This window comes from Novosphingobium aquae, assembly GCF_037572715.1.
Taxonomy (GTDB): domain Bacteria; phylum Pseudomonadota; class Alphaproteobacteria; order Sphingomonadales; family Sphingomonadaceae; genus Novosphingobium; species Novosphingobium aquae.
In genome coordinates this window covers 218870-273599 of record NZ_JBBHJY010000001.1, presented here as the reverse complement: position 1 = coordinate 273599, position 54730 = coordinate 218870, and the positions used below count along the sequence as shown (strand labels likewise).

Annotated in this window: 62 protein-coding genes and 2 riboswitches (2 of these 64 cut by a window edge); of the genes, 20 read left to right on the top strand and 42 right to left on the bottom strand. The window is 64.5% G+C overall.

What is annotated here, in order from left to right:
* The 4 genes from WG900_RS01505 to rpmF all read right to left on the bottom strand — a co-directional run.
* A protein-coding gene (locus WG900_RS01505) for an integration host factor subunit alpha (protein WP_310534706.1) crosses the window boundary here: on the bottom strand, positions 1–64 show its beginning. The gene continues 230 nt to the left of window position 1, outside the view; only the first 64 of its 294 coding nucleotides appear in the window; it begins with the start codon at positions 62–64; the stop codon falls past the left edge of the window.
* A gap of 126 nt (positions 65–190) precedes the next feature.
* Complete coding sequence (locus tag WG900_RS01500) at positions 191–1162, bottom strand: beta-ketoacyl-ACP synthase III (protein ID WP_339964176.1); 972 nt, start codon at positions 1160–1162, stop codon at positions 191–193.
* Complete coding sequence (plsX, locus tag WG900_RS01495; RefSeq protein WP_339964175.1) at positions 1159–2238, bottom strand: phosphate acyltransferase PlsX; 1080 nt, start codon at positions 2236–2238, stop codon at positions 1159–1161. The genes WG900_RS01500 and plsX overlap by 4 nt, the downstream gene beginning before the upstream one ends.
* A gap of 24 nt (positions 2239–2262) precedes the next feature.
* Positions 2263–2442 carry a 50S ribosomal protein L32 gene (rpmF, locus tag WG900_RS01490; protein ID WP_339964173.1) on the bottom strand — a complete coding sequence of 60 codons (180 nt, stop codon included), beginning with the start codon at positions 2440–2442 and terminating at the stop codon, positions 2263–2265.
* A 172-nt stretch (positions 2443–2614) separates the two neighbouring features.
* Here rpmF and WG900_RS01485 point away from each other — a divergent pair, with 172 nt between their 5' ends.
* Positions 2615–3010 carry an MAPEG family protein gene (locus tag WG900_RS01485; protein ID WP_339964171.1) on the top strand — a complete coding sequence of 132 codons (396 nt, stop codon included), beginning with the start codon at positions 2615–2617 and terminating at the stop codon, positions 3008–3010.
* 16 nt (positions 3011–3026) lie between these two features.
* Here the strand turns inward: WG900_RS01485 and WG900_RS01480 are convergent, their stop codons facing one another.
* Positions 3027–3689: an MBL fold metallo-hydrolase gene (locus WG900_RS01480; RefSeq protein WP_339964169.1), complete on the bottom strand. Its 663-nt coding sequence runs from the start codon at positions 3687–3689 to the stop codon at positions 3027–3029.
* A gap of 86 nt (positions 3690–3775) precedes the next feature.
* The gene (locus WG900_RS01475; RefSeq protein ID WP_339964167.1) at positions 3776–4426 is read right to left on the bottom strand and encodes a S24 family peptidase; all 651 of its coding nucleotides are present in this window, start codon (positions 4424–4426) and stop codon (positions 3776–3778) included.
* Positions 4427–4524: 98 nt separating this feature from the next.
* Here WG900_RS01475 and WG900_RS01470 point away from each other — a divergent pair, with 98 nt between their 5' ends.
* The gene (locus tag WG900_RS01470; RefSeq protein ID WP_339964165.1) at positions 4525–4713 is read left to right on the top strand and encodes a hypothetical protein; all 189 of its coding nucleotides are present in this window, start codon (positions 4525–4527) and stop codon (positions 4711–4713) included.
* Positions 4703–5074, top strand: coding sequence for a hypothetical protein (locus tag WG900_RS01465; RefSeq protein ID WP_339964163.1), 372 nt, complete (start codon positions 4703–4705; stop codon positions 5072–5074). Before WG900_RS01470 ends, WG900_RS01465 begins: the two co-directional genes overlap by 11 nt.
* On the opposite strand, the gene WG900_RS01460 is transcribed toward WG900_RS01465, so the two are convergent.
* Genes WG900_RS01460 through WG900_RS01430 form a run of 7 tightly spaced genes read right to left on the bottom strand, consistent with a single transcriptional unit; the run spans position 5075 to position 11972 of the window.
* Positions 5075–6013 carry an NAD(P)-dependent oxidoreductase gene (locus tag WG900_RS01460; RefSeq protein ID WP_339964161.1) on the bottom strand — a complete coding sequence of 313 codons (939 nt, stop codon included), beginning with the start codon at positions 6011–6013 and terminating at the stop codon, positions 5075–5077.
* Positions 6010–6471, bottom strand: coding sequence for an RES family NAD+ phosphorylase (locus WG900_RS01455; protein WP_339964159.1), 462 nt, complete (start codon positions 6469–6471; stop codon positions 6010–6012). The genes WG900_RS01460 and WG900_RS01455 overlap by 4 nt, the downstream gene beginning before the upstream one ends.
* A complete protein-coding gene (gene cysS / locus WG900_RS01450) occupies positions 6468–7940 on the bottom strand; it encodes a cysteine--tRNA ligase (protein ID WP_339964157.1) in 1473 nt (490 codons plus the stop codon). The genes WG900_RS01455 and cysS overlap by 4 nt, the downstream gene beginning before the upstream one ends.
* 49 nt (positions 7941–7989) lie before the next feature.
* Entirely contained in the window at positions 7990–8724 is a 735-nt protein-coding gene (locus WG900_RS01445) for a hypothetical protein (protein WP_339964155.1), read from the bottom strand.
* 13 nt (positions 8725–8737) lie between these two features.
* Positions 8738–10552, bottom strand: coding sequence for a cobaltochelatase subunit CobT (cobT, locus tag WG900_RS01440; RefSeq protein WP_339964153.1), 1815 nt, complete (start codon positions 10550–10552; stop codon positions 8738–8740).
* Positions 10553–10561: 9 nt separating this feature from the next.
* Complete coding sequence (fsa, locus tag WG900_RS01435) at positions 10562–11212, bottom strand: fructose-6-phosphate aldolase (RefSeq protein WP_339964151.1); 651 nt, start codon at positions 11210–11212, stop codon at positions 10562–10564.
* 58 nt (positions 11213–11270) lie between these two features.
* A complete protein-coding gene (locus WG900_RS01430) occupies positions 11271–11972 on the bottom strand; it encodes a DUF4197 domain-containing protein (RefSeq protein ID WP_339964150.1) in 702 nt (233 codons plus the stop codon).
* Between the two features lie 46 nt (positions 11973–12018).
* Here WG900_RS01430 and WG900_RS01425 point away from each other — a divergent pair, with 46 nt between their 5' ends.
* From WG900_RS01425 to WG900_RS01415, 3 genes are all read left to right on the top strand, one after another.
* Entirely contained in the window at positions 12019–14184 is a 2166-nt protein-coding gene (locus WG900_RS01425) for a primosomal protein N' (protein ID WP_339964149.1), read from the top strand.
* Between the two features lie 228 nt (positions 14185–14412).
* The gene (locus tag WG900_RS01420) at positions 14413–14868 is read left to right on the top strand and encodes a hypothetical protein (RefSeq protein WP_339964147.1); all 456 of its coding nucleotides are present in this window, start codon (positions 14413–14415) and stop codon (positions 14866–14868) included.
* Positions 14869–14874: 6 nt separating this feature from the next.
* Positions 14875–15747, top strand: a complete 873-nt coding sequence (locus WG900_RS01415; protein WP_339964146.1) for a tetratricopeptide repeat protein — start codon at positions 14875–14877, stop codon at positions 15745–15747.
* Positions 15748–15765: 18 nt separating this feature from the next.
* Here WG900_RS01415 and WG900_RS01410 read toward each other — a convergent pair whose 3' ends face one another.
* The 3 genes from WG900_RS01410 to WG900_RS01400 form a co-directional block, all read right to left on the bottom strand.
* Positions 15766–16662, bottom strand: a complete 897-nt coding sequence (locus WG900_RS01410; RefSeq protein ID WP_339964145.1) for a CPBP family intramembrane glutamic endopeptidase — start codon at positions 16660–16662, stop codon at positions 15766–15768.
* 64 nt (positions 16663–16726) lie between these two features.
* Positions 16727–17752 (bottom strand): bifunctional DNA-binding transcriptional regulator/O6-methylguanine-DNA methyltransferase Ada, encoded by a 1026-nt coding sequence (ada, locus tag WG900_RS01405; protein ID WP_339964144.1) that lies wholly within the window; start codon positions 17750–17752, stop codon positions 16727–16729.
* On the bottom strand, positions 17749–18228 hold the full coding sequence (locus tag WG900_RS01400; RefSeq protein ID WP_339964142.1) for a DUF1203 domain-containing protein: 480 nt from the start codon (positions 18226–18228) through the stop codon (positions 17749–17751). The genes ada and WG900_RS01400 overlap by 4 nt, the downstream gene beginning before the upstream one ends.
* Positions 18229–18519: 291 nt before the next feature.
* Here WG900_RS01400 and WG900_RS01395 point away from each other — a divergent pair, with 291 nt between their 5' ends.
* From WG900_RS01395 to WG900_RS01370, 6 genes are all read left to right on the top strand, one after another.
* Positions 18520–19074 (top strand): F0F1 ATP synthase subunit delta, encoded by a 555-nt coding sequence (locus WG900_RS01395; protein ID WP_339964141.1) that lies wholly within the window; start codon positions 18520–18522, stop codon positions 19072–19074.
* A gap of 3 nt (positions 19075–19077) precedes the next feature.
* Positions 19078–20607 carry a F0F1 ATP synthase subunit alpha gene (atpA, locus tag WG900_RS01390; RefSeq protein ID WP_339965298.1) on the top strand — a complete coding sequence of 510 codons (1530 nt, stop codon included), beginning with the start codon at positions 19078–19080 and terminating at the stop codon, positions 20605–20607.
* 27 nt (positions 20608–20634) lie between these two features.
* On the top strand, positions 20635–21510 hold the full coding sequence (locus WG900_RS01385; RefSeq protein ID WP_339964140.1) for a F0F1 ATP synthase subunit gamma: 876 nt from the start codon (positions 20635–20637) through the stop codon (positions 21508–21510).
* 24 nt (positions 21511–21534) lie between these two features.
* The gene (gene atpD, locus WG900_RS01380) at positions 21535–23055 is read left to right on the top strand and encodes a F0F1 ATP synthase subunit beta (protein WP_339964139.1); all 1521 of its coding nucleotides are present in this window, start codon (positions 21535–21537) and stop codon (positions 23053–23055) included.
* Positions 23056–23058: 3 nt separating this feature from the next.
* Positions 23059–23316, top strand: coding sequence for an ATP synthase F1 subunit epsilon (locus WG900_RS01375; RefSeq protein ID WP_310535326.1), 258 nt, complete (start codon positions 23059–23061; stop codon positions 23314–23316).
* Positions 23317–23576: 260 nt separating this feature from the next.
* Positions 23577–25085, top strand: coding sequence for a hypothetical protein (locus WG900_RS01370; RefSeq protein WP_339964137.1), 1509 nt, complete (start codon positions 23577–23579; stop codon positions 25083–25085).
* Here the strand turns inward: WG900_RS01370 and WG900_RS01365 are convergent.
* Both WG900_RS01365 and WG900_RS01360 read right to left on the bottom strand, forming a co-directional pair.
* Positions 25033–25524 (bottom strand): DUF6265 family protein, encoded by a 492-nt coding sequence (locus WG900_RS01365; protein ID WP_339964135.1) that lies wholly within the window; start codon positions 25522–25524, stop codon positions 25033–25035. The two genes, WG900_RS01370 and WG900_RS01365, sit on opposite strands and share 53 nt — an antisense overlap.
* 75 nt (positions 25525–25599) lie before the next feature.
* Positions 25600–26511, bottom strand: a complete 912-nt coding sequence (locus WG900_RS01360; RefSeq protein WP_339964133.1) for a DMT family transporter — start codon at positions 26509–26511, stop codon at positions 25600–25602.
* A 220-nt stretch (positions 26512–26731) separates the two neighbouring features.
* Between WG900_RS01360 and WG900_RS01355 the strand changes: the two genes are divergently transcribed.
* A complete protein-coding gene (locus WG900_RS01355; protein WP_417596666.1) occupies positions 26732–28255 on the top strand; it encodes a CpaF family protein in 1524 nt (507 codons plus the stop codon).
* Between the two features lie 9 nt (positions 28256–28264).
* Here the strand turns inward: WG900_RS01355 and WG900_RS01350 are convergent, their stop codons facing one another.
* Complete coding sequence (locus tag WG900_RS01350) at positions 28265–28489, bottom strand: hypothetical protein (RefSeq protein ID WP_339964130.1); 225 nt, start codon at positions 28487–28489, stop codon at positions 28265–28267.
* 80 nt (positions 28490–28569) lie between these two features.
* Here WG900_RS01350 and WG900_RS01345 point away from each other — a divergent pair, with 80 nt between their 5' ends.
* Both WG900_RS01345 and WG900_RS01340 read left to right on the top strand, forming a co-directional pair.
* Positions 28570–29493 carry a DMT family transporter gene (locus tag WG900_RS01345; RefSeq protein WP_339964129.1) on the top strand — a complete coding sequence of 308 codons (924 nt, stop codon included), beginning with the start codon at positions 28570–28572 and terminating at the stop codon, positions 29491–29493.
* A 94-nt stretch (positions 29494–29587) separates the two neighbouring features.
* Positions 29588–29725, top strand: a complete 138-nt coding sequence (locus WG900_RS01340; protein WP_339964127.1) for an entericidin A/B family lipoprotein — start codon at positions 29588–29590, stop codon at positions 29723–29725.
* A gap of 5 nt (positions 29726–29730) precedes the next feature.
* Here WG900_RS01340 and WG900_RS01335 read toward each other — a convergent pair whose 3' ends face one another.
* The 8 genes from WG900_RS01335 to WG900_RS01300 form a co-directional block, all read right to left on the bottom strand.
* Positions 29731–30231, bottom strand: a complete 501-nt coding sequence (locus WG900_RS01335) for a CcdC protein domain-containing protein (protein ID WP_339964125.1) — start codon at positions 30229–30231, stop codon at positions 29731–29733.
* Between the two features lie 7 nt (positions 30232–30238).
* A complete protein-coding gene (gene gcvPB / locus WG900_RS01330) occupies positions 30239–31810 on the bottom strand; it encodes an aminomethyl-transferring glycine dehydrogenase subunit GcvPB (RefSeq protein ID WP_339964123.1) in 1572 nt (523 codons plus the stop codon).
* On the bottom strand, positions 31807–33177 hold the full coding sequence (gene gcvPA, locus WG900_RS01325; RefSeq protein ID WP_339964121.1) for an aminomethyl-transferring glycine dehydrogenase subunit GcvPA: 1371 nt from the start codon (positions 33175–33177) through the stop codon (positions 31807–31809). The genes gcvPB and gcvPA overlap by 4 nt, the downstream gene beginning before the upstream one ends.
* A 103-nt stretch (positions 33178–33280) precedes the next feature.
* Positions 33281–33652, bottom strand: a complete 372-nt coding sequence (gcvH, locus tag WG900_RS01320; protein WP_339964119.1) for a glycine cleavage system protein GcvH — start codon at positions 33650–33652, stop codon at positions 33281–33283.
* Between the two features lie 11 nt (positions 33653–33663).
* Positions 33664–34791, bottom strand: coding sequence for a glycine cleavage system aminomethyltransferase GcvT (gcvT, locus tag WG900_RS01315; RefSeq protein WP_339964118.1), 1128 nt, complete (start codon positions 34789–34791; stop codon positions 33664–33666).
* 34 nt (positions 34792–34825) lie between these two features.
* Positions 34826–34909, bottom strand: a riboswitch (glycine riboswitch).
* Positions 34910–35016, bottom strand: a riboswitch (glycine riboswitch). It abuts the riboswitch before it with no gap.
* Between the two features lie 51 nt (positions 35017–35067).
* Positions 35068–35805, bottom strand: coding sequence for an NAD(P)H-binding protein (locus tag WG900_RS01310; RefSeq protein ID WP_339964117.1), 738 nt, complete (start codon positions 35803–35805; stop codon positions 35068–35070).
* Complete coding sequence (locus tag WG900_RS01305) at positions 35798–36997, bottom strand: deoxyguanosinetriphosphate triphosphohydrolase (RefSeq protein ID WP_339964116.1); 1200 nt, start codon at positions 36995–36997, stop codon at positions 35798–35800. Before WG900_RS01305 ends, WG900_RS01310 begins: the two co-directional genes overlap by 8 nt.
* Positions 36972–37679 carry an aspartate/glutamate racemase family protein gene (locus tag WG900_RS01300; RefSeq protein WP_339964114.1) on the bottom strand — a complete coding sequence of 236 codons (708 nt, stop codon included), beginning with the start codon at positions 37677–37679 and terminating at the stop codon, positions 36972–36974. Before WG900_RS01300 ends, WG900_RS01305 begins: the two co-directional genes overlap by 26 nt.
* Positions 37680–37851: 172 nt before the next feature.
* On the opposite strand from WG900_RS01300, the gene WG900_RS01295 reads away from it, so the two are divergent.
* Positions 37852–38727, top strand: a complete 876-nt coding sequence (locus WG900_RS01295; RefSeq protein WP_339964113.1) for a hypothetical protein — start codon at positions 37852–37854, stop codon at positions 38725–38727.
* A gap of 23 nt (positions 38728–38750) precedes the next feature.
* Here the strand turns inward: WG900_RS01295 and WG900_RS01290 are convergent, their stop codons facing one another.
* The 9 genes from WG900_RS01290 to WG900_RS01250 all read right to left on the bottom strand — a co-directional run bounded on the left by WG900_RS01290 (position 38751) and on the right by WG900_RS01250 (position 43959).
* A complete protein-coding gene (locus tag WG900_RS01290) occupies positions 38751–39191 on the bottom strand; it encodes a hypothetical protein (RefSeq protein WP_339964112.1) in 441 nt (146 codons plus the stop codon).
* A gap of 30 nt (positions 39192–39221) precedes the next feature.
* Positions 39222–39677 carry a hypothetical protein gene (locus tag WG900_RS01285; protein WP_339964111.1) on the bottom strand — a complete coding sequence of 152 codons (456 nt, stop codon included), beginning with the start codon at positions 39675–39677 and terminating at the stop codon, positions 39222–39224.
* Positions 39604–40002, bottom strand: coding sequence for a hypothetical protein (locus WG900_RS01280; RefSeq protein ID WP_339964110.1), 399 nt, complete (start codon positions 40000–40002; stop codon positions 39604–39606). Before WG900_RS01280 ends, WG900_RS01285 begins: the two co-directional genes overlap by 74 nt.
* Positions 40003–40029: 27 nt before the next feature.
* Positions 40030–40476, bottom strand: coding sequence for a hypothetical protein (locus WG900_RS01275; RefSeq protein WP_339964109.1), 447 nt, complete (start codon positions 40474–40476; stop codon positions 40030–40032).
* Positions 40477–40606: 130 nt separating this feature from the next.
* Positions 40607–40933 (bottom strand): hypothetical protein, encoded by a 327-nt coding sequence (locus tag WG900_RS01270; RefSeq protein ID WP_339964108.1) that lies wholly within the window; start codon positions 40931–40933, stop codon positions 40607–40609.
* Positions 40933–42414: an NAD(P)(+) transhydrogenase (Re/Si-specific) subunit beta gene (locus WG900_RS01265; RefSeq protein WP_339964107.1), complete on the bottom strand. Its 1482-nt coding sequence runs from the start codon at positions 42412–42414 to the stop codon at positions 40933–40935. Before WG900_RS01265 ends, WG900_RS01270 begins: the two co-directional genes overlap by 1 nt.
* Positions 42414–42698 (bottom strand): NAD(P) transhydrogenase subunit alpha part 2, encoded by a 285-nt coding sequence (locus WG900_RS01260; RefSeq protein WP_264416444.1) that lies wholly within the window; start codon positions 42696–42698, stop codon positions 42414–42416. Before WG900_RS01260 ends, WG900_RS01265 begins: the two co-directional genes overlap by 1 nt.
* Positions 42699–43829: a Re/Si-specific NAD(P)(+) transhydrogenase subunit alpha gene (locus WG900_RS01255; protein WP_339964105.1), complete on the bottom strand. Its 1131-nt coding sequence runs from the start codon at positions 43827–43829 to the stop codon at positions 42699–42701. It abuts the gene before it with no gap.
* Between the two features lie 7 nt (positions 43830–43836).
* Positions 43837–43959, bottom strand: coding sequence for an aa3-type cytochrome c oxidase subunit IV (locus WG900_RS01250; protein WP_339964104.1), 123 nt, complete (start codon positions 43957–43959; stop codon positions 43837–43839).
* A 194-nt stretch (positions 43960–44153) separates the two neighbouring features.
* Here WG900_RS01250 and WG900_RS01245 point away from each other — a divergent pair, with 194 nt between their 5' ends.
* Entirely contained in the window at positions 44154–45575 is a 1422-nt protein-coding gene (locus WG900_RS01245; RefSeq protein WP_339964103.1) for a sigma-54-dependent transcriptional regulator, read from the top strand.
* Here the strand turns inward: WG900_RS01245 and WG900_RS01240 are convergent.
* Entirely contained in the window at positions 45572–45973 is a 402-nt protein-coding gene (locus tag WG900_RS01240) for a hypothetical protein (protein ID WP_339964102.1), read from the bottom strand. The genes WG900_RS01245 and WG900_RS01240 overlap by 4 nt on opposite strands.
* A 70-nt stretch (positions 45974–46043) precedes the next feature.
* Between WG900_RS01240 and WG900_RS01235 the strand changes: the two genes are divergently transcribed.
* Entirely contained in the window at positions 46044–46808 is a 765-nt protein-coding gene (locus WG900_RS01235) for an SDR family NAD(P)-dependent oxidoreductase (RefSeq protein ID WP_339964101.1), read from the top strand.
* Here the strand turns inward: WG900_RS01235 and WG900_RS01230 are convergent.
* Together WG900_RS01230 and folP are read right to left on the bottom strand one after the other, a co-directional pair.
* The gene (locus WG900_RS01230) at positions 46805–48568 is read right to left on the bottom strand and encodes a cation:proton antiporter domain-containing protein (RefSeq protein WP_339964100.1); all 1764 of its coding nucleotides are present in this window, start codon (positions 48566–48568) and stop codon (positions 46805–46807) included. The genes WG900_RS01235 and WG900_RS01230 overlap by 4 nt on opposite strands.
* Positions 48569–48580: 12 nt before the next feature.
* Complete coding sequence (folP, locus tag WG900_RS01225) at positions 48581–49678, bottom strand: dihydropteroate synthase (RefSeq protein ID WP_339964099.1); 1098 nt, start codon at positions 49676–49678, stop codon at positions 48581–48583.
* Positions 49679–49855: 177 nt separating this feature from the next.
* On the opposite strand from folP, the gene WG900_RS01220 reads away from it, so the two are divergent.
* Positions 49856–50686 carry an MlaA family lipoprotein gene (locus WG900_RS01220; RefSeq protein WP_339964098.1) on the top strand — a complete coding sequence of 277 codons (831 nt, stop codon included), beginning with the start codon at positions 49856–49858 and terminating at the stop codon, positions 50684–50686.
* Between the two features lie 7 nt (positions 50687–50693).
* Here the strand turns inward: WG900_RS01220 and WG900_RS01215 are convergent, their stop codons facing one another.
* The 3 genes from WG900_RS01215 to WG900_RS01205 all read right to left on the bottom strand — a co-directional run bounded on the left by WG900_RS01215 (position 50694) and on the right by WG900_RS01205 (position 53705).
* Positions 50694–51821: a site-specific DNA-methyltransferase gene (locus WG900_RS01215; RefSeq protein ID WP_339964097.1), complete on the bottom strand. Its 1128-nt coding sequence runs from the start codon at positions 51819–51821 to the stop codon at positions 50694–50696.
* A gap of 334 nt (positions 51822–52155) precedes the next feature.
* Positions 52156–53070, bottom strand: coding sequence for an oxidoreductase (locus WG900_RS01210; protein ID WP_339964096.1), 915 nt, complete (start codon positions 53068–53070; stop codon positions 52156–52158).
* Positions 53067–53705: a ribonuclease HII gene (locus tag WG900_RS01205; protein ID WP_339964095.1), complete on the bottom strand. Its 639-nt coding sequence runs from the start codon at positions 53703–53705 to the stop codon at positions 53067–53069. Before WG900_RS01205 ends, WG900_RS01210 begins: the two co-directional genes overlap by 4 nt.
* 10 nt (positions 53706–53715) lie before the next feature.
* Between WG900_RS01205 and WG900_RS01200 the strand changes: the two genes are divergently transcribed.
* Positions 53716–54730 carry the 5' portion of a PQQ-dependent sugar dehydrogenase gene (locus tag WG900_RS01200; RefSeq protein ID WP_339964094.1) on the top strand. Its footprint extends 137 nt past the window's final position, so only the first 1015 of its 1152 coding nucleotides appear in the window; its start codon is at positions 53716–53718; the stop codon falls past the right edge of the window.

The following is a 54730-nucleotide window of genomic DNA, read 5'->3' as shown; positions in this document are numbered from 1 at the left end:
GTCCCATCTTCCGGTTGATCGCGTCAGCCAGGTCTGCTCGAGTTAACGTGCTCATGGAGCGCATCTGCTCCTTTCCCCCTCAATAGCGACCCCCGTGAGTCGGGAAGATAATCAACCGTAGGAAAATTGCAACGCAATCGCTTGGCTCTACGCAAGAAAATGCGCCCTGACGCGTTTCCTATCCGCCGAATCACATGCGGACCAGGCTGGCACCCCAGGTAAAGCCGCCGCCCATCGCTTCCAGAACAATCAGCTGGCCCGGCACGATCCGCCCGTCACGCACCGCGGCATCCAGCGCCAGCGGCACCGAAGCAGCCGAGGTGTTGGCGTGCTGATCGACGGTCATGATCACGCGGTCCATCGGCAGGCCGAGCTTTTTTGCTGTGCCCTCGATAATCCGGGAATTGGCCTGATGCGGTACGACCCAGTCGATATCGGAGGCCTGTCTGCCTGATATTTCAAGTACTTCGCGCAGTACGTCGGCCAGATTGTTGACCGCGTGCTTGAACACCTGATTGCCGGTCATCCGAAGCTTACCGACCGTTCCGGTGGTCGAAGCGCCGCCATCGACGAACAGCAATTCGTTGTGCGCGCCATCCGCGTGGAGCTTCGTGGCAAGGATACCGGGAGCATCAGGATCGTCGCTTTCGCGCCCTTCGAGGACAACTGCGCCAGCACCGTCACCAAACAGCACGCAGGTGCCGCGATCATCGAAATCGAGCAGGCGGCTCATCGTTTCGGCGCCGATTACCAGTGCCTTGCTGGCCATGCCCGAACGGATCATCGAATCGGCCACACCGAGCGCGTAAAGGAAGCCCGAGCAGACCGCCTGAACGTCAAAAGCCATGCCGCCATTGCAGCCGAGCGCGGCCTGAACTGTGGTCGCGGTGGCGGGAAAGGTCTGGTCCGGCGTGGTCGTGCCCAGCACGATCAGGTCGATCGAACTGGCGTCGATGCCGGCAGCCTCAATCGCCTTGCGCGCCGCCGCCGTGGCGAGGGTCGAGGTGGTTTCGCCTTCTCCGGCGAAATAGCGGCTGCGGATGCCGGTGCGTTCGCGAATCCAATCATCGCTGGTATCGACCAGCCGCGCCATCTCTTCATTGTCGACGCGGCGCACCGGCAGGGCCGATCCGGTGCCGGTAATGACAGCGCGCAGGGTCATTCTGCAGCATCCTTGGCCGCAGCCCCCTTGGCCGCGCGGCCATTGCCCAGCCCGTGGCCGCCCAGCTTGGCGAGATCGCCGGAAATACGTTCGATGAGGTTTTCCTCAAGCAGGCGGGCGGTAACATGCACCGCATTGGCCACGCCCAGCGCCGAGGCCGAGCCGTGGCTCTTCACGACGATGCCGTTCAGACCAAGGAACACCGCGCCGTTGTGGTTGTTGGGATCAAGGTGACCGCGCAGCAGTTCGGTCGCCGGGCGCGAGACGAGGAAGCCGAGCTTCGAACGCAGCGACGAGGTGAAGGCACGCTTGAGCAGGTCACCGACGAAACGAGCCGTGCCTTCGACCGCTTTCAGCGCGATGTTGCCGGAAAAGCCGTCGCTCACCACCACGTCAACATCGCCGCGGCAGATCTTGTCCGCTTCGGTAAACCCGTCAAAGGTCAGTTCCAGACCCTGTGCTGCCAATTTGAGCTGATTGGCGGCATCGCGCAGCGATTCGGTGCCCTTGTTTTCTTCGGTGCCGATGTTGAGCAGGCGCACGCGGGGCGAATCGAGATCGGTGACGATCCGCGAATAGGCCGCGCCCATGATGGCAAACTGGACGAGATTGCGCGCATCGCATTCGGTGTTGGCGCCAAGGTCGAGCATGATGACGTCGTTGTCGCCCAGCGTCGGCAGCAGCGCGGCGAGCGCGGGCCGGTCGATCCCCGGCATGGTGCGCAGCGCGAGCTTGGAAATCGCCATCAGCGCGCCGGTATTGCCGCCGCTGACTGCGGCACCGGCATGTCCGGCCTTCACGGCGTTCACCGCCATGCCCATCGATGTGTGCTTGGCCCGGCGCAGCGCCTGGCTGGGCTTTTCCTCACCCGAAATGGTTTCGGGCGCGTGGAGGATTTCGGATGCAGCCCGCAGATTCGGGTGGTTTTCAAGCGCTGCCTTGATGAGCATTTCATCGCCCACCAGCAGAAACTTGAAACGATCGTGGCGACGGCGAGCAAGCGCCGCGCCCTCAACCATGACGCGCACGCCTTCATCGCCGCCCATCGCATCAACGGCGATACGCGGCAGGCTCATGCGTTCGATCCCCCTCGTCCGGCCTTAGAGGCCGACGGCGAGGATCTCGCGACCGTTATAATGGCCGCAGGAGGTGCACAGGTGATGCGGGCGCTTCAGTTCGCCGCAATTGCCGCATTCGTGGAAGGCATCGACCTTCAGCGCATCATGGCTGCGGCGCATGCCCCGGCGGGAGGGCGAAGTTTTTCTTTTGGGGACAGCCATTGCGGCACCTGTTCCTGAATCTGCGAAAGAATGGGTCGTATTGCCACTGCGAGTCCGTGGGACCCGAGGACAGCGAAGGCGGGCCTATAGACTATTTCGTCGCCGTTGCAAGCCGCTAGGAATGGGCTACCGTGACCTGACCTTTCGGATAACGAAAACGGGGGAGAATTTCATGATTGTACTGCTTCCAACCACCTTGTGCCTCACGGCCGCGGCGCTGGTTGTCAATTTCTGGCTGAGCATGCGCATCGGCAAGCTGCGCCATGCGCACGGCGTTTCGGTGGGCGACGGCGGCAACGAAGCCATCCTGCGCCGCATGCGCGCCCAGCTCAACTTCATCGAGCAGGTGCCGCTGACCCTGCTGGCCATCGCCTTGGTCGAGGCTGCCGGCAAGGGCGGCGCGTGGCTGGCCCCGGTCGGCGCGGTGTTCATCCTTGGCCGCGTGGCCCACGCGATCGGCATGGACGGCGGTTTCAAGGCCGGACGCGGCATCGGCATGCTCACCGGCATGGTGATCCAGCTTGGTCTGGTGGTCGTCAGCGTGCTGATCGCGCTGAACAAGTTCTGACCGAATTCCGCCGCGATCAGCGGTATTTGGCGTCGGCCACGAACGGGTTTGTCAGCCGTTCGTGGCCGAACGTGCTTGTGGGGCCGTGGCCGGGGATGAAAGTGACATCATTGCCCAGCGGCCACAGCCGTTCGGTAATCGAGGCGATCAGATCGGCATGGTTGCCCTTGGGAAAGTCGGTCCGCCCGATTGAGCCCTGGAAAATAACGTCACCCACCACGGCCAGCCGCGTGGGCTCGTGGAAAAACACGACATGGCCCGGCGTATGTCCAGGGCAGTGAATCACCTGCATTTCGACCTCGCCAAAGGTCACGGTATCGCCGTCATGCAGCCAGCGATCGGGGGTGAAGCTCTCGCCCTCCAGCCCGTACCGTTTCGACGGATCGTCAAGGCTTTCGATCCAGAACAGGTCATCCTGATGCGGCCCTTCGATCGGCACGCCCAGATCGCGCGCCAAGACCCCGGCCATGCCGCAGTGATCCATGTGGCCGTGGGTGATCAGCAGCTTTTCCACAGTGATTCCCGCGCGCGAAATCGCCAGTTTCAGCCGATCAAGATCGCCTCCGGGATCAACCAGCACGCCGCGCATGGTCTTGGTGCACCACAGCAGCGAGCAGTTCTGCTCGAACGGCGTCACGGGCACGATGGCGGCGCGGAGAGGAGGAAGTGTGTCAGTCATGCCGCCGTCCTTGCCGTCCATTTAACGGGCTGACAACCGGGAATGCGCCGGCATACAGTACGCCTGCGGGATGACGACAGTTTCCCTTACAAACGCCCGCTTTTCCACACCACGCGCCCCACCACCCGCACTTCCTCGGGCGGCAGCTCGATCGGGCGATAGGCCGGGTTTTCGCTCTCAAGCACGATCCGCCCCGGCACGCCCGACTGGACGCGCTTGACCATCAGGGCATCGCCGATCCGCACAACGTGGACCCCGTCGCGCAGCGGGCGCGGGGTGCGATCGACGAGGATCTCGTCGCCGTCGCGCAGCAGCGGCTCCATCGAATCGCCGGTCACCTCGATCGCACTGAGCATGGCGGGATCGAACCCCTGCCCGCGCAGCCAGCGGGTGGAAAAACGGAAGGTGCCCACCGGCACTTCTTCAGCGGCGAAGGCCCCCGGCCCGGCCGATGCGCCCAGCGGCAAGCGCAGAATGTCGACGAAGTCACTGCGCCGACCGCCCTCAGCGCGAGCCGAGGAAATTTCCCCCGGCGCACCCAGTTCCGAATCGCTCACACCGAAGTAGGAGGCCAGCGTCCGCCGGTCCCCCTCGTCCAGCTTGCGCGGGCTGCCCTTGCGCACGAACTGTTGTAAATACGTAGCATTCCGTCCGATCAGGGTTGAAAGGGCGGCAAGACTGACGCCGCGTTGCTCGGCAAGCTGGAGCAATCGGGCGCGGGGATCGGTGGCTTCCATGCTGATCTATCTATACGATGTAATTTTCCTATACAAGTAGGATTTCGCCGGTCACCTAAACAGACACCCAGTAACGAGTCGCCAAGAAGGGACGCTCAATGCTCATTCGCCGGATCGAGAAATTCCTGCGCCAGACCGGAATGCCGTGGACCAAGTTCGGCCGACTGGCAGCGCACGATCCGCGCTTCGTCGGCGACTTGCGCAATGGCCGCAGCCCGCGTCCTGAAACAGAACGACGGGTGGAACATTTCATGAACAATTACGGAGAATCGGCCAATGCAAATTGACAGTCACGCCACGCGCGCCATGCAGGAAACAGCACGCGGCAAGCGCACGCGCGGCCCCTGGGCGCGCTTGCTCGACAGCCTGATCGGGCTTGCGGGCGGCCACGCCGAACTGCTCAGCCACGCCGAGCGCCCCTGGACCAGCGCCACATTCTCGGGCACCCGCCACACCGCCGCCTTCACCTTCACCGGGGCAGAAGCGGTTGAAGCCGCCGAGCACTTCATCGCCTTGCTGCCCGATCACGAATTCGCCATCCCCGGGCAGTTGGTGGCCGACGCAGCCGTGATCGAAGCCCGGCTCGACATGCTGCCGGTGCCGACTTTCGTTATCGAGGTGGACCTGCTGCTGCTGGACGAGGTGTAATCAGTAACCCGCGCCGAGATCGACCACGTGGCTCAGCGGTTCGCCGCGGTGCCAGCGGTCGAGATTGGCGAGGAACCGGTCGGCGCTGCGGATGAACATCAGGTTCTGCGCCCGGCCGGACAGGTGCATCGAGATATGCGCGTTATCGAGCGTCCACAGCTCGTGTTCGGGCGGCAGGGGTTCAGGATCGACCACGTCAAGCCATGCCGCCCGGATCTTGCGCGCTTTTAACGCGGCGGCCAGCGCCGGCTGATCCACCAGATTGCCGCGCGCGAAGTTCATCAGCGTGGCGGTGGACTTCATCGCTGCGAGTTCGCCTTCGCCGATCATGTGTTCGGTGGCGCTGGTCGAGGGCGCGGTGACGATCACCCAGTCGAATTCGCCCAGCCGCGAGCGCCAGTCATCCGGGCCGAGTTCGCCTTCGCCCGGTGTGCGACGCACCTTGGTCACTTCGACGCCAAAGGGTGCCAGTCGCTCGGCAATGCCGCCGCCGATCGCGCCCGCGCCGATGACCAGCGCCTTGTTGCCGAGCAGTTCGACCTTGCCGGGGCTATCGGACAGCCACTCATGCCGCTCCGCCGCGCGCATGACCTGCCGGTAGCCCTTGGCGACGACCAACATGCCCATCACCGCGTACTCCGCGATGGTCACGGCGTTGATCCCCGCCCCATTGGTCAGGATAACGCCATTCGCGCGAAAGATATCGAGCGGCAGTTCCTCCACCCCGGCGCCCAGCGTGTTCATCCACTTGAGCTTGACCGCCCGCCGCGCGGATTCGGCACGGGCCGGGAGGTCATATGTATCGAACCAGCCGATTTCGGCTTCGGGCGCGAGAGCGAGCAATTCCTCGGTCGAGAGAAACCAGCGCGGCTCGACCCAATCCGGCAACCGCCCTTCGAGCAAAGGGCGGATCAGGCCGTTGAAGACGGCGACGGTCATGCGCTCTCTCCGGAATAGCTGGCCAGCATGGGCGGGAGATGCAGGCATTCAGCAAAGCTGAATGGCCGGGTCACGAGCGGCGGCACCCGCGCCGCGTCGGGATGCATCGGGTTCATCAGGATCACATCCGCCTCTGGCAACACCCGGCTTTGCACGGCAGCGAGCAGCGAGCGGCGTTCGTCCAGCCACTGACCGACAAAGGCGCGGATCGCATCGTCGTCGCCAGCAGGAACCCGATCGGGCATTGCATCGGTTTCGGTCCAGCCAAGCACCAGGTCGTCCGGGTGCTCGCTGAAGTCGGGCGGCTGATAGCGCAGCGCAACCAACACGGCGAGACCGGCTTCACTGGCGAGGCTGACAACGGACCTTCCCGGCGACGCATAGCGCGTGCCTTTGTCCAGCGCCCCTTTCCCATCGAGCGCCGTAAAGGGCACTCGGGTGAGGCGCCAAAGCTTCACCCGAGCTTCCATTCCCAGCCGAGCGGATCGCCGTCCATCACCTCGACGCCCTGCGCCGCAAGTTCGTCGCGGAGACGGTCGGAGGTGGCGAAATCCTTGGCGGCGCGGGCTTCCTTGCGGGCGGCGAGCGCGGCTTCGATTTCGGCCTCGGTGATCGTGGCGATCTTGGGGCGCAAACGCAGATCTTCGCGCCGGATCGCGGCGAGGCCAAGCCCCATGACGCGGTCCATCTGGCTTGCCGCGGTCACCACGCATTCGGGCGCGGTGCCTTTCAGCGAAAGGAGTTCCTCAAGCACCTTCAAGGCGTCGGCGGTGTTGAGATCGACGCTGATCGCCGCATCGAAGCGTTCGACCAGCTCGCGGGTGACGCGTTCGCGCTCCCAGCAGTCGCCGGGCGTCTGGGTGTCCTTCAGGCGGTCGGTCCATTTGTGCAGGGCCATCACCATCCGCTTCAGCCGGACCAGCGCCGCGCCCAGACCTTCCCAGCTGAACTCCAGCTCGCTGCGGTAATGCGCCTGCAGGCACATCATGCGGTAGGCGAGCGGGTGATAGCCCTTGTCGATCAGCAGTTGCAGCCGCAGGAACTCGCCCGCCGACTTGCTCATCTTGCCGCTGCGTTCGACGAGGAAGTTGTTGTGCATCCAGATGCGCGCGCCGGAATTCTCCGCGCGGTCTAGGCCATTGGTGCAGCAATGGGCCTGGTTCTGCGCGATCTCGTTCGGGTGGTGGATCTCGCGGTGATCGATGCCGCCGGTGTGGATGTCGAACGGGAAGCCGAGCACTTCGCCCGACATGACCGAGCATTCGAGGTGCCAGCCGGGAGCCCCCCTGCCCCACGGCGAATCCCATTCCATCTGGCGCTTCTCGCCCGCCGGGGTCTTGCGCCAGATCGCGAAGTCAGCGGCGTTGCGCTTGCCATCGACCTCTTCGATGCGGCCTTCCCCGTCCTCGGTCACGGCGCGGGCAAGCCGGCCATAATCGGCAACGGTCGAGACGTCGAAATAGAGCCCGCTGTCGAGCTCGTAGCAGTGCTTTTCGGCAATGCCCTTGGCGAATTCGATCATCTGCGGGACGTAGTCGGTAGCGACCGTCCACTGCGCAGGCTGGCGGATGTTGAGCGCCTTCACGTCGGCCCAGTAAGCCTGCTTGTAATGCTCGGCGATGTCCCAGATCGACTGCGCCTGCGCCGTCGCCATCTTCTCCATCTTGTCCTCGCCGGCATCGGCATCGTCGGTCAGGTGCCCGACATCGGTGATGTTGATGACGTGGGTGAGCTTGTAGCCCTTCAAGCTCAGCGTGCGGCCCAGAACGTCAGCGAAGACATAGGCGCGCATGTTGCCGATATGCGGGTAATTGTAGACCGTCGGCCCGCACGTATAGACCCGTGCCTCGTTCGCGTAAACGGGCTGGAACGGCTCCAGCTGGCGGGTGAGGCTGTTGAACAGCTTGAGGGGGGTGGCAGAAGTCATGGCGCGAGGCCTTACGCCGGATGACGCCGGGGTCAACACCCAGCCTTGATCAGTAAAACTCCAGCAGCTGTCCCATCAAGGCCACGAAGGCCTCTTGGATCGCTGTGCCACCGCTGGTAAAGGCCGCACCGAAAAGCGCGAGTTCGAATGCCACGGTGATGGCCAGCGCCACTTTGTAAGTAGTCGATACTTTGCCGCGGATCGCCTTTTCGCCGACCATCGCGGCAATCACGAACAGGTTGGTGACAAGGATGCCTGTCGGCACCGCCCAGAAACTCTGGCCCATCACCAAAGTCAAAGACCGGAACTGCGCCGCACCGCTCCCCGTGGCAGCAGCCAGAACTATGTAACGGCGATGCTGGTCGGCACGGGTACGGTACCGAATCGCAGCGACGAAATACCCCGCGAAGAGGATCAGATTCGAGAGAATGACGAGTGAAAATGACGACCAGAAGGGATTTCCGGCGAGACCATCGCGCATACGCACGCCGATCACCAGAAGTCCGCCAGCCACCATGATCGCTGCCAGCGCAAGACTCAGGGTTCCGAACGTGCGGTGGAGGCGCATCGCGCCTCGCATGACGAGACCTGCCTGCGCGGCCAGCAAGACGTACCACGCCAAAAACGCCATGCCGTGAACGTGAACTGCCTTCGGCAGCGGGACTGATGAGCCGAACATTTGATCACGCGTCAGATAGGTCTGCGCAAAACCGAAGAATACGCTCGCGACGATGATCAGGACGAGTGCAAGGTAGAACTGTCGCTCCTTCTGCAACTGCGACATCACGTCGTTCCCCTCACTCCCCCTCGAACAGCCCCGCCAACTGCTCGATCATCGTTCCGCCAAGCTGCTCCACGTCCATGATCGTCACCGCGCGGCGATAATAGCGCGTTACGTCATGGCCGATGCCGATGGCGACGAGCTGGACGGGGGACTGCCGTTCGATCCAGTCGATCACTTTGCGCAGGTGCGATTCGAGATAGCCTGCCGAATTCACGCTGAGTGTCGAATCGTCCACCGGCGCGCCATCCGAAATCACCATCAGGATGCGGCGGTCTTCGGACCGGGCGAGCAGGCGGGTGTGTGCCCAGAGCAGTGCCTCGCCGTCGATGTTTTCCTTGAGCAGGCCTTCGCGCATCATCAGGCCGAGGTTCTTGCGCGCGTGGCGATAGGGCTCGTCGGCTTTCTTGTAGACGATGTGGCGCAGGTCGTTGAGGCGGCCGGGCTGGGCCGGCTTGCCGCCCGCCAGCCAGGACTCGCGGCTCTGCCCGCCCTTCCATGCGCGGGTGGTGAATCCGAGGATCTCGGTCTTCACCCCGCAGCGTTCAAGCGTGCGGGCGAGCACGTCGGCGCTGATCGCGGCGATGGAGATCGGCCGCCCGCGCATCGAACCGGAATTGTCGATCAGCAGCGTGACAATGGTGTCCTTGAACTCGACCTCGCGCTCGACCTTGTAGGACAGCGAATGCCCGGGCGAGATCACCACGCGGGCCAGCCGCGCGGCATCGATCAGGCCCTCTTCCTGATCGAAGTCCCACGAGCGGTTCTGCTGCGCCATCAGCCGGCGCTGCAGCCGGTTGGCGAGCCGGGTGACGATCGATTGCAGGCCCTTCAACTGCGCGTCGAGATAGGCGCGCAGGCGGGTCAGTTCCTCATCATCGCACAGTTCGCTGGCGGAGATGACCTCATCGAACTTGTCGGACCAGACCTTGTAGTCAAAGGTCGAAGGATCGTCGGTCCACGGGCGGTTCGGGCGGACGGGGAGCATTCCCTCCTCGCCGTCGTCGCCGGGTTCGGCATCTTCAGGTTGGTCGCCTTCCTCGCGCTGGTTCTCGCCATCGGCGTCATCTTCGCCATCGCTCGGCTGGGCGGCGACTTCCTGCGGTTCCTGATCGGCGCCCGCTTCGTTGCCTTCCTCGTCCTCCTCGGTTTCCTCCTCGCCGTCCTGGTCTTCAGAATCGGTCGGCTCCTGCTCCTCCGGCTGGGCGCGGGTGAGTTCGAGATGCTGCAGCATGTCGAGCGCGAGGCCCTGAAACGCCTTCTGGTCATCGAGCGTGGCCGCCAGCGCGTCAAAATCGCTGCCGGCGCGTTCCTCGATCCAGCCGCGCAACAGCTCCACGCCGCCGCGCGCCGCATCGGGCACGGGCTGGCCGGTGAGGTGTTCGCGCAGCATGAGGGCCAGCGCGGCCTGGATCGGCACTTCATCGCTGCGGGTCGCGCGGGTGATGGGATCGCTCGCCATCCGCACGCCCTGCGCCGCATCGAGGTTTACCCGCATCCCCGGGTAGGCCTTGGCCCCTAGCGCCTCGTAACGCACGGTCTCGATGGCGTCATAGCAGGCCCTGGCCGAGGGTTCCGCGGGGGCCGAGCGGGCGTGGAGCGCGTCGCTGTGATGCCGCTTCTTGAGCGCAAACGAATCCGCAAAGCCGCGCACTTCGGCAACCTGCGCGCGGGGGAGCGCCCGGCCCGGCATTGGCACACGCATGGTGTTGCCGGTGATCACCGGCTGGTCTGCCGTCCACGCGACCTCAAGCTCCCGCTCGCGCGAAATCGCCCGCGCCGCGCCGGTGAGGACGGTCTTGAACCGGTCGAGAGGGGATTCGTCGGCCAAGTGCGCGCCCTAGATCGACTGCCCGGTCTTGGCCCAGTCGGCCATGAAGCCTTCGATGCCCTTGTCGGTCAGCACGTGCTTGACCAGACCCTTGATCACGGCAGGCGGCGCGGTCATCACGTCGGCGCCGATCTTGGCGGCTTCGAGCACGTGGATGCCGTGGCGCACCGAAGCGACGAGGATTTCGGTGGGATAGGCGTAATTGTCATAGATCAGGCGGATGTCGGAGATCAGCTGCATGCCGTCAAAGCCGTTGTCATCGTGCCGGCCGACGAAGGGCGAGACGAAGGTCGCGCCGGCCTTGGCGGCAAGCAGCGCCTGATTGGCCGAGAAGCAGAGCGTGACGTTGACCATAGTGCCCTCAGACGTCAGCGCCTTGCAGGTCTTGAGGCCGTCGATGGTCAGCGGCACCTTGATGCAGACGTTGTCGGCGATCTTGCGGAGCACTTCGGCCTCACGCATCATGCCTTCGTGATCGAGCGCGACGACTTCGGCGCTGACCGGGCCGGCGACGATGCCGCAGATTTCGCGGGTCACTTCCATGAAATCGCGGCCCGATTTCATGATCAGCGAAGGGTTGGTGGTCACGCCATCGAGCAAGCCGGTGGCGGCGAGTTCCTTGATGTCGGCGATTTCGGCGGTGTCAGCGAAGAACTTCACGGCGGCATGCTCCAGCTTGCGATTCCCACCAGCCTATAGGGAAGGCATCGCGGCGGGGCTAGACCACCTTGAACACGCTGATCAGCATCGGATCGTTGGTGCTTTCGGGGTTCGCGCGGATGAAGGCTTCCTCGCGCCCGATCTCGCCCCAGATCGCGTTGTCCGCCTCTACCGCGAGCTGGCGTGCGACACTGGGCAAGTCGACGCCGGTGAGCGCCGCCAGCGCCTCGCCGATGATAGGATCGCGGGCCACACGCAGGCCGTCGGCGAGCGCGGGGAACATCTCCTCGATCAGGCGACTGCCCATTTCGCCGCGCAGGTAAGCGGTTGCCGCGCTTGGACCGCCGCGCACCAGTTCAATGGCATTGCGTACGCCGATCACCCGCACGGCATCAGCAACAACAGGCGCGGCGCGGCGGGCGCCGTCCTCGGCCACGTGGTTCAATTCGCGCTGCAGCCGGCTGCGAAAAGCAGGTCCGGTGAGAATCCGTTCCAACACGCCGCCGCGCCGCGATCCGAACACTTCGGGCAGGTCGAGCCGCGCCAGCTGGTTGTCCCAGAAGCCGCCCGGAGCCATAAGCCGCGACAGCGCATTGCGGCTGGACAGCAGGAGCAGGCGGCGGATCGCCTCGGTCAGGCTGAAAGGTGGGAGCGAGGCGCAACCGGCAACGGTCAGCGCCGAAGTGGCAGCAAGCCCGGCGAGGAGCGCGCGGCGACTGGCAATGATGCCCGGTTCCGTCATTCCATGATCAGCTTTCATCTTCCGCTCCTTTGCCTGCGCCCGTGCAGTGTCTAAGTGGCTCTGCATGAACCGCGCCCGACTCCTTGTGTTCAATTCGGCCTTGCCGGTGCTTGATTACCGGGTGCCCGAAGGCATGGCCATTGAATACGGCTCGGTCGTGGTCGCGCCGCTCGGCCCCCGGCAGGTGCTGGGCGTTGTCTGGGAGGCGGAACGACTGCCAGGAACCGAAGTTCCCGATGCCAAGCTGCGCCCGCTGCTCGAAGTCATGCCGGTGCCGCCGCTGCCCGCGCCGCTGCGCCGGCTGATTGAGTGGACTGCCGATTACTACTGCGCGCCGCTGGCCGCCGTGGCGCGGATGGCGCTGGGATCTTCGGCGGCGCTGCGGGGCGGCGGGACGATGACCGAATACCGGCTTACCGGACTGGAACCCAAGCGCCTCACCCCGCAGCGGGCCGCAGCCATGGACGCGCTGGACGGCGAGCAAGCGACGATCCGCGAACTGGCCGAGCGCGCCTCGGTCTCCGAAGGCGTGCTTCGCGGCATGGTGGGGGCCGGGCTGCTCGAACCGGTGATTGTCGATCTTGACCGCCCCTACCCCCGCGCCCGCGCCGACTTTGCCCAGCCCGAACTCAGCGAAGACCAGACCGCTGCCGCTGACCGCTTTGTCGCAGCCGTGACCAAGGGCGGCTTCGCACCCTTCCTGCTCGACGGCGTCACCGGATCGGGCAAGACTGAATGCTATTTCGAAGCCGTGGCCGAGGCGCTGCGGCTGGGCCAGCAGGTGCTCGTCCTGCTCCCTGAAATTGCCCTGACAGAGAATTTCCTGCGCCGCTTCGAAGCGCGCTTCGGAGTGCCGCCAGTTCTGTGGCACTCCTCGCTCAAGTCCACCGAGCGCCGCCGCGCATGGCGGGCGATCGTGCGAGGTGAGGCGCAGGTCGTCGTCGGGGCACGCTCAGCGCTGTTCATGCCCTATGCGCGGCTGGGGCTGATCGTCGTCGACGAGGCGCACGAGGTGTCATTCAAGCAGGATGACGGCGTGCGCTATAACGCGCGCGATGTCGCGGTGATGCGCGCCAAGTTCGAAAAGGCCCCGGTGATCCTTGCCAGCGCCACCCCCGCGCTCGAATCGATGCAACTGGCCGAGGCCGGAGTTTACGAGAAAATCGACCTGCCCGCGCGCTTCGGCGGCGCGACCATGCCGGACATCCAGATCGTCGACTTGCGCAGCGAACAGCCCGAGCGCGGGCATTGGCTTGCCCCTCGCCTGGTCAAGGAGTTGAAGGCGCGGCTGGAGCGCGGCGAGCAGAGCCTGCTGTTCCTCAATCGCCGCGGCTATGCCCCGCTGACACTGTGCCGCAATTGCGGCCACCGCTTCCAGTGCCCCAATTGCACGGCCTGGCTGGTCGAACACCGCCTGTCGCGCCGGCTCGCCTGCCACCATTGCGGCTTTGAAACCCCGCCGCCCGAGACTTGCCCCGAATGCCACACCGCTGACTGCCTCGTCGCCTGCGGCCCCGGCGTGGAGCGCATCGCCGACGAAGTTCGCGAGATCCTGCCCGAAGCGCGGATCGCGCTCGTTACCTCCGACACGCTCAACAGTCCGGCGAAGATCAACGAATTCGTTGAGGCGGCGGAAAACGGCATGATCGACGTGATCGTCGGCACGCAATTGGTGACCAAGGGCTATCACTTCCCCGAACTCACTTTGGTGGGCGTGGTCGATGCCGATCTTGGCCTTGAAGGCGGCGACTTGCGCGCCGGCGAGCGGACCTATCAGCAGATCGCCCAGGTTGCGGGTCGTGCCGGGCGCGGTGAGAAACCGGGCGAAGTGCTGATCCAGACGCGCCATCCCGAAGCCGCCGTAATCGAGGCACTGGCCAGCGGCGACCGCGATTCCTTCTACGCCGCCGAGGCCGAAGCCCGGCGCGATGCCATGGCGCCGCCGTTCGGGCGCTGGGCGGCGATCATCATTTCCTCGGAGGATGAGGCAGAGGCACGCGAGGCCGCCCGCACCATCGGCGGATCGCGCCCGGACCTGCCCGATGTGCTGGTGCTTGGCCCTGCCGCCGCGCCGCTGTCGCTGCTGCGCGGGCGCTATCGCTATCGCCTACTGATCAACGCGCGCCGATCAGCCGAGTTGCAGGACGTTATCCGCACCTGGCTCGATCCGTTGCGATTTTCACACGGTGTGCGGGTTGCTGTCGATATTGATCCATACTCGTTTGTGTAATTCAAATGACTCGATAAGCTGACCCCATAAGCTCTGCTTTGGGGACACATAGTCATCATATTCATTAAGTTCGCGGTCGCGGCGAGCGTGGCCATGCTGGCAAGTGCCGCCAGCGCCGAATGACACGAAGCCCGCACCAATCACTTCATTATCTATTCGGACGATAGCAAGGCCGATACCATCGCTTTCGCCGAACGGCTGGAACGCTTCGACAACGCCTTGCGCGTCATGCAGAACATGCCGGCGGACAAGCCGGTGCCTCACGTCAACAAGGTTGTGGTCTATCGCTATGGTGAAACGCGCACGATCGGGCAACTGGCGGGGAGCGCGGGGGTGGCCGGCTTTTACATCCCGCGCGCGGCCTATCCGGTGGCGTTCACGCCGGCCCGGGCCTATGTCAACTCGGGCTCACGGGAGCGGGTCGATGACCGCTCGCAGATGAAGCCGGAAGTGGTGCTGTTCCACGAATATACGCACCATTTCATGCTCAACACGTTCCACACCACTTACCCCAGCTGGTACGTCGAAGGCTTTGCCGAGGCGAATTCGACGATAGAGCTGCGGCCCGATGGCAGCTTCCTGGTGGGCCGCCCGGCGAACCACCGCTCGTTCGAACTGTTCGAGATGCAGCAGCTCAACGTTGCCAAGCTGCTCGACCCGGCCTTCAAATATGAAAAGATGTAGAACGTGATGCAGAAGTACAGCGTCGGCTGGCTGCTGACGCACTACATGACTTTTGGCAAGAACCGCCAGGGCCAGATCAGCACTTACCTGAAGCTGCTGTCGGACGGAAAGCCGGGGCTGGACGCCGCGAAAGAGGCATTTGGCGATCTGAACAAGCTCAACACCGAGCTGACCAAGTACAAGACCAGCAACCTGCCCGCGGTTGAGGTCAGGCCGCCAAACTACCAGCCGCCGAAGGTGACGATCCGGGCACTTGACCCGGCCGAGGCGAAGCTCATGGGCGACCGCATCCTGGTTTCGCGCGGCAGCGGCAGACCGGCGAACATGCAGCTTCAACTGCTTGCCGCCGAAGCCGGACTCGACGCTCAGGATTTTGCCGGGGCGACGCAGGCGGCGGACCGCGCGCTGGGGATCAACCCCAGATCGACCGACGCGATGATCTTCAAGGCGCGGGAGATGATCGAGCCCAAGGAAGGCCCGGCGGACCGCTTCAAGCTGGCTCGCACCTGGCTGGTCAAGGCGCGCAATCTCGACAAGGCCGATCCGCGCCCGCTGATCGACTATTACATGTCATACCGCCGCGCACCGGAACGTACGATCCCCGAAGCCGCCGCGATCGCGCTTGAAGATGCCTATGACATGGCGCGGCACGACTATTACTTTCGCATGATCCTGACCCGCCAACTGCTTGAGGAAAACCGCCCCAAGCCCGCCGGGCAGGTCCTCGCCCCGCTCGCCTTTTCATTCGACGGGCGCGATCAGGAAAAGAACTACATGGGCAAGGCGATGGCGCGGCTGCAGGCCAATGATACGCCAGGCGCGCTCAAGATCCTCTCCGAACAGCTGGCGAAGATCGAAGACCCGAAGGAAGATAAGTAGGCTGGTAGTTGGGCGAGGTCAGCCCTTTGGCCTCGCCCACATCGGCGGACGCAGTTGCCCGGCGGCAATCGCACGCCGCAGCAGCCACAGGCCCGCCGCCGTCGCCACACCCAGCCCGATAACCGAGGCTTCAAGCCCGAAGGCTCCGCCCGACAGCAGCGGGTGGCCGCTTAGCTCCGCGCGAACCATGCCTTGGACCGGATGGCCCGACACCGGCACGGCGAAGACATAGCCCTGAGTCACGTTCCAGCCCATGTGCAGGCCGACCGCCAGCCACAACGAGCGCGTGAGCATATAGCAGGCCCCCAGCATGATCCCGGCCTCAAGCGCGATGGCGACCGAGGAGAACACAGTGGCGTTGTCGTTGAAGAAGTGCGCGAAGCCGAACAGAAACGAGGTGATCGCCAGCGCCCCCCACGATCCCAGCATCTCCTCGATCCAGCGAAACAGAACGCCGCGGAAGAGCGATTCCTCGACGAAACCGGCGACCAGTCCGGCGCTGAACAGCACCAGTACCAGGTCGCGGCCCGTGCCCCAGCCGGTGATACGATAGACGCCAAGCAACGCCGCGATGCCCACGGCCAGCGCCATCAGGCCGGATCCGATCACCAGCCCGCGCGTCCAGTCCATCATTGCCGGAGCCAGCGGAAAGTCGTCCTGCTTGTGCCGTCCAAGCCGCGAGATGAGGTATTTCATCACCAGCACGACCAGCAGCGTTGCCGCCGTGCCCTGAATGGCAATGGCGCTCACCTTGTCCATCCGCTTCGGCAGGTCCGAAAACAGCCAGCCCGATCCAAAGATCGCCGCGATGACCAGAGCCAGCGAAACTATCATCGCCACCAGCGGGAATTCCCAGACCTTGCGCCATAGCGGGGGCTTGCCGGGTTGCGGTGCGGCTGGATCGATCATCGGCATAGTCGGCAAGCTCCCTGTCTGCGCCGTGTGTCCGCGATCAGGCTCAAATTGTCGAGACGCTTGATCAGCCGCCTTCCCGCGCCAGCAGCTTGCGCTTGATGTCGAGGCCATAGGCATAGCCGCCAAGGCTGCCGTCGCTGCGGACCACGCGGTGGCACGGGATCAGCACGGCGACATTGTTCGCCCCATTAGCCGAACCGCAGGCGCGCACGGCCTTGGGCGCGCCGACGGCGGCGGCAATATCGGAATAGGAGCGCGTCTCGCCCGCCGGGATGCGCCGCAACTCGCGCCACACCGCTTCCTGAAACGCCGTCCCGCGCACGTCGAGCGGCACCGAATGCGGCTGGTCGGGCGCTTCGACCGCGCGCACGACTTCACTGAGCAGCGCGGAGAAGCCCTCCCCGCCTTCAATAAGCTCCGCTGCCGGGAACCGCGCGGCGAGATCATCCGCGCCTTCGTTGAACGACAAGCGGCAGACACCCTTGTCGGTCGCAGCGACGAGCATCGGGCCAAGGTAGGTGTCCACCACGGCCCAGCGGATCGTCACGCCTTTGCCGCCGTTCGCCCATACCGATGGAGCCATGCCCAGCCTTTCGCTTGCTTCATAGAACCGCGAGGGAGCGGAATAGCCTGCCTCGTAAATCGCGCCGGTCACGGTTTCGCCCGCCGACAATGCTTCCGCCGCGCGTTCAAGCCTCAATGCGCGACTGTAAGCGGCGGGGGACAGGCCGGTCAGCCGCGTGAACAGCCGCTGGAAGTGCGACACCGAATAGCCGGCATCACTGGCCAGCCCAGCGAGCACGGGGACTTCCTCGCTGGCCTTGATCGTCTCGATCGCGGCAAGCACAGCCTTCTCATCCCGGCTGACGTCATCGGGCAGGCAGCGTTTGCACGCCCGCAGGCCCGTCTCGCGCGCCGCTGCGCCATTGGCGAAGAACGTCACATTCTCACGCCGGGGATGCCGCGCTGAACACGACGGGCGGCAATAGATACCCGTAGTCAGCACGCCCATGACAAAGCGCCCATCGAACGCGCGGTCGCGGGCGAGGACGGCGGTCCAGCACAGGTCCTCATCGATTGCGGCGATCATTGCCCGTCTCCGTGCCGTTCGATTCGCGCGGCAAAGCAGCCATGCGCGGCGTTGTGGGCATCGATATAGGCAATGCGCGGATCGGCAAACAGTTCGCGGATGGCGGCATCACTTTGCCCCGGTGCGGCAAGGCGGGCGTCCTTGAGCATCCCATCCGCCTCAAAGCCGCGCAGGCCCAGCGGCCGTCCCTCGAACACCGGCGGGGTGCAGTCTATATAGGGACCTGCCTGCGCCGCGTCCTTGCGCACATAGATAGCATAAGCACTGCGATAGGGCGTGGCGACATCGTGGCTGACATGGTGGAGCAGGATCAACTCCTCCCCCTCGAGCGCGTCCTCAAGACTGACCCGGCAGGGAAAACCGCGGCTGGCGCTGGCGGTAACCCGGCAGGCCCCCGCCTCCGCCAGCGCCTCATCGCCAAGCGTGAACAGCGGAGCGAAGTCCTGCGGGGAAAGGCCGGTGATTCGATAGGTCATGCGGGGCTCCAGTAAATTGCCTTTCCCCGGCGTTAGTCGCCCCGCCGCCGCGCGCCTTCCCGACTCATGCTTTCAAACCGCCCGGGCGGCTTTCACACCGCAATTCTTTGCGAATCGGCGGCGGACGGCGACAAATGCCCCGCATCGCCCGCACGCGGATTTGCCGTTGTGCGCCCGCCGCCTTGCATCGCAGCAATTTCGTGCTATGCGCGCCCCCGTCGACAGGAGGAGCGCGCTTCGGGTGCGCATACGCCTCCCTGTCTGTCACCCGGTATGAAGGAACCGACGCGCGTGGAAAATTCCGGCGGCATTACGGCGAGCTTGCAGGGGCGTTATGCTTCCGCATTGTTCGACCTGGCCAGCGAACAGGGCAAGACTTCCGCTGTCGAGGGCGACCTCGAAAAGCTGGGTGAGGCGGTTGCCGTCTCGCCTGACCTCGCCGCGCTGATTCGCAACCCACGCGTCACGCGTGAGGCTGCGGCTGCGGCGATGGGCAACCTCGCCACGGCGCTCAAGCTCTCGCCCCTCACCCAGAACTTCCTTGGTGTGCTCGCCGGCAACCGGCGCCTTGCCGTGCTGCCTAACATCGTTCGGGCCTTCGCCGCGATCGCCGCCGCCCAGCGCGGTGAAGTGAGCGCCGAAGTCACCAGCGCGCACCCGCTGTCCGATGCCCAGATCAAGGCGCTTTCCGCCAAGCTGAAAGAGCGTGAAGGCAAGGACGTAAAGCTCAAGGCCACCGTCGACCCCGCCATCCTTGGCGGTCTGGTCGTGCGCGTCGGCTCCCGCCAGATCGATAGCTCGATCCGCACCCGTTTGAATACGCTCGCAAATGCGATGAAAGGCTGAATGATGGAAATCCGCGCGGCAGAAATTTCGAAGGTCATCAAGGACCAGATCGCCAGCTTCGGCAACGAAGCTCAGGTTTCGGAAGTAGGCTCGGTGCTCTCGGTTGGTGACGGTATCGCCCGTATCCACGGTCTCGATCAGGTCCAGGCCGGCGAAATGGTCGAGTTCTCGAACGGGGTTAAGGGCATGGCGCTCAACCTCGAAACCGATAACGTTGGCGTCGTGATCTTTGGCTCGGACAGCGAGATCAAGGAAGGCGATCAGGTCAAGCGCACGCAGACCATCGTGGACGTCCCCGTTGGCAAGGGCCTGCTCGGCCGCGTTGTTGACGCTCTGGGCAACCCGATCGACGGCAAAGGCCCGATCAAGGCCGAAGCCCGTATGCGCGTAGAAAAGAAGGCTCCCGGCATCATCCCGCGCCAGTCAGTGAATGAACCGGTGCAGACCGGCCTCAAGGCGCTCGACGCACTCGTCCCCGTGGGCCGCGGCCAGCGCGAGCTGATCATCGGTGACCGCCAGACCGGCAAGACCGCCGTCGCGATCGACACCTTCATCAACCAGAAGGAAGCGAACGCCGGCACCGACGAATCGAAGAAGCTGTACTGCATCTACGTCGCCGTCGGCCAGAAGCGCTCGACCGTGGCGCAGATCGTCCGTCAGCTCGAAGAAAACGGCGCGATGGAATACACCATCGTCGTGGCCGCTACCGCTTCTGAGCCCGCGCCTCTGCAGTACCTCGCGCCCTACACCGGCGTGACCATGGGCGAATATTTCCGCGACAACGGCATGCACGCCGTCATCGTCTATGACGATCTTTCCAAGCAGGCCGTGGCTTACCGCCAGATGTCGCTGCTGCTGCGTCGTCCTCCGGGCCGCGAAGCCTATCCGGGTGACGTGTTCTATCTCCACAGCCGTCTTCTGGAACGCGCTGCGAAGATGAACGGTTCGCTGGGCGGCGGTTCGCTGACCGCGCTGCCGATCATCGAAACCCAGGCGGGTGACGTTTCGGCCTACATTCCGACCAACGTGATCTCGATCACCGACGGCCAGATCTTCCTTGAAACCGGCCTGTTCTATCAGGGCGTCCGTCCGGCGATCAACGTCGGTCTGTCGGTGTCGCGCGTTGGCTCGGCTGCACAGACCAAGGCGATGAAGAAGGTGTCGGGCTCGATCAAGCTCGAGCTAGCGCAGTACCGCGAAATGGCGGCCTTCGCGCAGTTCGGTTCGGACCTCGACGCTTCGACCCAGAAGCTGCTCAACCGCGGCGCGCGCCTGACGGAGCTGCTCAAGCAGGCCCAGTTCAGCCCGCTGTCGTTCGAGGAACAGACCGTTTCGATCTTCGCCGGCACCAACGGCTATATCGACGCGATCCCGACCAGCGAAGTCACCCGTTATGAAGCCGAAATGCTCAGCTTCATGCGCGACAAGCATGCCGACACGCTCAAGCTGATCCGCGACACCCGCGATTTCGGTGACGATGCGAAGAAGCAGACGGTCGCGGCGCTTGCCGCTTTCGGCAAGCAGTTCGCCTGAGCCCCACGAGCTAACTAGGGAGCCATCATGGCCTCGCTGAAGGAACTCAAGGGTCGGATCAACTCGGTCAAGTCGACCCAGAAGATCACCAAGGCCAAGCAGATGGTCGCGGCCGCAAAACTGCGTAAAGCGCAGGCTGCGGCTGAGGCTGCGCGCCCCTATGCCGGGCGCCTGGCTGCGGTGATGGCCTCGATCGCCGGCAAGGTTTCGGGCGATAGCGCGCCGAAGCTGCTCGCCGGCACCGGCAAGGATCAGGTGCACCTGCTCGTCGTCGCCAACAGCGACAAGGGCCTGTGCGGCGCATTCAACGCCAACATCGTCAAGGCTGCCCGTCTCAAGGCTCAGGCCCTCGTGGCCGAAGGCAAGACCGTGCTGTTCTACCTCGTCGGCAAGAAGGGCCGCGCGGTCATCCGCCGCGAGTACCCGAAGGACGTTGCCGCCATGTTCGACACCTCCGAGGTGCGCGAACCCGGCTTCAACGAAGCCAGCGCCGTGGCTGAAGAGCTGATGGCCATGTACGAGGCCGGCAAGTTTGACGTCGCCCACCTGTTCTACGCCAAGTTCAAGTCGGCGCTGGTCCAGGAACCGACCGAACAGCAGATCATCCCCGTCCCCGCCCCCAAGGCTGAGGCTTCAGCCGCGGTCGGTGCTTCGGTCGAATACGAACCGGGCGAAGCGGAAATCCTCGCTGAACTGCTGCCGCGCTACCTGCGCACCCAGCTGTTCGGCGCGCTGCTGGAAAATCAGGCCTCTGAACAGGGTGCATCGATGACCGCGATGGACAACGCCACGCGCAACGCGGGCGACCTGATCAACAAGCTGACCATTCAGTACAACCGCAGCCGCCAGGCCGCGATCACGACCGAACTGATCGAAATTATCGCTGGCGCCGAAGCGCTCTAAAGCATTCAAGGCAAGGAACTAGACATGGCAACCGCAGCCAAGACCAAGACCCCAGCAGCCAAGGCACCCGCCAAGGCTCCGGCCAAGAAGGCCGCCGCTCCCAAGACGGCTCTCGTCGCCACCGGCAAGATCAGCCAGGTCATCGGCGCTGTTGTCGACGTGACCTTCACCGGCGAACTGCCGGCGATCCTTTCGGCTCTCGAAACCGACAACAACGGCAACCGCCTCGTTCTCGAAGTGGCGCAGCACCTTGGTGAAAACACCGTGCGCACCATCGCCATGGACGCAACCGACGGCCTGACCCGCGGCCAGCCGGTGACCAGCACCGGCGCGCAGATCTCGGTACCCGTTGGTCCGATGACGCTCGGCCGCATCCTTAACGTCATCGGCGAGCCGATCGACGAGCGCGGCCCGGTGGGCGAAGCCAAGCGCAACCCGATCCACGCCGAGGCCCCTGCCTTCATCGATCAGTCGACCGAAGCCGCGATCCTCGTCACCGGCATCAAGGTGATCGATCTCATCGCGCCTTACGCAAAGGGCGGCAAGATCGGCCTGTTCGGCGGCGCCGGCGTGGGCAAGACGGTTCTTATTCAGGAACTGATCAACAACATTGCCAAGGGCCACGGCGGCGTTTCGGTCTTCGCAGGCGTGGGTGAACGCACCCGCGAAGGCAACGATCTCTATCACGAATTCCTCGACGCCGGCGTTATCGCCAAGGACGCGGACGGCAACCCGACGCCTGAAGGTTCGAAGGTGGCGCTGGTCTTCGGCCAGATGAACGAGCCTCCGGGTGCCCGCGCTCGCGTCGCGCTTTCGGGCCTGACCATGGCCGAATATTTCCGCGATGAAGAAGGCCAGGACGTGCTGTTCTTCGTCGACAACATCTTCCGCTTCACGCAGGCGGGTTCGGAAGTGTCGGCCCTGCTCGGCCGTATTCCTTCGGCCGTGGGCTACCAGCCGACCCTGTCGACCGACATGGGCCAGCTGCAGGAACGCATCACCTCGACCAACAAGGGTTCGATCACCTCGGTTCAGGCGATTTACGTTCCGGCCGACGATCTTACCGACCCTGCACCGGCCGCATCGTTCGCTCACCTTGACGCGACGACCACGCTGAACCGCGCGATTTCGGAACTGGGCATCTACCCGGCAGTTGACCCGCTCGACTCGACCAGCCGCGTTCTGACCCCTGCCGTTGTCGGCCAAGAGCACTACGAAACCTCGCGCCGCGTTCAGGAAACGCTGCAGAAGTACAAGTCGCTTCAGGACATCATCGCCATTCTCGGCATGGACGAGCTTTCGGAAGAAGATAAGCTCACCGTGGCCCGCGCGCGCAAGATCCAGAAGTTCCTGTCCCAGCCGTTCCACGTCGCCGAAGTCTTCACCGGCATCCCCGGCAAGTTCGTGCAGATCGAAGACACTGTGAAGAGCTTCAAGGCTGTGGTTGACGGCGAATACGATCACCTTCCCGAGAACGCCTTCTACATGGTCGGCGGCATCGACGAAGCGATCGCCAAGGCCAAGAAGCTGGCTGAAGAGGCTTAAGACATGGCGCTGCACTTCGAACTCGTTACCCCGGCAAAGCTCGTCCGCTCGGAAGACGTCCACATGGTCGTCGTCCCCGGCACCGAGGGCGATTTCGGCGTGCTGGAAGGCCATGCTCCGGTGATGTCGACTGTCCGCGACGGCGCGCTGCTGGTCTACAAGACCGCCGGCGCCGCGCCGGAAGAGATCCGCGTTCAGGGTGGTTTCGCCGAAGTCGGCGATGCCGGCCTGACCGTCCTCGCCGAGCACGTCGAAGGCTGAAACGCTTTTTACGGACACGAATTGAAACGGGGCGGAGCAATCCGCCCCGTTTTCGTTAGTGCCCTCTACCCAGCCGTCGCCCCCGCGCAGGCGGGGGCCCATCTGCCCCATCCGCTAATCCGAGACCTTGCCGTCCGCATTAGAGTTCGGATGGGCCCCCGCCTGCGCGGGGGCGACCGGAGGGGGCAATGGCGAAAATAGTGGGAATCGCCTGCCCAAAGCTTGGTCTTGCCGGGGCTTGGTCTAAACCTGCGCTATTCATGGCTGAAACCCGCCTCGCCCTCATCGACCGGCCCGCCGCGCAGTTTGGCCTGATGCTGCTGGTCGGCCTGATCACCCGCGCATCGGTGTTCGGCGATCTCAGCTACTTCTCGGACGAACTGTTCTACTTCCTCGCCGGTCAGCGAATGCACGATGGGCTGCTGCCCTACGTGGACGTCTGGGATCGCAAAGGCCCGGCGCTGTTCCTGACCTATTACCTGATCTCCGGGATTTCGCGCTCGGTATGGGCCTACCAGATCGCTGCGTGGCTTTTCGCCAGCGCGACGGCCTTCGTCATCGCGCGCATCACCCTGCGCTTCACCGGGACCCAAGGCGCGCTGGCGGCGGGGGGCGTTTACCTGTTCAGCCTCGCGCTGTTCGGCGGCGCGGGCGGGCAGTCGCCGGTGTTCTACAATCTGTGGATGGCGCTGGCGGCCCTGCTGGTGCTGCGCGGAGAATGGCGCGGAATGCTGGCGGCGATGGCGCTGGCGGGGCTGGCCATCGCCTACAAGCAGTCCGCTGCCCCTGAAGCGCTGTTCCTCGGCCTCGCGGCGGTGTGGCGGCTGCGGCAAGATGGCGCGAGCGGAGCGCAAGTGGTTCGGCGCGGTCTGTTGCTGGCGCTTGCCGGTGCCCTGCCCTTCGCATTGTTCGCATCGTTCTATGCGGTTATCGGACATTTCGATGCCTTCTGGCAGGCCATGGTCACATCGAACCTGCGCAAGGCCTACAACCCCGTCGGCGACCATTGGGTGCGGATCAGCGCGCTGGCCAAGCTGTCATCGCCGCTGCTGCTCGGCGCGATTGCCGGGCTGGTGCTGGCAGAGCGCCACACCCCGCGCCAGTTCATCGGCGGCTGGATCGTGGCGGCGCTGCTGGGCTTCGTCCTCGTCCCCAATTTCTACGAACACTACCTGCTGCCCGTGCTGGTGCCGCTGTCGGTGGCGAGCGCCGTGTTGTTCAACCGGGGAGCCGTCGGACTCGGCGCCGCCGCCGCCGCCGCGCTGGTCTTTGCCGCCAACAGCCCGATGTTCGCCTTCGCAAAACGCGCCGAAGCCCACGCTGCGATGGAGGGCATCGCCGCCGATATCCGCGCCCGCAACCCCCGCCCACGCCTGTTCGTCTATGAAGGCCCGGTCTGGCTCTACGCCATGCTGGACAGCTACCCGCCCAGCCCGCTGCTCAACAACTTCCACCTCTATTTCCCGCCCGAGGAAGGCGTCAGCCAGTTCGATGCCGCCGCCGAGGTGCAGCGCAACCTGGCATGGCGACCTGATGTGGTCGTCACCTACAACAATTGGGAACCGTGGGAGGAAAACGCCCGCACCGCACCGCTGGTGCGCGGTTACGTGGCACAGCATTGCCGGCCCTGGTTCACCCGCGACTATCACGAAAACTATCGCAGCTACCGCATCGACGTCTGGGGCGATTGCAATGCACCGGCCCGCTCGCCGCAGGTCACTGCTTCGGCGGCGTCTCCAGCACCGCCGGCGCGACCGGGCGGTAATTGAAGCGCACGGCCTTTGATCCGTCGATCTTCGATATTTCCGCCATCAGCAGCTGCCCTTGCCGCCAATAACGGATGCGCTGCGGGTAATCGTGGAGCGGATTGGCGAACTCGATCGCCTCGTCGCTCTGCACGGCAACCGGGAATTCGCTGGCGGTGCGCCCATATGGCTGGGCGAAAAAGGTGATGCGGCCATCGGCCTTGCGCTGGATGCGGGTGACTTCCCAGTTCTCAAGTTTCGGGCCAAAGCCGGTGCGCGCCATGCCGATCATCACGCCGCCGCGCGGCGCCATCCACACCTCGTCGCCCCAGGCCGATCCGTCTTCGAGCACCCAGGTCCCGGCCAGCCACGCGGGCAGGCCCTCGTTCTCGGACTTCACCTCGGGCGCGGGTCCACCGATGGTCAGTGCGGCGGCCATCAGAATCGAATGCAGGATTGTCATCGCCATCCCCTAGGTGTGGTGGCCCTTAACTTCAGGCCACATATAGCGATTGCGCCATGCCCGTTAAACCCCGGCTTAACGCCGCGATCCCGCGCGCCACAACCACAGTCCGGCAGCAACGATCAACGCCGAGCCGAGCAGCGTCGGCCCGTCTGGCCAATCACCGAAGAACACCACGCCCAGCACCGTGGCAACCAGCAGCTGCACATAGGTCATCGGCGCGACGGCCGCCGCTCCCGATTTCGCCGTGCCCTTGAAGATCGCCCAGTGCGCAAAGCTGGCCGAACAGGCGACCAGGGCGCAGCGCGCGATAATGGTCCAGTCCGGCATGCCAAGCGCAAGCCGGGGAACGCCGCTGAAATTGCCGATCACCGTCGCCGCCACCAGCAGCGGCGCGGCTATACTGGCGACGAAGAATTGCGATGCCAACGGGCTTGCCTTGCCGGCCGTTGCCCGGTTGCCGATCATCAGCAGGCTCATCCCCACAGCGCTCATAAGCGGCAGCAGCGCGGCAAGGCCAAGCTCGGCGAGGTTCGGCCGCAGGACAATCAACGTGCCGGCAAAGGCGACGATGGATGCCAGCACGGTCTCACGCCGGGCCGGCTCGCCCAGAAACAGCGACGAAAGCAGCGCCGTGATCATCGGGCTGGTGAAGGTGATCGACGTCGCCTCGGCCAGCGGCATGTAGGTGACAGCCGCAAAGAAACCGACCGTGGCGATGCTCACTCCGAACCCGCGCAGCAATTGCAGCGCCGGGCTGGGCATGGAAAATCCGGCGCGGCCCTCGCGCAGGGCGAGCAGCACGCCCAGCCCCGCGGCACCCAGGACATAGCGCATCGCGGCAATCGCCGTGGGCGCCCAGGCTCCGTTGATCGACTTGATCACGGCATCGCCAATCGACAGTGCGGCAAAGCCTATCAGGGCCCAGGCCAAACCAATGCGTTCGGGCGCGATGCGTTCAGGATGGTGGACAGAAATCGGCGGCACTCCCAAGGGGGAGCGCGCTCCCGTCAATCGCCCGCGGATACAGGACGCAGGCAGAAAAGTGCAACTCTTGCCCCGACATTTAGGAAGTTTTCAAAGTTTAAACCATATTACGGCATCCATGTAGCTGCCTGGTGCGTCTTCCTGTCTTGGAAGGCTGGCGCAGGCGACAAGGATGAGCGGGCCAATGAGTGCATTCGGGCGGAAGAGTGGTGTAGGCGCGATGTCGCCGGGGGCACGCCCCCAGTTCGGCGTGGCCAAGCCTATGCGCAGTGGTGCCGGCGCGCCTCCAGAAGCGGGCATGGGCGGCGGAGCCTCGCTCCCCGGTATGGCCGGAATGCCCGGTGGCGACCAGTTCCCGCCGCTCCCCAGCTTTGATGACAGCGGCGCGAAGAGCGATGGCCCGGCAATGAAGGCCGACGCGCTGACCCGTCTGGCCGACCGTGCCAACGGCGTTGTCGAAAATACCAACCAACTCGAAGGCTTCGAAGCCTCGGTCCACAAGATCAAGGAGCAGGTGCTGCCGCGCCTGCTCGAACGCGTCGATCCCGAAGCGGCGGCCACGCTGACCAAGGACGAACTGTCCGAAGAATTCCGCCCGATCATCCTCGAGGTGCTCGCCGAGCTGAAGATCACGCTCAACCGTCGCGAACAGTTCGCGCTGGAAAAGGTACTGATCGACGAGCTTCTGGGCTTTGGCCCGCTGGAAGAGCTGCTCAACGATCCCGACATCTCGGACATCATGGTCAACGGCCCCGACCAGACCTACGTGGAAAAGAAGGGCAAGCTGACCCTTTCGACCATCCGTTTCCGCGACGAGCAGCACCTGTTCCAGATCGCCCAGCGCATCGTCAACCAGGTCGGCCGCCGTGTTGACCAGACCACGCCGCTGGCCGACGCCCGCCTCAAGGACGGTAGCCGCGTCAACGTCATCGTGCCGCCGCTGTCACTGCGCGGCACCGCGATCTCGATTCGTAAGTTCTCCGAAAAGCCGATTACCATCGACATGCTCCGCGACTTCGGATCAATGAACGACAAGATGGCCACGGCGCTGAAGATCGCCGGTGCTTGCCGAATGAACGTGGTCATCTCGGGCGGTACGGGTTCGGGTAAAACTACCATGCTCAACGCCCTGTCGAAAATGATCGACCCGGGCGAGCGCGTGCTGACCATCGAAGACGCCGCCGAACTTCGGCTGCAGCAGCCGCACTGGCTGCCGCTGGAAACGCGCCCGCCGAACCTTGAAGGCCAGGGCGCCATCACCATCGGCGATCTCGTGAAGAACGCCCTGCGTATGCGTCCTGACCGCATCATCCTCGGCGAAATCCGCGGCGCGGAATGTTTCGACCTCCTCGCCGCAATGAACACCGGCCACGATGGTTCGATGTGCACGCTTCACGCCAACAGCCCGCGCGAATGCCTTGGCCGTATGGAAAACATGATCTTGATGGGCGACATCAAGATCCCGAAGGAGGCCATCAGCCGCCAGATCGCCGAATCGGTCGACCTGATCGTGCAGGTCAAGCGCCTGCGCGACGGTTCGCGCCGCACCACCGACATCACCGAGGTCATCGGCATGGAAGGCGATGTCATCGTCACCCAGAACCTGTTCAAGTTCGAATACCTCGACGAGAGCGAGGACGGCAAGATCATCGGCGAATTCCGCGCTTCTGGCCTGCGCCCCTATACGCTTGAAAAAGCGCGCCAATTCGGTTTCGATCAAGCCTATCTGGAAGCCTGCCTGTAAGCTCAGGCTCTAGCCTTTAATCCACGCCCGCAGCGCCCCTGCGAGCAGCAGGCAGGCGAGCAGCGAAGCCCAGAAGGACAGCGTCGTCCAGTCGATCACCCCGACCGCGTCGGGATCGCTGCGGTTGCGGCGCTTGCGATCACGCCACCAGCCGAACGCAGCCAGCGCCAGTGCGGCCAGTCCCGGCAGCAGAAACCAGCGCAGCGTTTCATCGTCCAGCCAATCGGAAATCATGGCCGCCCCGTGGCCGCTGAATGACCGAAAGGCAAGGCCCCCGCTTGCACCTCCGGAGCGAGGCTCTTAGGCCAGAGCCCATGGCCATCGTGATGGAACGCCCGCAACGCCCACTCTATGCCCTCGCCCTGCGCGTGGCGGCCGTGGCTGCGTTCGGCACGATGTTCATGATCATCAAATACGCCGGTGAAAGCGGGGTTTCGGTGCCCGAGATCATGTTCTGGCGGCAGGCGGCATGCCTTCCGGTGATTGTGCTGTGGATGGCGCTGACCCGCCAGCTCCACGAATTCGGCACAAAACGCATCGGCAACCATGCTGCCCGCGCGATGGTAGGCATGACCTCGATGGCGATGACCTTCACCGCCACGGTGCTGCTGCCGCTGGCGGAATCGACCGTATTGTCGTTTGCCTGCCCGCTGTTTGCCGTGGTGCTTGCGGCGTTCTTCTTCAAGGACAAGGTCGGCCCATGGCGCTGGTCGGCCGTGTTGCTCGGCTTCGCCGGTGTCGTGATCGTCGCCCAGCCGGGCGGAGAGCCGGTGTCCAGCCTCGGCGTCGCCCTGATGCTGACGGGGGCGCTGATGGTCGCGGTGATCAATTACCTGATCCGCGACCTGTCCAAGACCGAGAGTTCGGTAACGATCGTCTTCTGGTTCTCGCTGTTCGGCACCTTGCTGATGGCCCCACTGATGCCGTTCTACATGACCGGGCACACGCTGTTCGGTTGGTTGACGGTGATTGCGCTCGGCGTGACGGGGGCCATCGGACAATTGCTGATGACCGCATCGCTGCGCCACGGTTCGGTCGCCAGCGTGATCGTGGTCGACTATACCCAGCTGATCTGGGCGACCGGCTATGGCTGGCTGGTGTGGGACAAATTGCCCACGCAGGCGCTGTGGCTGGGCGCGCCGCTGATCATCGCGGCAGGCGCAATCATCGCCTTTCGTGAACAGGTGCTGGCCCGCAAGCGCCGGCAGGAAGTCTCGATCCAGCAAGTCAACGACTAGGCGTTGCCGGCAGGCGACGAAGCGAAGGGGTCGGTTCATCGCGGGGCGAGGTTCGCGCGTTAGGCAGGATGAGCCCACAACAGGAGTTCACCCAATGATCCGCAAGTTCATCATGGCCGCCATTGCCGGCAGCCTCGTCCTCGGCGCCAGCGCCTGCAATACCGTCAAGGGCCTTGGCAAGGACATCGAATCAGCCGGCGAAGCAGGCGATGAAGCCATCAACGGCAAGTAAGCCAATCAGGCGGCGCGCAGAGCCTTTGCGCGTCGCCACATTTCGATCCGCATGCCGATAATCATGCCCAACGCGAAGCCCAGCAGCGCATCGGTGACAAGCGGCAAACCCGCCGACGCGACCTGCCCGGCGGCTTGAGCTTCCCTTCCGGGGATCAGCAACCGCCGCGCGAGAAACAGCGCGACAATGAACAGAAACGCCAGCGGCGACTGGCGAACTATGACCGCGCCGGATTCCTCATCAAGATGGAACCGCATCAGCCGCGCGCGCTGCCAGCCAACCGCGCTCCCGACCACTATGCCCAGCGCGAACACACCCCAGCCCAGCGGCGCAGGCGGCATGGCATACAGCATCGCCCCGATCAGTACCGTCAGGATTGCCGGCATGATCCACATCCGCCCCGTCCGCAGCGCGACCGGCTTGTCGATAGTCTTCCACCTGCGCGCCATGACCACCGCGATGATCACGAACGGCAGGATCGTCTGAAGCCAGCCCCCCTGTTGCATGCCTGGATTACCCCGCTGGTGCCTCTTTCCACGTCAGCACAGGCTTGCGCGCGGCTTGCGTCTCGTCAAGCCGGCGGCGCGGCGCGTGATGCGGCGCGGTCTTCAGGCTGGGATCGACATTGCGTGCCCGCGCGGCCAGGCTGCGCATCGAGGTGATGAAACGATCGAGGCCGTCCTTGCTCTCGGTCTCGGTCGGCTCGATCAGCATCGCGCCGTGGACGACCAGCGGGAAATAGACCGTCATCGGGTGGAAGCCTTCGTCGATCAGTCCCTTGGCGATGTCGAGCGTGGTGAAGCCATCGGGCAGGCCATCGTCGCTGAACAGCGCTTCGTGCATGCAGGGGCCGGCCTTGGCGAAGGGCGCGCTCAGCACGTCCTCAAGGCTGCGCAGGACGTAGTTGGCATTGAGCACCGCGTCCTCGGCAACCTGGCGCAGACCGTCCGCGCCGTGGCTGAGGATATAGGTCAGCGCGCGGGTGAACATGCCCATCTGGCCGTGGAACGCGGCCATGCGCCCGAAGGACTGGCTGTGGCCATAGGCTGCGGCGTCCTCTTCCTCGATGAGGTGGACCACGCCGTCCTTGCCCTTCGCGGTGAAAGGTAACGGGCCGAAAGGCGAGAGCGCTTCGGACAGCACCACCGGCCCCGAACCCGGTCCGCCGCCGCCGTGCGGAGTGGAGAAGGTCTTGTGCAGGTTGATGTGCATAGCATCGATGCCAAGGTCGCCGGGGCGCACCTTGCCAACCACGGCGTTGAAGTTCGCGCCGTCGCAATAGACGTAGCCGCCGGCTGCGTGCACCGCGTCGGAAATCGCCTTCATGTCGCGCTCGAACAGGCCGCAGGTGTTGGGATTGGTGATCATCACCCCCGCCACGTCAGGCCCCAGCCGCACCAGAAGCGCATCGAGATCGACGCGGCCATCGGCGTTGGCGGGGATGTTTTCCACCCCGAAGCCCGCAAAAGCGGCGGTTGCCGGGTTGGTGCCGTGGGCGGATTCAGGGACAAGGATGATCTTGCGATCTTCGCCCCGCGCCTCGATTGCCGCCTTGATGCATAGCAACCCGCACAGTTCGCCATGTGCCCCGGCCTTGGGGGTCATGGCAACGCCGTGCATGCCGGTCAGCTCGATCAACCAGTGCGCCAGCTCGTTGATCACCTCGTATGCACCGCGCACTGTGCGCTGGGGTGCAAGCGGGTGAACGTCGGCAAAGCCGGGGAACCGCGCGACCTTTTCATTAAGGCGCGGGTTGTGCTTCATCGTGCACGATCCCAGCGGGAACGGCCCGAGGTCGATCGCGTAGTTCTGCCGGGAAAGGCGCGTGTAGTGGCGGACCGTTTCCGGCTCGGACAGGCCGGGAAGCGCGGGTGCAGCCTTACGAAGGAACTTCGACAGGCCGGGGACGACAGCGCCCGCCGGTTCGTCCATATCGACGCCGCACGTGCCGGGGCGGCCGAGTTCGAAGATCAGTTTTTCTTCGAGCGCGAGGCCCTTGTCGCCGCTGGCCGTGGCAAGCGGAAGCTCGTGATCGCCAGCCTCGCCCATCGCGGGCCGCCAACCGGAAGCGTTGGGTGCGTTCATGCGGGGACTCCTTCAAGGACTTCGCTCAGTGTCGAGGCAAAGGCTTCGATATCGGCATCGGTGGTCAGTTCGCTGGCGCAGACCAGCAGGCCCTTGGCGAGCGCATCATTGCCCGGATAGAGCCGGCCCAGCGGCACGCCGCCGAGCACGCCCCGGTCCGCCAGTTCGCGCACAACTTCACGCGCCTCGCGCGGGAGAACGACGGTGAATTCGTTGACATAGGCATCGTTGAGCACCGAAACGCCCGGGATCGCCGCCAGAGCATCAGCAGTGCGGCGCGCGGCCTGGTGGTTGATGCGGGCCAGCTTTGCCAGCCCTTCCCCGCCCAGCAGCGTCATATGGATCGAGAACGCCAGCGCGCAGAGGCCGGAATTGGTGCAGATGTTGCTCGTCGCCTTCTCGCGCCGGATGTGTTGTTCGCGCGTCGACAGAGTCAGAACGTATCCGCGTCGGCCCTCGGCATCGACGGTCTGGCCGCAGAGGCGACCCGGCATCTGCCGCAGGTACTTCTCGCGGCAACCGAACAGACCGAGGTAAGGCCCGCCGAAGTTGAGCCCGACGCCGATTGACTGGCCTTCGCCCACGACGATATCCGCGCCGATGTGGCCCGGCGCCTCGATCAGGCCGAGCGCGACCGGCTCGGTCACCACGGCGATGACCAGCGCGCCGTGAGCCTGAGCGGCGGCGGCGATTGCCTCCAGATCAGGGATCCGGCCAAGCATGTCGGGGTACTGGACGATGACGCATGAGGTTTGGCCGTCGATGGCCGCGATCACTTCCTCGTCATCGGTATCAGCCGATAGTGCAGGAGTCCCCACCACCAGCTCGTCGCCGGTGAACTTTGCCATGGTCTGGCAGGTCGCGACATAATGCGCGTGGAGCCCGCCCGAGATCACCGCTTTTTTCCGCCGCGTGACGCGCCCGGCCATGACCACGGCTTCCCAGCAACCGGTCGAGCCATCGTACATCGAAGCATTGGCGACATCGGTGCCGAGCAGCCGCGCAACCTGCGTCTGGAACTCGAACAGCACCTGTAACGTGCCCTGCGCGATTTCCGGCTGGTACGGGGTATAGGCGGTAAGGAATTCGCCGCGCTGGATCAGGTGATCGACAGAGGCGGGGATGTGATGGCGATAGGCCCCTGCGCCGAGAAAGAACGGTGCCGCGCCAGCGGACAGATTCTTCGTGGCGAGCGCAGACATATGGCGATCGACCGCCATCTCGCTGGCGTGCATCGGCAGGCCGGGAACCGGCCCGGGCAGCCGCGCGGCAGCGGGCACGTCCTCGAACAGCGCATCAACGGTGTCCACGCCGATGACGCCGAGCATGTCGGCGCGTTCAGCGGGGGTCAGGGGGAGATATCGCATCTAATCGTCGTCCCGGGCTTGACCCGGGACCGCTGGCCTCCGGGTATTGAGGTGGGTTTGATCCGGCAGCGGTCCCGGGTCGAAGCCCGGGACGACGCGCAGATCACAGTCCCTTGATGAAGTCCTGATAGCCCTCCGCGTCCATCAAGCTGTCCAGCTCGGCAGCGTCGGACAGGGTGATGCGGAACAGCCAGCCGCCGCTTTCGGCATCGGTGTTGACCAGTTCGGGGGCATCGCCGAGCGCGGCATTGGCTTCGGTCACGGTGCCGGATACCGGCGTGTAGACGTCGCTCGCGGCCTTGACCGAATCGACGACGCAGGCGCTGTCGCCCTTGCCGAACGTCGCGCCTGCATCGGGCAGCTCGACGAAGGTAATGTCGCCAAGCTGGCCTTGTGCGTAGTCAGTAATGCCAACGGTGCCGGCATCGCCGTCAACGTCGATCCATTCGTGGTCCTGGGTAAAATAGCGGGGCATAGGGAAACTCCTCAGCGGTGATAGCGGTGGGGAACGAAAGGCATGGGCGTGACCGTAGCGGCCAGCCGCTTGCCACGAACATCAATTTCAAGCGCGGTGCCGGCGGCGGCGAGATCGCCATCGACATAGGCCATGGCGATCGGGCGTTCGAGGCTGGGCGAGAAGCCGCCCGACGTAACCCGGCCAACTTGCTTGTCGCCGCTGAATACCAGCGCGCCCTCACGCGCGGCCTGCCGGCCATCGAGGGTCAGGCCCACGCGCTTTTGCGCCGGGCCATCGGCCAGCGCCTTGAGCACGGGCTCGGCACCGATGAAGCCGCCTTCTGCGCGGCGGCGCTTGTTGATGCCGAAGGTCAGGTCGGCGCTGACCGGATCGATTTCGGTATCCATGTCGTGCCCGTAAAGCGGGAGTCCGGCCTCAAGCCGCAAGCTGTCGCGCGCGCCCAGCGCAATCGGCTTGACCTGCGGCTGGCCGCAGATCAGTTCGGCCAGCTCGGCAGCATTTTCCGCCGGAATCGAGATTTCGAAGCCGTCTTCGCCGGTATAGCCCGAGCGGCTGATCCACGCATCGATGCCGCCTAGCTTGAACGCTGCGCCCTTCATGAAGGTCAGCGCGGACAGCGGCGTTTCGCCCGTGACCAGCGGTTCGAGCGCGGCGAAGGCCTGCGGGCCCTGCAAGGCCAGCAGCGCGCTATCGTCGAGGTGGTTGATCGTCACTTCGTCGGGCAGGTGTTCACGCAAGTGGGCGATGTCGTCCCACTTGGTCGCGCCGTTGACGACGAGGTAGAAGCCCGTGCCCCAGCGCGTGACCATAAGGTCATCGAGCACGCCGCCGTTCTCATCCAGCAGCAGCGAATAGCGCATCGAACCCAGCTTCAGCGTCGAAAGGTCGATCGGCAGTACGGCTTCCAGCGCAGCCTCGACGCCTTCGCCGCTGATGTAGAGCTGTCCCATGTGGGAAATGTCGAACAGGCCGGCGTTTTCACGCGTCCACAGGTGTTCGGCGATGATGCCTTCGTACTGCACCGGCATCCAGTAGCCGGCGAACTCGACCATGCGGCCGCCGCGAGCGCGGTGCCAGGCATCGAGCGGGAGGGTCAGAACCTCCGGTTCTTCGATATGATCGTCGGTTTCGCTCAAGACACAACTCCGTAACAGTCAGCACACCAGTTCAGGTGCCCCCTCTGTCACGGAAGCCTGAGAGCATTACCCCTTCGGCGGATGCGATTTTCACGCACCTCTTTCCAGAGCGTCGCTATTGGCCGGCACGGTCCATTTGCCTGAGAGTTTCCGGGGCGGTTGCTCCTTCGGCGTCCCTAAATCCGGTTTTTAACCGAATCACGAGATCTCTCCCGCGCAGCCAGCGACTTTTCGTCGATTGGCGGCGCTGGCGGGCGGAGTCAACCGCGCCGAGGCCTATTCCACAGTGCCCGGCTTCGGAGTGCCGCTGTGCACCGCGCGCCGCACGCTCTGTTCGAGCGCCTGCCGGCGGATCGCGCGCAGGATCTCGTCATGTTCATATACGAAGCGCCCGCGCGACTTCTGGTGCGCCAGCGCCAGCATGGCCTGAGCCATCACCTCGACATGGATTGAGCGGTACTGCCGGTACTTTCCCCGCAGCAAAAGGTCGATTAGCGGGCTGGCGATCTGCGCAAGCCATTCGAGCGGGCGGCGTGCCTTCCGCCGGCCAATCAGCAGGCCAGGACGCAGCACGTCGATGCGGCCATAGGCGATCTTGACCAGCGCGTCCTCCACCTCGCCCTTCACCCGCAGGTAAAGCTGCTTGGCGTGGCGGTTGGCGCCGATCGAAGAGACGAGGATGAGCTGGCGCGCTCCGGCGGCAAGGCCCCACTTCGCGCAATCGAGCACCAGCTTCTCGTCAACCAGCCGGAACTGCGCCTCGCTCTTGCCGGCCTGCTTCCATGTCGTGCCGAGCGCGATCACCAGCACGTCCGGCTGGGCGGCAGCGATGGCGTCTTCCCAGCCCGTCGTCGGGGCGAGCAGCACTTCCATGCGCGCGCCCTTGGGCAGCTCGGCCTCATTGCGCGACACGGCGACAAGCTTGACGTCGCTGCGCCCGACGCAGGCCTCGATCAGCGCCGTGCCGACAAGGCCGGTCGCGCCGACCAGGCAGATGCGCACCGGCCTAGACATTGGACAGGCCCTCCGGCGTTTCGCCAAAGATGCGGGCATAGGCTGATATGGCGAACCGGTCGGTCATGCCGGCGATATAGTCGGCAATGTGGCGGCTGCGGTCAGGCTCGGCTTCGTGCCCGCGGTCGGCCCAGTCCTTGCCCATCAGCGCGGGATTGTCGCGATAGGCGGCAATGAGGCCTGCGGTCACCTGCTTAGCGCGGGCGGCGGTTTCGATCTGGTCGGGGTGATAATAAAGGCGTTCGTACATGAAGGCTTTCAGTCGCCGCTCCTGCGTTGCGACTTCGGGTGAGAAACTTGCGATCATGCGCCCTGCCTTGCGGACAGCATCAGCGGATTCAAGGCCTTTTACATTATGTTGCGTCTGCGCGATCAGATCGTTGACCATCCAGCCGATCTGGCTGCGCACCAGTTCGCGCAATTGCCGATCGCGCGGGGCCAGCGGATAGCGCCGCTCCACGTCGCGCCAGTGATCGGCCACGAAGTCCAGCGTCAGCAGGTCCTCCAGATCGAGGAAGCCCGCGCGCAGACCGTCGTCGATGTCGTGGTTGTCATAAGCGATGTCATCAGCCAGCGCCGCGACTTGCCCTTCCAGCCCGCACCAGTCGCTCAGGCCGAGCGGATAGGCGGCATCGAGCTCGGCCAGCGCCCAGTTGGGATCGCTCACCGGGCCGTTGTGCTTGGCGAGGCCTTCGAGCAGTTCCCACGTGAGGTTCAACCCGTCGAACTCGCAGTACGGGCTTTCCAGCCGCATCAGTGTGCGCAGGCAATGCGCGTTGTGATCGAACCCGCCCTGCGCGCTGAGTGCCTCGCTCAGCGCGTCCTCGCCCGAATGACCGAACGGCGGGTGGCCAATATCATGAGCAAGGCACAGGGCCTCGGTCAGGTCTTCGTCCACGCCCAGCATGCGCGCAATCGTGCGGCCGATCTGCGCGACTTCAAGGCTGTGCGTGAGGCGCACGCGATAATGATCGCCGTCAGGTGCGATGAACACCTGCGTCTTGTGGCGCAGCCGGCGGAAGGCGATCGAATGGATAATGCGGTCGCGGTCGCGCTGAAACGGGCCGCGAGGACCCCGCGCCAACCCGTCGGACGATGCAAACTCGCGCCCCCGGCTTTGCGCTGGATCGCTGGCATAGGGCGCGCGGAAATGTTGGGTCAGGACCTCACTCCCCCGGTGTCGCTTCGCCAAGGATCCACTCGGCCGCAGCCTCGGCATGGATGCGGGTGCAGTCGTAGAGGGGCAGCACCGCAGCGTCGACATCGACGAGCATTTCCAGCTCGGTGCAGCCGAGAACCACCGCCTGCGCGCCGTCCTGGCCAAGGTTGGTCAGAATCGTCTTGAGCTCGCGCTCGGCCTGGCGGCTGACCTTGCCGAGAAGCAGTTCGTTATAAATGATCCGGTCGAGCGAATCGACGAAGGCAATTTCGGGTGGCAGCAGTTCGATATCGCGCTCGATCAGTTTCTGGCGATAGAAGCTTTCCAGCATCACGTTGCGCGTGCCGATAAGAGCGACCTTGCTGCGCTTGTCCTGCGCAACGCGTTCCGCGACGCATTCGGCGATGTGGATCACCGGCACGTCGACCGCCTTCTGCACATCGGCGTGAACCTTGTGCATCGAATTGGCACCGATGATGATCGCAGTCGCTCCGGCCTTTTCCAGCCGTCTGGCCGACTGGGCCAGCGTCTTGGCCGCCTCTTTCCATTCGTCCGCAGTCGAAAGCCGTTGCAGATCCTGAAAGTCGAGGCTTTCGATCAGCAACGGCGCGGAATGGCGCTGTCCGACCCGCTTCTGCACCAGCCGGTTGATGTGCTCATAATAGGTACGCGTCGAATACCACGACATGCCGCCAATAAGGCCGAGTTTGCGCAACGCCAATTCTCCTTGAGGGATGGACCCGGTCCCCTGCTTTGAGCGGCCCTTACGCAAGGCGATTCGTTCCGTCCAGATCGCTTGCGTTTCCTTACCCGTATCATGCGCCGAGCTGTTGAAATGCTTTGAAACGGATGGTGAATCGCGCCTTGGCTGCGCAGAAGGCCGCGCGATGCCAGCCGAGACCTTCACGCTTGAAACGACCGATCGTGCCGATAGCGCGACCTTTCGCGAATTCTACGCCGGTTATTGCCAGTCCTTCGTCCTGCCTGACGAGATGGAAGACGAGGAAGGCTTTGCCGCCTGCCTCGCGCTCAATCGCGGGGCCGAATACGATCGTCTGTCCGCCGTGCATGGCCCATTTCGCGAACACTTCGTTGTCATGCGCGATAGCGATGGCCGGGCCATGGCGGGGGCAAACTACATCGCCATCGACCATTCGCGCGGATCGGCACGGCCCTACGTCACGGCCAACCTCAACTACATCTTCGTTTTACCCGAATTTCGCGGCGGCGGGCGATTTACCGCATTGGTACGGGCCTTGCGTGAGCAGATCACCGGCCTGTTCGGACCATCGCCCGATCCCGCTCTGGTGTTCATCGAGCAGAACGACCCGCTGCGCATGAGCGCCGAGGACTATGAGTGCGACACCCGCTTCACCGGGATTGACCAGTTCGACCGACTGGGCATCTGGGCGCGGCAAGGCGCTCTCGTGGTCGACTTCGCTTATAGCCAGCCGCCGCTTTCCGACGATCAGGAAGCAGACGGCAACCTTGTCTATTCGGTGATGGGCGCGCGTGAACCGCAACTGCATCCGCGTCTGGTGGCGCACCATCTTGCCGGTTTCTTCGGCATTTCCGTGATGAAGGGCAGCGCCCTGCCACCCGTTGCCTCGGCGCAGTTGGACAAGCTTGACGCGATAGCCGCTCAGGGCCTGACAATCGACCTTATCGACCCCGCAGCCGCCTTGCGCGAAGCCGCGCAGGGCAGGCGTTCAGGATCGAGCTTCCGGGAATTCGCGCGCGCTGCCCTCGCCGCGCACGGCTGATCAGTCCGCCACCCCGTCCGCCTTCATCCGCTCGCGGGCATGGAGCAGGATGAGAATTGATGCTGACCGGCTCGGCCGGTGAAATGGTCGAACAGAATCAAGCCTTCGCTGACAAGGCGTTCGTTTGCCGGATCGACCTTGCAGATGTCTGCAATGACTTCCTTTAGCATCTGCCGCAGCGGCACCCCGTCGCCGCAGTCGGGAAAGGCCAGATCATGCCCGCAGCCCGATTCATCGATTGAGGAGGCAAAGGCAAAGCGGAACGGCGCTTCGCCCACCGGCCAATCGCGCACGATGCGGGCGATGGCGGCGACCGCCTTGGCCGCGAGCTGCCGCTTTCCATAGGCGCAGGTTTCCGCATCGGCGAGATTGCCGTGCTCGAAGAAGGGAATGAAATCCTTCCACTGCTCCTGCTGGCCGCGCAGCGCGCTCAGCGGCTGGAGATCGCTTCCCCGACCTCCCACCAGCGCGAAAGCGACCCACAGATAGGCCGTCTAATAGCGCGAAGGCAGGGCATTATCGTCAAGCGTGATCCGCCCGCGCTGTTCCGTTCCGATGCGCGTGGGCTCTGCCAGCATGTTGTTGCGAACGATCTCCGAAATGAACAGCACGGGCCGCTCGCCCTGTTCCCCGCCCCAACTGACGCGGGCAGCGCGCGGCAGGGCATTGATCGCGGTCGAGGATTTCCGGGCGATGCTGCCGCTCAGGCGCAGGCGACCCTGGACTTTTGCCGGAATGGCCATGGCGGTGAACGGGCGGCGATCGGACGCATTCTCGCCATTGTTACGACCGGCCCTGTCGTCACGGACTTCGTGCTCGACAAGGTCGGCAAGGCTGGTGGCGATCTCCTTGGCATCGCCAGCCAGTTCGATCGAATTATTCTCGTCGCCATAGCCGTACTGGATCACCGAGAACTGCGAATGCCAGTTGCGGCAGGTGCAGATCGGCACGCTTGGCCCCCCAGAGCATCCAGCAATTGTAGATGAACATCTGGATCTGGCGGAAATCGGCGGTACCCGCAAGATTGCCGACCTCGCGCCAGTCGTTGGCGTCGCGGTTGAAGCTTTCGAGGATCGCGGGCCACTTCTCGTTGAACTTGACCGGCAGCCCGGTGAGCAGGTGGAGCGGGGTGACGAAACCGGAAAGGATCTCGATCGGGCAGAGGAAGCGGTCGGCCTCCTCCCCCTCTACCCCCAGTTCGGCAACGCAGGCGAAATAGTGGCTGATGCGCTCCATCGCGCCGCTGACTTCCGCCGGATGACCGACGATGATCACCCAGTTGCCGCTGGGGCTGCGCGCCTGTCAGATCTTGGCGCGCCATTCGCGCAAGGTGGCGCGGTGCCGAGCCAGTGCAGCTGCCCGCAACCGACGCCGGTCCCACCATGTAGCGCCGGCCGGGATCGTTACGTCCTCATCCGGCCAGGCAAACATCGGCCGTTCAAAGAAGATCTCCTGCTCCAGCTGGACGCGCAGGCGGCGCAACATCGTGCGACTGTCGCGCGCGAACAGGGTGTTGTCCGTAAAGGCGATCCACCCGATCGCCAGCCACGCCTGCGTCCGGCTGCCGCGCAGGGTGCGGGCGTGAAACGCGCGAAACAGGCGATAGCAGCGCCGCACATCCAGCGTGAGCAAGCGCAGGACAAGCAGGAAAGCGACTATGCCAGCGACGCTGGCAGCACTGTTCCATGGTTCCAGCGCGGCATCGAGCAGGCCGCTTTCGGCCTGTGTTACGCTGGTACCTGCGGCCAACAGCCCGGTGAGCATCGACGAATCCCCCTTCGGAAGGATCAGGGTAATTCGACTTACACTGGCAGGAAAGGAATGAATTTCCGCGACTTTGCGCGCCGCAGCCAAGCTGGAAGGCGCACTTATCCGCGCCCTATTTCTTTTCGCTGATCCAGCCGGTCTTGCACAGCGCGGCGGAGCTGAGTGTCACTTCGATGGCGTCGGCATCGCCGTTCTTGCGCAGCGCCGCGACGAATTCCGCGATGGTCCGTCGCGGCGCGGCATTGAGGCGCTGGAGTTCCTTGAGCTGGTGGATTGTCAGCTTACCCGCCATGCGCTGCGCCATGCAACCGGCGAGCGATTCCGAAAGGCCGCCATCCATCAGCGCAGACTTGACGCGGCTGGCCTTGATATCCTGCACGCAGCCGGAAAGGACGAGGATCGCCGCGAAGGCGGACACGGTGGCGGCGCGCTTGACCATTAGTGCGACAGGCCCTTGTTGATGTCCTCGACCATCTTCTTGGCATCGGCGAGGAGCATCATCGTCTGGTCCATGTAGAACACATCGTTGTCGACGCCCGCATAGCCCACGCCACCCATCGAGCGCTTGATGAAGAACACCTGCTTGGCCTTGTCGACATCGAACACAGGCATGCCGTAGATCGGCGATGACTTGTCAGTCTTTGCCGCCGGATTGACCACGTCATTCGCGCCGATGATGAAGGCGACGTCGGCGGTGGCGAATTCGGAGTTGATGTCTTCCAGTTCGAACACCTCGTCATAAGGCACGTTGGCTTCGGCCAGCAGCACGTTCATGTGGCCCGGCATACGGCCCGCGACCGGGTGGATGGCGTATTTCACTTCGACGCCCTTGGCCTTCAGCAGGTCGCCCATTTCGCGCAGCGCGTGCTGGGCTTGGCTAATCGCCATGCCGTAACCGGGGATGATGATGACCTTTTCGGCCTCGCCCAGCATATAGGCTGCGTCCTCGGCCGAGCCGCGCTTCCATGGGCGCTGTTCCTTCGCCTCGCCGCCAGACGGGCCGGCATCGGCGCCAAAGCCGCCGGCGATCACCGAGATGAAGCTGCGGTTCATCGCCTTGCACATGATGTAGGAAAGGATCGCGCCCGACGAACCAACCAGCGCGCCGGTGATGATCATCGCCGTGTTGTGCAGCGTGAAGCCCATCGCCGCCGCGGCCCAGCCCGAGTACGAGTTGAGCATCGAGACCACGACCGGCATATCCGCGCCGCCGATCGGGATGATCAGCAGAAAGCCGATGATGAAGCTGAGCGCGGTGATGGTAGCGATCACCCACAGGCCCTGATCCTGCGTGAAGTATGCGGTGAGCCCAATGATCGCCGCCAGAGTGCCAAAGTTGATCACGTGCCGCCCGGGCAGCATGATCGGCGCGCCCGACATTTTGCCGGCGAGCTTGAGGAAGGCGATTACTGAACCGCTGAAAGTGATGGCACCGATAGCAATGCCAAGGCCGAGCTCGATCCGGCTCTGCAAATGGATCGCGCCGTCCGCATCGGCAATGCCGAAGGCGATCGGGTTGAGATAGGCCGCCCAGCCGACAAGCACGGCGGCAAGGCCGACGAGGCTGTGGAACGCCGCAACCAGCTGCGGCATGTCGGTCATCGCGATCTTGCGCGCGGTGACCCAGCCAATCGCACCGCCGATGGCGATGGCGATGAGGATTTCAGCCATGGTCATGGTGTTGAACACCGGTTCCGAAGAAAAGCATGGCTCGCCCGAAACGCAGTTCGCAACGGACCAATCCATTGGCAGATGCGTCACCAGCGTGGTGGCGACCGCAATTGTCATGCCGATCATGCCCATGCGGTTGCCAGTACGGCTCGTCGCCGGAGACGACAGCCCGCGCAGCGCGAGGATGAACAGCACGCCGGAGATCAGGTAGGCGAGCATCGCCCACGAAGGAGTAGCGACGTGTTCCATCACTTCTTCTCCTTCTTCTTGTACATCGCCAGCATTCGCGCCGTCACGGCAAACCCGCCGAAGATGTTCACGCTCGCCAGCACTACAGCCAACAGCCCGAGCCACTTGCTCGTCGCACTACCCGCCGCAGCAGAGGCAATCAGCGCGCCGACGACGATCACCGAGGAGATCGCGTTGGTCACCGCCATCAGCGGCGTGTGCAGCGCCGGGGTGACCGACCAGACGACGTAATAGCCCACGAAGCAGGCCATCACGAAGATCGAGAGGATTGAGATGAAGTCCATTTATGCCCCCAGAAGCCTCTCGTTCACAACCTTGCCATCGCGCGTCAGGCGCACGGCATCACCGATTTCCTCGTCGAGGACCGGGCGGCCCTTTTCCTTGTCCCAGAAGGCGGACAGGAAGTTGTAGAGGTTGCGCGCATAAAGCGCCGAACTGTCGGCGGGCAGTTTCGCGGGCGTGTTGGAATAGCCGAGAATCTTGACGCCGTGCTTGACGACGACCTGATCCGGCACTGAACCTTCGACATTCCCGCCCTGCGCCACGGCGAGGTCAAAAATGACCGAGCCCGGCTTCATCGAGGCGATCTGCGCGTCCGAGATCAGGCGCGGCGCGGGCCGGCCGGGGATCAGCGCGGTGGTGATGACGATGTCCTGCTTGGCGATGTGGCTTGATACCAGTTCAGCCTGCGCCTTCTGGTATTCCTCAGACATTTCCGTGGCATAACCGCCAGCGCCTTCACCTTCGATGCCAGCGACATTCTCCACGAAGATCGGCTTGGCGCCGAGCGACTGGATCTGCTCCTTCGTGGCCGAACGCACATCGGTCGCGGAAACCTGCGCGCCCAGGCGGCGGGCCGTGGCAATCGCCTGAAGTCCGGCAACGCCAACGCCCATGACGAAAGCCTTGGCCGCCGAAACTGTGCCGGCAGCGGTCATCATCATCGGGAAAGCGCGACCATAAAGGTTCGCCGCCTCGATCACGGCCTTGTAGCCCGATAGGTTCGACTGCGAGGACAATACGTCCATCGACTGCGCGCGGGTGATGCGCGGCATGAATTCCATGGCCAGCGCCTCAAGCCCGAGGCTGGCATATTCATCGACGCGGCCGCGTTCCTTGAACGGATCGAGCGTGGCGACGATCCATGCCCCGGCGCGCACGCCGGACAGCGCCTTGGGTTCAGGCCCCTGCACGCCGAGCACCACATCCGCGCCCGTTACCGCGCCGGACTTCACCTCTGCGCCAACCGCTTCGTATTCCGCGTCGCTGATCGAAGCGCCTTCGCCGGCGCCCTTTTCAACCGCGACAACCGCACCCAGCGCGATGAATTTCTTCACCGTTTCCGGCGTGGCAGAGACACGGGTTTCCCCGCTCGCGCGTTCTTTCAGAACCGCGATCCGAAGGGGTTCGGACATCAGCCGGTCAGGAAATCAGAGCGATGACGACAGCCGTGATCACCGCGAGTACCGGGATCGCCCACTTCAGCATGCCCAGGAAGCTGGTGTAGGTCGAATTGTGCGCCTTCATGTCGTTACCGGATGCCATAGTGCATTCGAGCCCCGTGCTTGCGGCCCGCAATCGATGCGGGCCAGTTGAACATTCCCACAAGCCTCTATCGCCCTAGATGCAAGGGCTCAAGCGGTAACAACCTTAATCCGCTCTTTACCCACTCGCCTTATGAACAGCTTCGAAGGTTCGCGAAGTTCGTTTCGCGGCCAGGGGCTTCGCACGGGGAACGCATGTCCGAAATCGAGCAGCGCCTGCTGATGCTGATCGACGACGAGCCGGCTCAATGCCGGCTGATCTCCGCGCTTGCCGCGCGTGAAGGCTGGCGCACGCTTGTCGTCCGCGACAGCGAAACCGCAATTGCGACACTGGGCACGCGGCAGGGCATGCAGCTCAACGCCATCATTCTGGATCAATGGGTGCCGGGCGACGATGCCTGCGAACTGATCGCCGAACTGAAAAGCCGCCGCCCCGCCCTGCCGATATTGATGCTCACCACCAGCGCCTCGCCGCTGCTCGCGGTCGAGGCGATGCGCGCCGGAGCAACCGATTACCTGATCAAGCCGGTGGCGCCTGACCGGTTGATGGAGGCCCTGCGCGCCGCGACCACGCGCGAAACGCCGCAGGACGAGCTCGCCCCGCTGACCGAGAAGATGCACGCCAGTCTCGATTTCGAATCGATGATCGGTGCCGCCCCGACATTCCGCTCCGCCCTGGCCATCGCGGCCAAGGCAGCGCGCGGCCATGCCCCGGTGCTGATCGAGGGCGAGACCGGCAGCGGCAAGGAAATGCTGGTCCGCGCCATGCACGCCGCCAGCCCACGCTCGAAGATGCCGCTGCGCATGGTCAATGTCGGCAGCATTCCGGGAAATTCCGTGGAAAGTGTGCTGTTCGGGCATGAGCGCGGTGCCTTCCCCGGCGCTTTCGACCGCCAGATCGGCGCGATGCAGCATTGCGACGGCGGCACCTTGGTGCTCGACGAGATAGACCGCCTGCCCGACCATATTCAGGGCCGCCTTGCCGAAGCGATTGCCCGCGGCGATGTGCGCCCCATCGGCGCGCGCCATTCTTTCCGGGTCGACGTCCGCCTGATTGCCGCGAGCAACCTGCCGCTTAAAGACCTTGTTGCGGCCGGTCATTTCCTGCCCGAGCTGTACGAAGCGCTGAGCCACACCATCGTCGCCGTGCCTCCCCTGCGCCAGCGCGCGGGCGACATTCCCGCTCTGGCCCGCCATTTCCTTGCCCGCATCGGCGAACAACCCGGCCTGCGCCCGCTCGGCATTACCGACAGCGCGCTTTCGCTACTAGGGGCTTACGATTGGCCCGGAAATGTTCGCCAGTTGCAAGCCGTACTGTTCCGCGCCGCCGTGTTCTGTGACGGAGACGCGCTGACCAGCGAGGATTTCCCGCAGCTTTCGAACCTGATCGGCAGCGATGCGCGCCTGCCCTCGCAGCCGATGCAGGAAGGCGTCGGCGTGCTGCTCTACGCCCCTGACGGCAACCTGCGCCCGCTCGAAGAAATCGAGGCCGACGTTATCCGCCTCGCCATCGGCCATTACCGCGGCCGCATGACCGAAGTTGCGCGGCGGCTGGGGATCGGGCGGTCGACGCTCTATCGCAAGCTTAGCGATCTGGGGATCGACAGCGCGGCCTAACAGCCCTTCACGAGGTCCCTCACCAAGGCCCGCGTCAGAGGCTTGCGCGTAGAACCACAGACTTTGCCCAGCGCGTTGGTCGCCACCACCGGCGGCACCGCCAGCGATGCGCCAGCTGACGAGGCCATCAGCATCCGCCGCGCCTCGCGCCATTCGACCGCGCGGGTGGCCGGGAAGGTGCCGATAGCCGGCGGCGGCTCCTTGTCGATCCACGCCACGACTAAGGGCCGCGTCCCGCGCCACTGCGAAATGCGCGGCAGTTCCTTGAGCTCGGCAACGCAGGGCGCGCAATAGCGTGAGCCAAAGATAACCAGCGCATCGGCGGGGAGCGGAGAGGGCGGCGCAGCGCCCGCCAGTCCGATCAACAGGCCTAAAGCCATGATTGCCCTTGCCGCCATCAAGCCGCTCCCTTCGCCCGCAATGCTAACCGCTTCAAAACCGCAGGCAAGCCGTGCTAGCCTTGCCTGCATGGCACATTTCGACTTTTCCGGGCGCACGGCGCTCGTCACCGGCGCGGCATCGGGCATTGGCGCGGCCTGCGCGACATGGCTGGCCGGCAATGGTTGCGCCGAGATCATCCTCGTCGACATGGACGAGGCCGGTCTCGATGCGCTGGACCTGCCCTGCCCCTCGCGCCGCTTCATTGGCGACGTGGCGGACGAAGCGCTGTGGGACGAGGTTGAACAGTCCGTCGAACGGCTCAATCATGCCGTGCTCAGCGCCGGAATCGCCAGCGGCACGCCGATCGTCAGTCAGGACTTCGCCGGCTGGCGGCGGATGCAGGCGGTCAACCTCGACGGCGTGTTCCTTGGCCTGCGCTGCGCCTTGCGGCTGATGCTGAAAGGCACCGGCAATCGTTCCGCCGTGCTGCTCAGCTCCGCCGCCGGGGTAAAGCCGATGGCCATGACCAGCGCCTATGGCACGAGCAAGGCCGCCATCGCTCACCTCGCGAAAGTCGCCGCCGCCGAGCACGTGTCCGACGGCATCCGCATCAACGCCATCGCGCCGGGCCGGGTCGAAACGCCGATCTGGACCAAGTCCGGCTATTTCGAGAGCCTTGTCGAACAGCACGGTAGCAAGGAAGACGCCATGGCCGTAATTGCCGCCGAAGTCAGCGTAATGGGCCGCACCGCGCAGGCCGTCGACATGGCCAACCAGATCGGCTTCCTGCTGTCTGACGAAGCGTGGACGATCACCGGCGAAGTGCTGGGCAGCGACTGCGGGTATCGCTAGCGCGGCTCCATCTCGGGATCATCCTTGCCCGTCAGGATCAGGTTGCGGGCAACGCGCAGGTCACCGCTCTCAACCTGCAAGGCGAGGCGCTTTTCGTCGAGCGTGCGGTAGTGATTGACCGCGCGGCCAATCTCCTCTCGGCTGACAGACAACTGCTCGAGCGCGCCGCTCGCCAGTCGCACCGCTGATTCCTGAACTTCGCGCACCACAACGACGGCGGGCGTGCCGGCCAGCGCCATGGCGGCGCGGCGGTCATAGGCGCGGACGAGGATCGAGGCCTTGGGGAAGGCTTCGTGCACCGCATCCACCAGCGCGGCATCAACTGCTTCTCCGTCGATACAGAAAGCGATAACCTCGGCTTCATCGCCCCCTGCCTGCCGCAGCAGGTCGATCCGCGTGCCGTCGCCGAAATGGACCTCGGCACCGAAACGCTTGGCGACGTCGATCATTTCGACATCGGTGTCGACCGTGGAGACCTGAACCTTGGCGGCGTGGAGGATTTGCGCGACCGTCTGCCCGAAGCGGCCATAGCCGACGATGATGGCGCTGGCGCCGTCCGCGCTGGGTCCGTCGCGCTCTTCTCGCGATTGGGCCGCGCCATCGCGCAGCCCGCGCGTCAGCATCATCAGGAACGGCGTGGTCGCCATGGATAGCGTGACCACGGCCCCGAACAGGCTCGCCGCCTGAGCATCGATCAGCCCGCCTCGGCTGGCCTGCGCGAACAGCACGAAGCCGAATTCGCCGCCCTGACTGAGCAGCAGCCCCAGCCCCAGCGCGCCGCGCCAGGCCATGCCGAACAGCCGCGCGATGCCGAAAATCAGCGCCGCCTTCACCGCGATCACGGCCAGCGCCATGGCGACCACGAAAACCGGGTTTTCAGCGATGGCATTCAGATCGAGCATCATGCCGACCGAGACGAAAAACAGGCCCAGCAGGATTGAACGGAACGGTTCGACGTCCGCCTCGATCTCGTGCCGATAGGGGCTGTCCGCCAGCATCACGCCGGCAACGAAAGCGCCCAGCGCGCTCGACAGGCCGAGTGCTTCCATGATGGCGGCGGCGGCGAGCACCGTGAACAGGCCGGCGACAACGAACATCTCCTGCTCGCCAAGGTTGGCGATCAGGCGGAACATGGGGCGCAAAACGAAGCGACCGGCGAAGATCAGTCCGGCCACCGCGCCAAGCGACAGCAGCGCCTGCATCCAGCCCGAAGGTCCCCCCGTTGCCGCCGGATCATGGCCCATCGCGGCGATGATCGTGATCAGCGGGATGATCGACAGGTCCTGAAATAGCAGGATGGCAAAGGCCCGCTCGCCAAACGGCGTGCGCAGGCGGCCCGAGCTTTGCAGCATCGGCAGGACCTGCGCGGTAGACGAAAGCGCCAATGGCAGGCCGAGCGCGAGGGCTGCGGCCCAGTGGAACCCCGCGCCCCATGCCGCGACCCCGGTCAACGCCAGACCGCAAGTGACCACCTGCAAACCGCCGATGGCAAAGATGTCGCGCCGCATAGCCCAGAGGCGGGATGGATTGAGGCTCAGCCCGACCACGAACAGCAGCAGCGTGATGCCGAGTTCGGCAATGCCCAGCTTGCCCTCGGCATCGCCGACAAGGCCCAGCACTTGAGGCCCGACCAGCGCACCGGCGACGAGGTAGCCCAACGTCGCACCCAGCCCGAACCGCCGGAATATCAGGACGAAAGCGATCGCGAAACCGAGGAGGATCACCCCGTCGCGCAGTGCGGAATGTCCGGCTTCGTGCATCGGCGCGGCCTCCTAAACCAGCTGGCTGAAATCGGTGAGCGCCGCGTCGCGCATTCCGCGCCACACATCGCGCGCCTGCACGGTTTCGGGCACGTCATGGACGCGCAGCAAGTGCACGCCCGCGTCCATCGCCCGCAGCGCCAGCGCCAGACTGCCGCCGAGCCGCTTGTGCGCCGGAGCCTCGTTCGACAGCGCGCCGATCATCCGCTTGCGGCTCGCACCCACCAGCAGCGGCTGGCCGAGCGCGTGGAACAATGGCAGCGCGTTCACCAGCGCGAGGTTTTCGGCCAGCGTCTTGCCAAAGCCGATGCCCGGATCGAGCACGATCTTTTCCCGCGCGATTCCGGCCGCCAGTGCGGCATCGCGGCGGGCGCACAGCCAGTCGAACACGTCGAGCACGACATCGGCGTAGGTGCCGCCCTCATGCAGGTTCTCGCCTTCACCCGGCGCATGCATCAGCACCACGGGCGCGCCGCTGCTGGCGGCAAGTTGCAGCGATCGCGGATCGTGGCGCAGGCCGGACACGTCATTGATCATGTGCGCACCGGCACCGAGCGCGGCTTCCATCACACTTGCACGGCGCGTGTCGACACTGATCGCCGCGCCCATGCCTGCTAGCAATTCGACCGCCGGAACGACGCGCTTGACCTCATCGCCTTCCCACACCGCCGCCGCGCCGGGACGCGTGGATTCGCCGCCGATGTCGACGATGGCCGCCCCGGCCTCGACCATGCGCGCGGCGTGGGCGGCGGCGACCTCCGGCTTGTCGAGAAATTCGCCGCCATCCGAAAAGCTGTCCGGCGTGACGTTGAGGATGCCCATGACCTGCGGCTGGTCGAGTCGGATCGTGCGGGCGCCGCACTGGATTGGGGCATGAACGCGCTTGAGGTTATCGAACTGCACGGCAACATCATCGGGCAGCGCCGGCAACGCGCCTTCAAGCTGGCGCGCGGAATAGCGCTCGCGCCGCACGACCTTGCCATTCTCGCGGCTGATCAAGGCGAAGCGACTGGCCCAGACCATCGAACCGCCCAGCCGAAGGGTGTCACCCTCCTCACTTTGCGGACTTTCGGCGAGGGCGATGGGGCGGAGATAGACGGAGAGGCTCATGCGGAGACCTTAGTCAAAAACCGGCCTGCCGCGAACAGTGGAGAAAGGAATTTTCCGCGTTTTTCCCGAGGCGCGGTGCATCGACAGCGAAACAGACGCAAACTAAGTAACCAATTGAACCCTATAGCGCAGGCGAAGTTTCGGCGCTGGAATGACAATTAGTTGATCTCTGCTCCCATGGCTGCCATGTTGCTTGGCGCGGCCAATCCCGCGCTTGCTGCACCAAAGCCGCTGCCGCTGCTCACCGAAGGATCGGTGCAGGTTGCACCTGTGGTGGGCGATGACAACGCGGTCGCGCCCGATGAAATCGTAGTTTCCGCGCGCCAGGACGTGCCCGAGGATCCCGGCCAGGCGATCAATGTCGAAGCCTTCAAGGCTGTGACCGCAGTTGACAACGCCCTCGTCGCCCCGCTCGCCATGGGCTACAAGAAAGTGCTCCCCAGCCCCGCGCGCAGCGGCCTGCGCAATGTCCTGCGCAATCTGACCGAGCCGGTAAACTTCATCAACTTCATGTTGCAGCTGAAGCCCGGCAAGGCCGCGGAAACGGTTGGGCGGTTCGCCGTGAATTCCACCGTCGGCGTGGCCGGCCTCATCGATGTGGCCAAGAGCAAGTCGATCAAGCTGCCCTACCGCGCCAACGGATTTGGCAACACCTTCGGCTACTACGGCGTGAGCGCAGGGCCTTACATGTTCCTGCCGGTGATCGGGCCAACATCGGCGCGTGACCTTGTCGGCTGGGTGCTCGACAAGTCGATCCTGCCGTCTGTCGCCGGAACACCGTTCAACAAGCCATACTTCTCGCTCAGCACTGGAGTGGTGAAGTCGCTCGACGACCGGATCGAGCTGGATGACAAGTTCAAGGAATTCCACGCGACCGGCGATCCCTATGTCGCCGAACGCGAATGGTACCTCGCCAAGCGCCGCGACGAAATCGAGGCATTGCACGGGCGAGGACCGATGGCCGACGCGAAGAAGAAGCCGGAAGTGAAATCCGCCACCGGCTCCTGACGCCGGATCAGTCTTCGGTAGCGAGCAGGTAGAGCTTGCGCAACGCGTCGATCGGCTTGACCTCGCCCTGGTGCTCGATGTGCCAGAAGGTCCAGCCATTGCAGGCCGGTGCGCCTTGTAATTTGGCACCAAGGCCGTGGATCGAACCGATTTCCGTGCCTGACACCAGCGAACCATCGGCGCGAACCGTGGCGCTGAGGCGGCGCTTCTTGTCAGTGATCACGGTGCCGGCAGCGATCCAGCCGGTTTCGATCAGCGTACCGAAGGCTACCTTGGGCGCAGAGCGCGGGCTCTGCATGGTCTTCAATGCCGACTCATCAAGCTCCAGCGCCATCTCGATGCGTTCGAGCGCGGCTTCGCGGTAATTGCTCTCACGCTCGCAGCCGATCCATTGACGACCTAGACGCTTGGCCACCGCGCCGGTGGTGCCGGTGCCGAAGAAGGGATCGAGCACGACGTCGCCCTTGTTGGTCGTCGCCAGCATCACGCGGTAAAGCAGCGCCTCGGGCTTCTGCGTCGGGTGGACCTTGGTGCCGCCCTTCTTCAGCCGTTCCTGCCCGTTGCAGATCGGCAGGACCCAGTCCGAACGCATCTGCAATTCGTCGTTGAGCGTCTTCATCGCCGTATAATTAAACGTGTAGCGCGCCTTTTCGCCCATCGACGCCCAGATCAGCGTTTCATGCGCGTTGGTGAAGCGGGTGCCCTTGAAATTGGGCATCGGGTTGGCCTTGCGCCAGACCACGTCGTTGAGGATCCAGAAGCCCATGTCCTGCATCATCGCGCCAAGACGGAAGATGTTGTGGTACGATCCGATTACCCACAGCGCGCCATCGGGCTTGAGCACGCGGCGCGCCTCGGTCAGCCATTCGCGGGTGAACTTGTCGTAAACGGCGAAGCTGTCGAACTGGTCCCAGTGATCGGTCACGGCATCGACATGGCTGCCATCGGGGCGCGAAAGATCGCCGCCGAGTTGCAGGTTGTACGGCGGATCGGCGAAGACGAGATCGACCGAGGCGCTGGGAAGCGAGCGCATCGCCTCGACGCAGTCGCCTGCGATGATCTGGCCCAGGGGCAGCGCGGCCCGGACATCAGCCTGCGCCTGCGCCGCGCGCGGTTTGAGCAGTGTTTGCGCCATGAAAACTCGTATCCCCCCGATTCAGAACACACAGGGTGAGTTATCCACAGCCTCACGTCAACCCGCGACTCGCCGGGAATCCTTGCGATTCCGGCGGCTTGGGGGTGCCTTTCCAGCGGAACGAAACGAGTCCCACACATCATGTGGAGTCCCGTCCATCAGGCAGGACTCAACATGTGGTGGTGTGGCGCGGAGGACTCGGCGGCCCAAATAATTTCCCTCTCCCGCCGCGCCCCCGCGCAGGCAGGAGCCTCAGGAGGATGCGAGCAACACGGTGGTTGTATGCCAAGGCCTGAGGTCCCCGCCTGCGCGGGGACTCCGGATGCGCGTGCGCTTAGTCCGCCGGCGCAAGCCCCGGATCGACGCCGGTGAGTTCCACCGACACGTCCCAGAGCCGCCGCGCCACGGCAAGGTCGCACCCCTGCGGCGCCCGTTGGGCCTTGCCCGAGCTCCCACGCATTTCGCGCCATTGCTGCGAGCCGTAATAGTCGCCCGATTGCGCCGCCGGATCGGTCGCCGCCTGAAGCGCCGGCCATGCTCCCTGCGCCGCCGTATTGAGGAACAGACCCATCGCCGCACCGAGCAGGCTGCCAAGCGGGATGTGCCGCACCAGTTCGCTTGCCGCGACGCCGGGGTGGCAAGCCAGTGCCGCCACCGGCGAACCTGCCCCGCGCAGCCGCCGGTCAAGCTCGGTCATGTGCAGCAGGTTGGCGAGCTTGCTCTGCGAATAGAAATCGCCTCGATGGTAGCCCTTCGACGCATCGAGGTTATCGAAATCGATGCGCCCGGTCTTGTGGGCGATGCTCGAGGTGATGACGACGCGCGATCCCGGCGTTTCGGCCAGCTTGGGCAGCAGCAGCCCGGTGAGCGCGAAGGTGCCGAGGTGGTTGACGCCGAATTGTTGTTCGAACCCCTGCGCGGTGCGGGTCAGCGGCGGCACCATCACGCCGGCATTGTTGATCAGACAGTCGAGCCGAGCTTCTTTTCCCGCGATATCTGCCGCTGCCCGAACCGACGCGAGATCGCCCTGATCGAGCGGCAGGAAAGCAAGGTCGGCCCCGGGGGCCACTGCGTCGATGCGGGTCATCGCCGCTTCAGCCTTGTCCTTGCTGCGGCACGCCAGCAGCACCCGTGCGCCGCGCTGGGCCAGCACGCGGGCAATCTCGAACCCGATGCCGGTGTTCGACCCGGTGACGATCATCGTGCGGCCCGACTGGTCGGGAACGTCGACCTCGGTAAATCCGCTCATATCTGCAACTCCAGTTGGGCGACCGGCGCGAAACTGCGCCGATGAAGGGGTGTTGCACCGTGCGTGCGCAGCGCCGCGAGGTGCTCGGGCGTGCCATAGCCCGCATTGCGTTCCCAGCCGTAATGCGGGTGCTGCTCGGCATAGGCGCGCATCATGCGGTCGCGGTGTTCCTTGGCGATGATCGAGGCGGCGGAAATACAGGGTTCGATGGCATCGCCGCCAACGATAGCCCGCGCCGGCCAGCACCACTCAGGGCGGCGGCCCTGCGGCGTCAGGTTGCCATCGATCAGCACTTCGGCGGGTTCCTCGTCCAACAGTTCGCACAGCGCGCGCACCGCCAGCGTCATCGCCAGCATGGTGGCGCCAAAGATGTTGAGCCGGTCAATCTCGTCCACATCGACCACGCCCACGGCCCAGCGGCAGCGGCGCTTGATGCGTTCTTCCAGCAGAGCGCGGGCACTGCGCGACAGCATCTTGGAATCGTCGAGTCCGGCAGGTCGCGGGCTGCACAGCACTACGGCCGCCGCCACCACCGGTCCGGCGAGCGGACCGCGCCCGGCTTCGTCCACGCCGATCGTCCCTCCGCGCCGGTTGTTTGTCGAGCCAGTCTTGGCAATCAGGAACGGTTGGCCCATCGTCGTGCCCATGAAACGTCAAACCATCAGCCTGATGCTATCGCCCCTGCTCGTCCCTCTCGCAAGCTGCGGCGCGACCGCCGCCGGGGATAGCAGCATACAGGGACCGGCCGATTTCGTCGAGACCAACCCCTTCACCACCCGCGAAGTCGCCAAGCTCGACGAGCCTTGGGCGCTGGCCCTGCTGCCCGGAAACGCCGCGCTGGTGACCGAGAAGAAGGGCAAGCTCAAGCTGGTCGATCTGGCCAGCGGCGCGGTCACTGACGTCACCGGCACGCCGACCGTTGCTTTTGGCGGCCAGGGCGGCTTTGGCGATGTCGCTATCTCACCCGCCTTCGAAAAGGACGGAACGGTTTACCTCACTTGGGCGGAAGCCGGCGAAAGCGACACTCGCGGCGCGGTGCTTGGCCGAGCGAAGCTGGTCCGTGAAGGCACCGGCGCGCGAATCGATGGTCTCGAGGTGATCTGGCGGCAAAGCCCCAAGGTCACCGGACGCGGCCATTACAGCCACCGCATCAAGTTCTCGCCCGATGGCAAATACCTGTTCCTCACCTCGGGTGACCGGCAAAAGATGACCCCGGCGCAGGACCTGACCGTCAACCTTGGCAAGATGCTGCGCCTGACGCGCGACGGCAAGCCCGCCGCCGGCAATCCCTTCGCCCAAAAGGGCGGCGTTTCGGCGGAAATCTGGTCCTATGGCCACCGCAACCTGCTCGGCGTCGCCTTCGATGGCGAGGGCCGGCTGTGGGACATCGAACACGGACCGGCTGGCGGCGACGAGCTCAATCTGGTCAAGCCCGGCAGCAATTACGGCTGGCCGGTGGTGTCGAACGGCGATCATTATGACGGCAAGCCTATCCCCCGCCACGCCACCCGCCCGGACCTTGCCGCCCCGGCGCTGAGCTGGAACCCGGTGATCGCTCCGGGCGCGATGATCATCTGCAAGTGCGAGAAATTCCCCGCGTGGAAGGGCAATGCCCTGATCGCCGCACTCGGTGCGCAAGGGCTGGTGCGCGTCGGCATAA

Excerpts from the sequence above, each read along its gene's own strand:
- WG900_RS01500 (WP_339964176.1), bottom strand. The coding sequence starts at position 1,162 with ATGACCCTGCGCGCTGTCATTACCGGCACCGGATCGGCCCTGCCGGTG.
- plsX (WP_339964175.1), bottom strand. The coding sequence starts at position 2,238 with ATGAGCCTGCCGCGTATCGCCGTTGATGCGATGGGCGGCGATGAAGGC.
- rpmF (WP_339964173.1), bottom strand. The coding sequence starts at position 2,442 with ATGGCTGTCCCCAAAAGAAAAACTTCGCCCTCCCGCCGGGGCATGCGC.
- WG900_RS01485 (WP_339964171.1), top strand. The coding sequence starts at position 2,615 with ATGATTGTACTGCTTCCAACCACCTTGTGCCTCACGGCCGCGGCGCTG.
- WG900_RS01480 (WP_339964169.1), bottom strand. The coding sequence starts at position 3,689 with ATGACTGACACACTTCCTCCTCTCCGCGCCGCCATCGTGCCCGTGACG.
- WG900_RS01475 (WP_339964167.1), bottom strand. The coding sequence starts at position 4,426 with ATGGAAGCCACCGATCCCCGCGCCCGATTGCTCCAGCTTGCCGAGCAA.
- WG900_RS01470 (WP_339964165.1), top strand. The coding sequence starts at position 4,525 with ATGCTCATTCGCCGGATCGAGAAATTCCTGCGCCAGACCGGAATGCCG.
- WG900_RS01465 (WP_339964163.1), top strand. The coding sequence starts at position 4,703 with ATGCAAATTGACAGTCACGCCACGCGCGCCATGCAGGAAACAGCACGC.
- WG900_RS01460 (WP_339964161.1), bottom strand. The coding sequence starts at position 6,013 with ATGACCGTCGCCGTCTTCAACGGCCTGATCCGCCCTTTGCTCGAAGGG.
- cysS (WP_339964157.1), bottom strand. The coding sequence starts at position 7,940 with ATGACTTCTGCCACCCCCCTCAAGCTGTTCAACAGCCTCACCCGCCAG.
- WG900_RS01445 (WP_339964155.1), bottom strand. The coding sequence starts at position 8,724 with ATGTCGCAGTTGCAGAAGGAGCGACAGTTCTACCTTGCACTCGTCCTG.
- WG900_RS01430 (WP_339964150.1), bottom strand. The coding sequence starts at position 11,972 with ATGAAAGCTGATCATGGAATGACGGAACCGGGCATCATTGCCAGTCGC.
- WG900_RS01425 (WP_339964149.1), top strand. The coding sequence starts at position 12,019 with ATGAACCGCGCCCGACTCCTTGTGTTCAATTCGGCCTTGCCGGTGCTT.
- WG900_RS01420 (WP_339964147.1), top strand. The coding sequence starts at position 14,413 with ATGCAGAACATGCCGGCGGACAAGCCGGTGCCTCACGTCAACAAGGTT.
- WG900_RS01415 (WP_339964146.1), top strand. The coding sequence starts at position 14,875 with ATGCAGAAGTACAGCGTCGGCTGGCTGCTGACGCACTACATGACTTTT.
- WG900_RS01410 (WP_339964145.1), bottom strand. The coding sequence starts at position 16,662 with ATGCCGATGATCGATCCAGCCGCACCGCAACCCGGCAAGCCCCCGCTA.
- ada (WP_339964144.1), bottom strand. The coding sequence starts at position 17,752 with ATGATCGCCGCAATCGATGAGGACCTGTGCTGGACCGCCGTCCTCGCC.
- WG900_RS01400 (WP_339964142.1), bottom strand. The coding sequence starts at position 18,228 with ATGACCTATCGAATCACCGGCCTTTCCCCGCAGGACTTCGCTCCGCTG.
- atpA (WP_339965298.1), top strand. The coding sequence starts at position 19,078 with ATGGAAATCCGCGCGGCAGAAATTTCGAAGGTCATCAAGGACCAGATC.
- WG900_RS01385 (WP_339964140.1), top strand. The coding sequence starts at position 20,635 with ATGGCCTCGCTGAAGGAACTCAAGGGTCGGATCAACTCGGTCAAGTCG.
- atpD (WP_339964139.1), top strand. The coding sequence starts at position 21,535 with ATGGCAACCGCAGCCAAGACCAAGACCCCAGCAGCCAAGGCACCCGCC.
- WG900_RS01375 (WP_310535326.1), top strand. The coding sequence starts at position 23,059 with ATGGCGCTGCACTTCGAACTCGTTACCCCGGCAAAGCTCGTCCGCTCG.
- WG900_RS01370 (WP_339964137.1), top strand. The coding sequence starts at position 23,577 with ATGGCTGAAACCCGCCTCGCCCTCATCGACCGGCCCGCCGCGCAGTTT.
- WG900_RS01365 (WP_339964135.1), bottom strand. The coding sequence starts at position 25,524 with ATGACAATCCTGCATTCGATTCTGATGGCCGCCGCACTGACCATCGGT.
- WG900_RS01355 (WP_417596666.1), top strand. The coding sequence starts at position 26,732 with ATGTCGCCGGGGGCACGCCCCCAGTTCGGCGTGGCCAAGCCTATGCGC.
- WG900_RS01350 (WP_339964130.1), bottom strand. The coding sequence starts at position 28,489 with ATGATTTCCGATTGGCTGGACGATGAAACGCTGCGCTGGTTTCTGCTG.
- WG900_RS01345 (WP_339964129.1), top strand. The coding sequence starts at position 28,570 with ATGGCCATCGTGATGGAACGCCCGCAACGCCCACTCTATGCCCTCGCC.
- WG900_RS01340 (WP_339964127.1), top strand. The coding sequence starts at position 29,588 with ATGATCCGCAAGTTCATCATGGCCGCCATTGCCGGCAGCCTCGTCCTC.
- WG900_RS01335 (WP_339964125.1), bottom strand. The coding sequence starts at position 30,231 with ATGCAACAGGGGGGCTGGCTTCAGACGATCCTGCCGTTCGTGATCATC.
- gcvPB (WP_339964123.1), bottom strand. The coding sequence starts at position 31,810 with ATGAACGCACCCAACGCTTCCGGTTGGCGGCCCGCGATGGGCGAGGCT.
- gcvPA (WP_339964121.1), bottom strand. The coding sequence starts at position 33,177 with ATGCGATATCTCCCCCTGACCCCCGCTGAACGCGCCGACATGCTCGGC.
- gcvH (WP_339964119.1), bottom strand. The coding sequence starts at position 33,652 with ATGCCCCGCTATTTTACCCAGGACCACGAATGGATCGACGTTGACGGC.
- WG900_RS01310 (WP_339964117.1), bottom strand. The coding sequence starts at position 35,805 with ATGTCTAGGCCGGTGCGCATCTGCCTGGTCGGCGCGACCGGCCTTGTC.
- WG900_RS01295 (WP_339964113.1), top strand. The coding sequence starts at position 37,852 with ATGCCAGCCGAGACCTTCACGCTTGAAACGACCGATCGTGCCGATAGC.
- WG900_RS01270 (WP_339964108.1), bottom strand. The coding sequence starts at position 40,933 with ATGGTCAAGCGCGCCGCCACCGTGTCCGCCTTCGCGGCGATCCTCGTC.
- WG900_RS01265 (WP_339964107.1), bottom strand. The coding sequence starts at position 42,414 with ATGGAACACGTCGCTACTCCTTCGTGGGCGATGCTCGCCTACCTGATC.
- WG900_RS01260 (WP_264416444.1), bottom strand. The coding sequence starts at position 42,698 with ATGGACTTCATCTCAATCCTCTCGATCTTCGTGATGGCCTGCTTCGTG.
- WG900_RS01255 (WP_339964105.1), bottom strand. The coding sequence starts at position 43,829 with ATGTCCGAACCCCTTCGGATCGCGGTTCTGAAAGAACGCGCGAGCGGG.
- WG900_RS01250 (WP_339964104.1), bottom strand. The coding sequence starts at position 43,959 with ATGGCATCCGGTAACGACATGAAGGCGCACAATTCGACCTACACCAGC.
- WG900_RS01245 (WP_339964103.1), top strand. The coding sequence starts at position 44,154 with ATGTCCGAAATCGAGCAGCGCCTGCTGATGCTGATCGACGACGAGCCG.
- WG900_RS01240 (WP_339964102.1), bottom strand. The coding sequence starts at position 45,973 with ATGGCGGCAAGGGCAATCATGGCTTTAGGCCTGTTGATCGGACTGGCG.
- WG900_RS01235 (WP_339964101.1), top strand. The coding sequence starts at position 46,044 with ATGGCACATTTCGACTTTTCCGGGCGCACGGCGCTCGTCACCGGCGCG.
- WG900_RS01230 (WP_339964100.1), bottom strand. The coding sequence starts at position 48,568 with ATGCACGAAGCCGGACATTCCGCACTGCGCGACGGGGTGATCCTCCTC.
- folP (WP_339964099.1), bottom strand. The coding sequence starts at position 49,678 with ATGAGCCTCTCCGTCTATCTCCGCCCCATCGCCCTCGCCGAAAGTCCG.
- WG900_RS01220 (WP_339964098.1), top strand. The coding sequence starts at position 49,856 with ATGGCTGCCATGTTGCTTGGCGCGGCCAATCCCGCGCTTGCTGCACCA.
- WG900_RS01215 (WP_339964097.1), bottom strand. The coding sequence starts at position 51,821 with ATGGCGCAAACACTGCTCAAACCGCGCGCGGCGCAGGCGCAGGCTGAT.
- WG900_RS01210 (WP_339964096.1), bottom strand. The coding sequence starts at position 53,070 with ATGAGCGGATTTACCGAGGTCGACGTTCCCGACCAGTCGGGCCGCACG.
- WG900_RS01205 (WP_339964095.1), bottom strand. The coding sequence starts at position 53,705 with ATGGGCCAACCGTTCCTGATTGCCAAGACTGGCTCGACAAACAACCGG.